This window comes from Streptomyces sp. NPDC020742 (genome assembly GCF_040641675.1).
GTDB lineage: Bacteria > Actinomycetota > Actinomycetes > Streptomycetales > Streptomycetaceae > Streptomyces.
In genome coordinates this window covers 1-57,256 of record NZ_JBFAEA010000017.1, presented here as the reverse complement: position 1 = coordinate 57,256, position 57,256 = coordinate 1, and the positions used below count along the sequence as shown (strand labels likewise).

The window sequence follows — 57,256 nt, the reverse complement described above, 5'->3', positions numbered from 1 at the left end:
GTTCGCCGCCGGAGCAGACGTCGAGGTGGAGTCCCTCCTCGTGCAGCCACCGCACGATGGCCCGGGACAGGAACGCCTTGCCGGCGTAGAACACGTCGGCGTCCGGCCCGAAGGCGTCCTTCCAGGCCCGGCAGCGCGCCCGGAAGTCGTCCTCGTCCAGGAAGTAGGCCGGGGTGCCGAACTCCTCGGCGAGCGCGGCGACGTCCAGCCCGCCGACGGTGACCACACCGTCGGCGTTGCGCCGGACCGTACGCGACCAGACGCGCGGGTCAAGGCTGTTGAGGTCGGCGGGCGGCCCGGAGTAGTGGCCCTCGGGCAGTACGTCAGCGTGCCGGGGCCCTGCGGGGTGCGCGGAACGACTCATGGTGTGGGTTTCCCCTCAGGATCTTTCAGAGGTGTTCGGGAGCGGAGATGCCGAGCAGGCGCAGGCCGTTGGCGAGCACCGTTCCGGTGGCCTCGGCGAGGGCCAGCCGGGCGCGGTGCACGGCCAAGGGTTTCTGCTCCCCGACGGGCAGCGGGGCGAAGGCGTCGTGCCACCGGAAGAACGCGTCCGCCGTCGCCTCCAGATGGCGCACCACCCGGTCCGGTGCCCGCAGCCGCGCGGCGGCCTCGACGGCGGAGGGGAAGGTGGCGAGGAGGGTGTGCAGTGCCTGCACCACGGCCCCGTCGGCCCGGGGACCGTCCCCCGCGGCGGCCGCGCCGCCCAGGTCCCCCGGCTCCGGGCCGAACCCCAGGTCATCGGCGTTCCGCAGCAGCGCCCGGGTGCGCGCGTGGGCGTACTGCACCCGAAACCGCGGATTGCCCTCACGCTGCACGGGCCGCTCGGGCACCCGCACCGGATCATGGGCGGCCGGACGCAGCAGCACCCAGCGCGCCTCGTCCCGGCCCAGCCGTGCGGTCAGGGTGGCGAGGTCGTACGCAACGGGGACGAGGGGCGGCAGCGCTCCCTCGAAGGTCCCCGCCACCGACCGACCGGCCGCCGCCGCGATCCGTGCGACGGCCTCCCCCACGACCACCGCACGAGCGCCGGAACCGGGCCGGGCGCCGTCGACCTGTCCTGCTGCTGACTCACGGGGGCCGGTGGGAAAGGGCCGCCTGTCCGGCTCGGTGGGCAGGGCCTGCGCGGCCCGCACGGTGGGAAACGCCGGTGCGTCCGGCTCGGTGGGCAGGGCCTGCGCGGCCGGCACGGTGGGAAGCGTCTCCGCGGCCCGCACGGTGGAAAGGCTCTCCGCGCTACGGTCGCCGTACGCGGGACCCTGGGACAGCACCTGCCGCACCAGCGCGGTCAGCGCCCCGTCCCCCAGCGTGAAGTTCAAGAAACCCGGCCCGGCGATCTCCACCCGGGCGATCCCCGGGCTGCCCGCCAGCCGCTTGCGCAGAATCTCGGCGACCTCCCGCGCCGGCCGCCCGGCCGGCCCCGCCAGCTGCAACGCGACGTTGGAGGCCAGGTCCCCGCAGCCGGGCCGCGGCGGCGGCTCCACCACGATCCGCGCCGGCACGGCCACGGACAGCTCCCGCTCCTCCACAGCACCACGCACGGAGCGCAGAACGGTACGGGAGAGCTCGGCGGGGGTCACGGGACAAGCGTATGGGAGAAGGGCTTCCTCCAGGCGACCGGTTTCGCGTTGTGGACACCCCTGCGCGGAACGGACCCTTCCGGCGAGCTGGGGCCTGAGACCTCCAGGGGGCGGTCCCTCACCTCCGGGAGACGGGGCCTGACCGCCACGAGGCGGCACCTCACCGCCGGGAGGCGGGGCTCAACCGCCGGGAGGCGGGGCTCAACCGCCGGGAGGCGGGGCTCAACCGCCGGGACGGGCAGGCGGCCCGCTCTCCCCGCCGGCATCGACCATTCCGGCCCCCGCGCCGCCCCGGTCGCTCTCCCCGTCCTCGTTCCCGCCGCTGTCCTCTTCCTTGGCCCCGCCCTCGGGCGCACGCCCCCGCTGCCGGCCCTCGCGCACCAGCCGTCCCACGGTGCGCACCAGCTCGGTCGGTTCGAAGGGCTTCGCGAGGAAGGCATCCACCCCCACCGACTCGCCGTTGTCGACCTCGCCCTGGGTGCATGCGCTGACGATGGCGATCGGGATGTCCCACGTCCGCGGATCGGACCGCAGCCGTGCCGCGGTGTGCAGACCGTTGAGCCGCGGCATCACCACATCGAGGGTCACGACATCCGGTCTGACGTGGTGCACGACGTCCAGACACTCGGCACCATCAGCCGCGGTCACGACCTCGAAGCCCTCCAGCTCGAGGTTGACCCTGATCAACTGCCGGATCACCTTATTGTCATCGACAACAAGGATCCGACCGGACAAGCCAGGCACACCATGAGACTAGGGGCCCGCCTGAGGCACCGTCCCGGTTTTGCCCACTTCCGCCCCCATGCGAGGGACCTTTCCCGGAGCCCCGGCAGCCAGCCCCCGGCATGCGGTAGGGACTCCACCGGCCTCCCGCTGACGCCCACCTCACCCCTTTCACCCCTCCCCCGCCCCCTCGTCGCCCCTCCGGCGAAACCTGTTCATGAACACCCCATCAGAGCTGGTAGTGTTCTACCCGTCGCCGCAACGAGCAGCGACAACGCCCCCGTAGCTCAGGGGATAGAGCAACGGCCTCCGGAGCCGTGTGCGCAGGTTCGAATCCTGCCGGGGGCACTTCGTCTGGATCAGCGTGATCACGCCGCTGGCTAGCACGAGTGCCAAACGCAAAGAGCGGGACCCATTCTCACTGGGTCCCGCTCTTTGTCGTTGCCTATCAATGATCATGAGTGAGTGGCGCATGGGATTTCCCAGTGGCGATCAGCGCTCAGGCGTCACTCCCCACCTCCGCCTGGCTCCGCTCCATCGCCTTCTCGATCTTCTTATTGTTCAGCTCCTCGTGGCCGTCGATGCATCCCTCGTAGCGCCGGTGGATGACCTCCGGTGAGTTGCCCGCGCGGCGGGCAACCTCGGCCACAGGGACCCCCACATTCAGCCAGTTCGTGATGCAGGTGTGCCGCAGGTCGTACGGGCGGTGCGCGAGCGGGGAGGCCACCTTGTCCGGCGGGAGCGCGAGGGGAGCGAGGGAACGAGCTTCCTGCCAGACCTCCAGTAGCTGGAGGTCCCCAAACCCCACCGCGCTCGTTGGCGAAGAGCCTGCCGTCCTTGGCCGTACCGAACTCCTCGATGTGCTCCCGGGGCATCGCAAGCAGCATCGGCGGTATGGGCACTGGACGGTCCGCCTTGACCACCCGCGACTTGAGCCCCCGCTTGTCGTGGCGCTGCCCCGAGTCGATCCACTTCTTACCGGACACTGGGCGTGTCTCGCGAAGAGTGAGGGTCCCCCATCCCTTCTCGGGCAGGTAGCAGTCCTTCTCCCTCAGCCCAACCGCTTCCCCCGGACGCATCGCCGGGTGGAGCTGGCAGCTGAAGAAGGCAACCAGCCGACGGCCGCGGTTACAGTGCACAGAGCCCACGTACGAGACGGCCGTGAGGAACGAGGTTCCCTGGGCCCCGTTGACCAGGACCTGAGGGTCCACCACGTCGTCGCCCCTGGGGCCGGAGCGCTTCACATTGACGAGCGGGTTCTCGTCCAAGTGGCCCGACTCGATGGCGTACTCCATCGCGGTGTTGAAGCCGCGTCGACCAGCGCACCGCCAGCCGCACTTCCTCCGGCGTCGGCGCCTTCGCGCTCGCCCATCAGGGCGAGCGCCACTGTGGCCATGCTGTCCGCGATACCTTCGCGCGTCTTCGCTGCTGTGGTGCGACAGCGGCCGCCACGTACTCGCGGCAGAAGTCCCACCATGACGGGTCGGGCTTCGCGCTCCCCTTCGCGGCTGCAGCACGGAGTTCGGACTCCGGCGGACCCGTGTCCAGGTCGAATGCCTCACCCTTTCGCATGGCTTGACGGCTGCCAAGTGCAACGGACTCATCGCACCGCGATGGCATGTTCCGTGATGAAGGCGGATGCCGATCCTTGAGGGCGGGAGTCAGTCTCACTGACTCCCGCCCTCAAGCGTTGTCCCGTGCCGTGTCCGGCTGTGTGGAGCTCGCCAGCGGAGGTCTGTACGCACCCCACGCAGAACCCGGCTCCGGCTCCGGAGCCCACACGGCCGGAACGCCGAGTCCCACCAGCTCAGGCACCGATCCAGCTCAGGGACCGATCTCTGACCCGAGCATCGAGCGCCCGGCGATGTCGGTGGTCCCGGCAGGTGTCAGAAGCGCTGCTGTTTGGCACCCGGAGGCAGGAAGCACGGCGTGCTGACGGAGAAGCTCAGAAGGTTGGGGGGCTTTGAGGAGTCCGCACTGACGCTGAAATTCTCCTTTTCGTGATACCCGTACAGGAGCACCTCCGGTCGGGCCTTGCGTTCCTCATAGCTGCTGATCTTTACGGCGTGCTGTTCCAGGGCTTGGCGCACCTTCCGCACCGCCGTGATGTGCTGATCTTGCGGGAGGTGTACGTAGACGACGTAGCTGAGCGTGAAACGGCCGTCGTCGGCGATCTCGTCGTTGCGGCCAATGCATTCTTCGAAGGACTCGAGGGGTGCCGGGTCGCTGGAGACCTTTACGTCCGCATAGTGGGCCATAACGGCCGTGTACTTCTTGGCCCAGGCTAAGGCATCCTCACGGCTTTTGCGTGGCAGTGGCTTGTTGAGATCGTCGTCGCTGTCTTGCTGGGACACACAGCCTCCGGTGAGGAGAATGGCCAGGACGGCCAGAAGAGACGAAAAGAGCAGGGGGAATCGCGATTTAGGCATGGCCGCTCACTGGGCGATGACGGACCCGCCGGGGGCGACGGGCACGACGGGGGTTATGGGTTTGTCGTGGTGCTTGGTGGGTAACTGGCCAGCGATGATCTTCCCTTGGTTCCTCAAGGATTCACTCTTGTCGTCCCAGTAGCCGCTGTGGCCGTGCGTGTCGACCTCGAAGCGGGTACCTCCGAAGTGTGGTTCATTCGGCGTGTGGCCAAGTGTCGTGTCTGCGGCATACCTGATCTTGTCGTCATCGGCGACTCCCGTGTAGAAGTGATCCGGGTCGACGTTGAGATCCTTGGCGTGGTCCACACCCAAGCCGGGGCTTCCGACGGCGGAGATGTTGTCGGCATCCAGGCCGCCGCCTTGTGATGCGGCTATTCCGACGACAGTGGTGCCGTAACTGTGGCCGAGCACGGTGAGATTGGCCCGTTCGCCACCCTCATGGGAGGCGCGTAGGCCATGGGTGAAGTTCCGCAGGGCCGGCCCGGCGTCCTCGGCCCGCCCCCTGCCGACGACATCGAGATTATTGGCCTCTTGCACGGGGATCTCGGGAGCGTCGTAGCCGAGCCAGTAGACCATCGATGTCTTTGCGGTCCCGTCAGCTGCCTCTGCGGATCGCTGTAGTTTTTCGATGCGCGCGAGCTGGCCGCCTGTGGAATCCATGTTCGTGGCGGTTCCCGGCACCTGAATTCCGACGTTGTCAGCGGTGTCGGGATTTCCCATGGCGATGACGGCCTTTCCATCGCCCGCGGAGCCGTAGTTGAGGAGGTACAGCTTCTTACGGCCCTCGTCAGCGTCGTGTTTGTCCATCTCCCGCTGGAGCGTGAGCAGGTTGTTGAGCCGCTGGTTGTACTCATCGGTGGAGTACTTGTCGTGGTACTTGTAGTTCTCCATGGCGCTCAACTCCTGTTCCAGGGACAGGCGGTTGGCGTCGTCGCGGACGGTGGTGGGCAGCCCGTCGGTCCGGCCGACGATCTCCGGGTGCAGAGCGGCATAGGACTCCCGCATGCCTTCCGGCAGGAGCTTCCACCACTCCGCGGCAGCCTTGGGGTCGCTCGGCGGGTGGGGCTTGCCGATGTCGGTGTGCAGATCCTTGGAGACCTGTTTGACGTCCTCGCGCGCCTCTCCCGCCCGGTCGGAGATATCGCCCGACAGAATGTCACCGCTCAGGCGCCCTAATGCCTTGGCGGCCGCATCGCTCGCCTCCCGCGCCCGCTCCAGGCACTTGTTGACCTCTTGCTGATAGCCCAGCATCGTGCCGAACGAATCCGACTTGTCGTTCTCGCTCCCGCCCGGAAACACCGGGCCCAGGGGAAGACGGACCGTGCCCCCGCCGTCCACCTGCAGCCCCTTGCCTTCGAGTTCCCTGACGGTGCTTCGCAGGTGAGTCTGTGCGGCGAGCATCTCGGACGCCGCGTGTTTGACCGCTTCGGATATGGCCATGGCTTCGGTGCGGACGATGCCGAAGCGGCTTTCCAGGTCTTCGAGGTAGTACAGCGCCGCCTCGGCGTCGTCCCCGGACCATTTCGCATGGAGTGGTCCGGTGACGTGGGACCGGTGCCGGTCGTTGAGCTCGTCCATATGGGTGGACAGCCGATGCCAGGCCGTCGTTGCTTCATCGCAGTCTGAGAAGTCCTGCTTGAGAAGGCGTAAGTAGTCGCTGGTCAACTTTTGAAGCTCCCCCGTTGGAACAGTCGTCGGTGGTGTGGCTGACCGCGCCGTTACCCGAAGGGGGAATCGACGGTCGGCGTCCGCATGGGCTTGGCGTTCTGCATTTCTTCGGCCGTCCAGTGGGCACCGGAATCGCGGGCGGGCCGTGTACCGTTCTCACGGTCCACGAAGGCGGGTCGCTGCACCGGCGATGCCCCTTCGGACCCGACCGCTCCGGGGCCACCGATCGTGGAGTCCCGGCGAAGGCTGTCGCGCAAGGAGTCGGCCCCCGGCATGGGGCGGTGGCCTTCCGAACCCACGCCTCCTGGGCCGGCCGATGCGGACATGGTCTGTGGTGCTGACTGCGTCTGGGTGCCGGTCTGCTCGAAGTCCTTGGACGCCGCGGCATCGTTCCATTCATGACCGTCGGCGCAGGTCCTGAGGTTAGATGCGCCCGTTGCGGCGCGTCGACGCATGCCGTCGAGGGACGGCTCCCAGGTGTCGGCTACTGTGAGTAGCGCCTGCGACAACGACCAGCCCTTGAGTGACGCCCCCGCGTCCTTGGTCGCGCTGATCGCCTTGCGGTTCTTCCCTGTCATGTCGTCGGAGATCGCGTCCTCCGCGTGAGCGGCTGCGCGTAAGTCCCCCGGATCGACCGATGTCTTGGATGACACGTTTTCACTCTCCCCCTGAGCCGTGTAGGCCGCCCGACACTATCAACCATGTGTTGACAGGAAGTGATCTTTTCCGCCACAGCCGGTAGCGCATCGTCCGCCGGCGCGCCTGCGGCCGGCGCGCCAAGTGCCGCTCGGGGAGCCGCCGTTGGGGGCGGGAACAGGAGGAGCGGGGGCGCGCCGGCCGTGGTCGGTGTGGGGAGGTCAGCCCTCGCAGAGGGGTTTTCCGAGGTGTGCGGCCGCCTGGGCCGCGTCCATGTGCGCCACGGCCACCATGCCCGCCGTCAACAGGATCATCAGGCAGGCGAGGACGAAGGCGAAGGTGGCGAGCGTGCTCTGCCAACCGGGCCGGGGGTCCGCTCCGGCGCGCCGCGCGGACCGGAACATCAGCACATGGACCGCCACCGCCAGTACGGCCGCTGCCAGGCCGCCGTAGGCGACGGCGAAGTGTGTCCACGGCAGCAGCGTGTACCGGCAGTGCGCCGACTGGAATGCGTGGTGCCCGTTGGAGAGCGAGATCGATACGAAGAAGCTGATGACGGCGGCCGTGCAGAGCAGCGGCACGGAGAGGATCGCGGTTCGCCACCGCCCTGTGGGGCGCGGGTCGGTGTGCGCGGAGTGTGCTGTCACGTCGGTCGCCACGGTCAGTACCAATCGGGATGCGGGCGGACGATGCGGATTCTCTGCTGTCCCTCGGACTTCTCCGTCGTCGGGAGCCGGCCCTGGAGACTGACGTTCTGGTACGAGTCCTGGTGCTGGGTGTACTTGATCTCGCCGTCCGGCATCACGGCCGTGACCACGGCAGCGTGGTGGGTGTTTCCGTGCTCGATCTCGCCGTTGGGCCCCTGCTGTTCGTAGTAGATGATGTCGCCGGGCCGGGCCTGGGACTGTGTGACCTCTTCGCCGCCGTGCTTGAGCATGAAGTTCTGCTGGTTCTCGGCTCCGGCCCAGGTCTTGGAGTAGTACATCCTCGTGTCGATCGAGTCGATGCCGATACCGCCGGTGTTTCCCCAGGTGTCGTCGCCGCGGGCGCCTTCCCAGAAGTCGATTTTGTGCTGCATTCCCGCGTGGTCGAGTGCCTCCGAGACGAAGTTGGTGCAGTTGTTGTCGAACTGGACCGGGTCCTTCTTGTCCCAGTGTTCCAGCGCGTACTGCACCATTTTCACGCGGTCGAACTTCCCGTCCGTGCCGCGCATTTCCCGTTTGGCGTCCTCGGGGATCCCGTCGAGCCCGGCGACCTTCACGGGCTCGGCCCGCATCAGGTCGTACCGCTGTTTCTCGCTCAGGCCGTTCCACCAGGCGCGTACGGCCGCCGGGTCGGTGTCCTGCTTCGGGATGTCGGCGGCGAGCATCTCCATTTCGGTGTGCGACGCCGTGTTCTGCTCCTTGAGCGCCTTCTCCGGGTCGCTGATGCCGACCGCGGCGGTCAGCCGGGACAGCTCGGCCTTGGTCAGCCGGTCGGCCTCGTTCGCCTGCCGCAGCGCCTGGTCGCGCAGGGCCACGATCTCGGCGTAGGCCTGCTGTGCGTCGGCGCCCGCGCTCGGTGCGGGGCACTGCAGCGGAAGGCCGTCGTCGCCCAGTCCGAGGTCGTGCGCCCTGGCGAGGTCGGTGAGCTGGTGGGCGGTGCTCATGGCCAGCTCCAGGCTGGTGTGCATCCCCTCCATCACCATCTTGACGCCGAGCAGCAGGTCGTAGGCCGATTCCAGCTGGTCAGCCAGCTTGACGAAGTCCCCGGCCGCCGCGGTTCCGACCTCGTCGGACCAGTTGTCCGCGAGGGGCTTGGCGCCCTGCTCGCGTACGTCGTTCGCCGCGTTCAGGGCGAACTTCGCGAGGGCTGCCCACTCGTCGGCAGCGTCCTTCCACTTCTGGGGGTGGGCGCTGATGAGTTCCGCGTAGGAGACCATGATCAGTGGCCTCCCAGGTCCTGCATGCCGGCCCGCAGCCGTGCGACGGCCTCCTGGTCCGCGGCGTCATAGCCGTCGGCGGAGTCCTGCAGGCGCTGCCCCAGGTCGCCCATTTTCCTGGCGAGTTGGATCATGTGGTCCTGCCAGGTCTGCCGGCACGCCTCCAGGGTGTCCCCGCACTCCCAGTACATGTGCTCGTAGAAGACCTCGTGGGTGTCGTCGAGGGCATGGCCCAGCCGTCGCTGGGTGTCCCTGGACAGCGCCTTCATGTCCTCGCCGGTGTTCCGTACCTTCGCCGTGTCCACCCGTATGTCGCCCACGGGGCCCCCATTGCGTCAATTCCGGTTCCACACCCGGCCCTTGTGGGGCGGATGCGGCGTGCCCCCTTACCGTACGGGGGCTCCGTCGTCAGCGTGAAGCGCTCAGGGCGGGGTCCTTGTGGCGGCGGGCGGCGGGGGTGAGGACCCAGGAGAAGTGGTCCACCGCCCGGTGGAGGGGCCCGGCCGTGGCGGGGGCGAGGGTGAGGGTGCCGTCGTCGTTCAGGGTGAGGTCGGTGTCGAGGGTGAACCAGCCCGGGACGATGTGGGTGGCGCCCATCGCGCACAGGACGGGGCGCAGGGCGTAGTCGATGGCCAGCACGTGCGCGGCACTGCCGCCGGTGGCCAGCGGCAGGACGGTCTTGCCGGCCAGGGCGTACTGCGGGAGCAGGTCGAGCAGGGACTTCAGCAGGCCGGAGTAGGCGGCCTTGTAGACGGGGGTGGCGATCACCACGCCGTCCGCCCGGTCGACGAGGGCCGCCGCCCCGGCTATCGCGGGGTGGTGCGGGTCGGCGCCGCACAGCGCCTCGGCGGGCAGGGTGCGGACGTCCAGGGGGACGGTGGTGTGGCCCTGGGCGGTGAGGCGGGCGTCGAGGTGCCGGAGCAGCCGGGCGGTGCGCGAGGTGGCGGAGGGGCTTCCGGAGACGGACAGGATGGTGGCCATGCGGGAGACCTTCTCGGGCGGTGGCGGCGGTGCGGGCGGGTGGAGTCGTCGGTGAACTTCCCTGGGGGTGGGGCGGGTCGGCGGCCGCGGTGGGGGTCAGGCGTGGCGCAGGGGCGGGATGACGTCGCGGGCGGTGCGTTCGAAGTCGTCGGTGTGGGCGGCGCCGGGCCAGTCGAGGACGAAGTCGGAGACGCCGGCCTTGGTGAAGCGCTCGAAGATCTCCTCGTAGGTGTGGCGGGTGTGCCGGGGGTCCCAGGGGCCGAAAATGGTGTAGGAGCGGCGGATCCGGGACGGGTCGCGGCCGGCGGCGAGGGCGTGCCGGTCGACCTTGGCGTTCTGTACGGCGGTGATGTCGAGGATCTCCTCGGCTGTGGCGCCGGGCGGGCCGTGGGTGTTCCAGGTGTCGGCGTATCCGGCTGCGACGCGGAGCAGGGTCGGCGACTGGCCGCCGACGGTGAGCGGCAGCCGGGGGGACTGCAGGGAGGCCGGGAAGGTGGCGACGTCCTTCACCCAGAGGCGGGTGCCGGTGTAGCTGAAGGTCCCCTCGCGGGTGCGCAGGATGCCGTCCACGATCGCCACGTAGTCGGCGAACCGCTCGGCGCGCTCCTTGGGCGGCCAGGGCGCCTCGCCGACGCTGTAGTGGTCGAAGGGGAAGATGCCGGCGCCGATGCCGAGTTCGAAGCGGCCGCCGGAGAGGTGGTCCAGGGCGATCGCCTGCTTGGCGAGCTGTGCGGGCGGGCGGAGGATCTGGTTGGCGACGAGGGTGCCCAGGCGGATGCGTGTGGTGCCCAGGGCGGCCGCGGCGAGCACCGTCCAGCTGTCGAACCAGGTGTTGCCCCGGTCCCGGAGGTCGGCGCTGTGATCGGGGAGGTAGACCTGGTCGAAGCCGAGGCTCTCCAGCCACCGGAGGCGTTCGACCAGGACCGGGACCGGCTGGTCGGGGTAGAGCATGACGCCGAACCGGCGGCTGGGGGCGGAGGGTGACACTGGGGCGAACTCCCTTGTCGGGTGCGGAATCCGGGCGGTGCGGCGGCCAACCGCCGCGGCGGGTACGGGGGTCAGGCGAGGAAGTCGGGCAGTGGACGGGGGTCGGGTACGGGCGTCCAGCCGTCCGCCGGCCGTCGGTAGGTCCATCGTGGCCCGTGCTCCACCAGGTCCAAAAGCGCCGCCAGCAGCCGGTCGATGTGCTCGGCCGTGGTGCCGAGGCCGATGCTGGCGCGCAGGGCGCGGTCCGGGTCGGGGCCGTCGGTGCCGCGGAGCAGGGAGCGGACGGCCTGGTGGGCGCAGAACGCCCCGTGCCGGATGCCGATGCCGTGCTCCGCGGCGAGCGCGGTGGCGACCAGCTGCTGGTCGGCAGGTTCACCCTTGCAGTGGGTGACGGTGAAGGACACCACGCCCACCCTGGGGTGACCGGCGTCCCAGAGGCCGAGTTGGTGTACGCCGGGGAGGGCGGCCAGGCCGCGGCGCAGCCGGGCCGCCAGCGCCTGTTCGTGGCCGGTGATCGTCGCCCAGCCGGCGCCGGACAGCGCCTCACAGGCGACGGCCATGGCGTGCGCGCCGACCACGTTCGGGGAGCCGGCCTCATGGCGCTGCGGCAGGTCCGCCCAGGTGATGAGCTCCTCGCCGGCCTCCTCGGCGACGTGGGCGGTGGCGCCGCCGCCGGCCAGGTACGGTTCGGCGGCGGCCGGCCAGTCGCCGGGGCCCACCAGGGCGCCGGCGCCGAACGGCGCGTAGATCTTGTGTCCGGACAGCGCCGCCCAGTCGATGCCCCAGCCGGCCAGGTCCAGGGGGCGGTGCGCGGCCAACTGGGCGGCGTCCAGGACGGTGCGCGCGCCGTGGGCGGCGGCGGTGGCGGCGAGTTCGGCCACCGGCCACAGCTCGCCGGTGACGTTGGAGGCCGCGGTGAGCACCACCAGGCGGGGGCCGCGCGGGGCGTCGGCCAGGGCCTTGGCCAGCCGCCGGACGGCATCGTCCGGGGCGGCCGGTATGCCCAGCCGGCGCATCCGGGCGCCGCGCCAGGGCAGCAGCGCGGCGTGGTGCTCGGTGTTGAAGCGGAAGACCGTGGTGTCCGGCGGCAGCGCCCGGCCGAGCAGGTTGAGCGCGTCGGTGGTGTTGCGGGTGAACAGGACCGTGGCGTCGGGTGGGGCGCCGGTGAAGCGGCGGACCGCGGCCCGGGCCCGCTCGTAGGTGAGGGTGGACACCTGGGAGGGGAATCCGGCGCCGCGGTGCACGCTGCTGTACCAGGGCAGCAGCCGGTCCACCGCCTGCCGCACCTCGGCGAGGCAGGGGGTGGACGCCGCGTGGTCGAGGTTGGCGTAGGGCACCCGCTGCCCGGTCACCAACGGGACCGTCAGGTCACCACCGACGACCGCGGGGAGGCGGCCGGCTCCGGTGGCCGGGTGGGGTTCGGTCAGCACGCCGGTCTCCTCGTCATGGGCGCCGGGGCCCGGCCGGTACGGCGGACGGCTTCACTGCGCGGTCCATCCGCCGTCCATGACCAGGACGGAGCCGGTGAAGAAGCCGGCCTCGTCGCCGGCGAGATAGGCCACGGCCGAGGCGGCCTCCTCGGCGGAGGCGATCCGGCCGAGCGGGTGCAGCCCGATGAACTGCGCGGTGGCCTGCGGGTCGGCGCCCACCGTGGAGCGGTACATCGGGGTGTCGACGGAGGCCAGGGCGAGGGCGTTGATCCGGATGTTCTGTGTGGCGTACTCCAGGGCGGCGGCCTTGGTCAGGCCGATCACGCCGTGCTTGCCGGCGACGTAGGCGCTGATGCCGCCGCCGAAGCCCACCACGCCGAGCTGCGAGGCGTTGTTGACGATCACCCCGCCGCCGCGGCGCTCCATGGCCGCGATCTCGTGCCGCATGGAGAGGAAGACGCTGGTCAGGACGGTGTTGAGGTCGGCGGTCCAGTCCTCGGGGCGCTGGTCGGCGACCCGGCCCATGGAGCCGAGGGCGCCGGCGTTGTTGAAGGCGATGTCGAGTCCGCCGAAGTGCTCCTCGGCGGTGCGCACCGCGGCCCGGAGGTCGTCGTCCACCGTCGCATCGGTGCGGACCGTGACCGCGGTGCCGCCGGCGGCGGTGATCTCGTCGGCGACCCGGTCGAGTTCGGCCTTGCGGCGGGCGGCCAGGACGACCCGGGCGCCCTGGGCGGCCAGGGCCTTGGCGGCGGCCTCGCCGATGCCGGAGCTGGCCCCGGTCACCAGGGCGGCCTTGCCCTGGAGCCGGCCGGGTGCGGTGGTGGGGGCGGCGGATGAGGCCTGAGTGCTGTGGTTCATCGCGGTGACGGGCGCGCCCGGCAGCCGGGCGGCCCCGCTCCTTTCAGGTGGGTGACGAGAGGTGTGCCGGGGGCGGCGCGGTCAGGGGGCGGGCGTGCCGCGTTCGACCGGGACGCCGATCAGTGAGCCGTACTCGGCCCAGGAGCCGTCGTAGTTGCGGACGTCCGGCCGGTCCAGCAGTTCGCTGAGCACGAACCAGGTGTGCGCCGACCGGGCGCCCACCCAGCAGTAGGTGAGGGAGCCGCGGTCGGAGTCCAGGGAGTCGTAGAGCGCGGCGAGTTCGGTGTCGGTCTTGAAGGTGTCGTCCTCGTTCACCGCCGCTTCCCAGGGGAGGTGGAGCGCGCCGGGTAGGTGTCCGGAGCGCTGTGCGACCTCATGGGGGTTGTTGCCGGGGGCGAACGGCTCGCCGGCGAAGCCGGGCGCGAAGAGCTGTCCGGAGAACTCCTCCGGGGTGCGGACGTCGATGATGTTCCGGTGGCCGAGGGCGGCCAGGACGTCGTCGCGCAGGGCACGGACCGAGTGGTCCGGCGGGCCCGCCCGGTAGCGGGTGGCCGGACGGGGCGGAGTCTGCGCGGTCAGGGGGCGGCCGTCCCGCTCCCAGGCGCGGCGGCCGCCGTCGAGGAGCCGCACCGAGGGGTGGCCATGGAGCCGGAAGTACCAGTAGACCAGCGCGGCCAGGAGGTTGGCGTTGGCCGAATAGAGGACGACGGTGTCCTCGGTGGCGATGCCCGTTTCGCTCAGCAGCCGTTCGAACGCCGCCCGGTCGACGACGCCCAGCCGGAGCCCGTCCTGGAACGCGTCCCAGCCCATCCAGACCGCGCCCGGGAGGTGGCCCTTGCGGTAGTCGGCGTCCTCGTTGCCGGTTTCGACGAACACCACGTGCTCGGAGCCGAGATGGCGTTCGGCCCACTCCCCCGAGACCAGTGCGGATGCGCGGCCCATTGCTGTTCCCCCTGTTCGCCGTGGTGGGGTGCGGTTCCCCTGGGTGCGGTGCGGTGGGTAGGTCGTCGTGGTGCGCCCGGACGGCGGTCCGGTCGGGCCCGCCCCGGTGCACGGAGCGCGGCGGGCGGGCCCGGCCGGGCGGTCATGCCGGGGAGGTCTCCGTCTGCGCCACCTCGGCCACCGTGCGGTCGCGGTACCACGCGTAGCAGCTGACGAGAATGCCGAGGACGGTGACGATCGCCGCGGCGAGATAGACCGAACGCAGGCCGAATCCGCTGTCGATGACCCGTCCGCCGAGCCATCCGGCGAAGGCCGCCGCCAGTTGGTATGCCGAGGCGTTGACCGCGATGGCGAGGGTCGGCGCCTCACTCGCGGTGTTCAGCACCCGGGTCTGCATTCCGGGAATGACGGAGAATCCCATGGCGCCGATCAGGAACACCATGATGACGGTGAGCACGGTGTGCGTACTGACCGCCCACATGAAGACCAGTCCGGCCGTGAGCACGGCGAGCAGACCGACCTGGGAGGGCATCAGCGCCTTGTCGGAGAGCCAGCCGCCGACGAAATTGCCGGCCGCCGCGCCGACGCCGTAGACCAGCAGCAGCACGGCCACCGAGCCGGCCGCGATATGGGTGATGTCGGTGAGCAGCGGGGCGAAATAGGTGAACACCATGAGCAGCCCCGCATTGCCGATTGCGGTGACGAGAATGGCCAGCTGCACATTGCGGTTGCGGAACACCCGCAGCTCGGCCACCGCGGAGGTGCCCGGCGTGGCGTTCTCCACGGCCGGTACGAGTTTCAGCGAGAGCAGCAGGCCGAGGGCGCAGACCGCGGCGATGGCCAGGAAGGTGGCCCGCCAGCCGTAGTGGTTGCCGATGAAGGTGCCGATGGGGGCGCCGAGCATCATCGACAAGTTCATTCCGAAGACGAGCTTGGAGACCGTGGACGCCTGTTTGCCGGGCGGTGCGGTGGAGGCGGCGATGACGATCGCGTTGGCGAAGAAGGTGGAGGTCGCCAGCGAGGTGATGATCCGGGCCCCGAACAGCGCGCCGTAGAACGGCGCGAAGGCCGAGGCGAGATTTCCGACGATGACGATCGCGAGCAGCACCATGATGAGCGGCTTACGCGGATAGCGCGAGGTCAGCGCGGTCATCACCGGGCCGCCGACGATCATTCCGATGGCGTACGCGGTGACCAGCAGGCCGGCGGCCGAGATCGACACATGGAGGTCGCCTGCGATGTCCGGCAGGATTCCTGCGATGACGAACTCGCCCGTTGTGATGCCGAATACACACAGCATCAGGGAAACAAGACTTAACCTCATGGTGCCTCTTCTGTCCGGGGTTGTGTTTCTGTCGATCCGCCGACGGAGCCCCTAGGGAGTGGGCGCCGGCCCGGCGTAGCCGTATGCGTACTTGGTACCAAGAGCAATGATGTGGTCGAGGTCCACCGCGGCCTCCGCGGCGGCCTCTTCCGTCGGAAGGGTGAGGGCTTTCGCGCGCGGAATCTCCGCGTCCAGGAAAAGGTCGAACTGCGGCCTGCGGTCCGGCTGCGGTGTCGAATGGATGGTGAGGAAACGGGCGTCCTGTGAGGTCGCCACGAATCCGTGCGGCACGGTCCGTGGGACGATCATCGTGGAGCCGGCCTCGGCGATCTGCTCCTTTCCGTCGCAGATCATGCGGAGCGTGCCGTCCAGGACGATGAAGACCTCGTCCTCGAAGTCGTGGACGTGCAGCGGCGTGGTGTAGCCGCGCTTTCCGGTGTGCTCCACGACGGTGAAGGAGTTCCGGGTGGCCGCGCCGGGCACCCGGACCTGCGCCAGCCCGCCGAGCAGCCATACCGCGGTCTGGTCGGCCTCCGGGATGAAGAGGCCCTGCTCATTTCCCTGGTCGTCCCGTGCGAATTCCAGCTGGGTCATCGAGTTCCTTTCCGGGGTGGCGGTATTCCGTACTGCGGGCGCGGGGATCCGGTCACTCCTGTGGGCGCGGGGCTCCGGTCATTCCCGGCGGGACATCGCGGGCGGCGGGCCGGGCCGGCCCGGCGGGCCCGGCTGCCGGAAGCCGGCGAGGAAGGCCGCCACGCCGTCCTCGTCGGAGAGGATCCGCCACATCGCGACGGGGTCGTGGAACGTGCTGACGAACGCGTCCGCGATCTGCTTGTCCTGCGCGGCGTGCGCGAACAGGGTCCGGGCGTGCGGGGGGAGCTCCCCGAGGAAGGCGTTGCTCCACTCCACGACGTGGCGGGCGTGCTCCCACAGGTGCGCGGACGCGGAGCGGCAGAAGCCCTCGTCGAACGGGCCCTGCGCGGTGGCGATCAGGTCGGCCAGGGCGAACGCCGTGTGCGAGCCGAGGTTGGCGCCCTGCGCGGTCAGCGGATCGTTGGTGATCCAGGCGTCGCCGATGGCCAGCGCGCAGGTGCCGTCGTCCAGCCGCGCCCAGCCGCGCCGGACCACCGGAGTGATCCCGCCCTGCGCCACCTCGCCGGGGCCGATCAGGCCGAACGCCCTGGTGCTGATGCGCTCGCGCAGCGTCGGCGCGTACGCGGCGACCAGCGCGAGCACCTCCCGGTGGAACGCGGTCGGGTCGGCGTCCGCGTCGAGGTGGGCGGCCGCCTCCAGCGGGCCGCCGGGCACCGCTTCGAAGGCGAGGACGTCGGCCCGGCCGGCGGGCGAGCGGAACGGGATCCGCAGGATCTCGCCGATGCCGGGCAGGAAGTGGAGGTCGAGCGAGTGCGGCAGGTCCTCGTCGATGCCGTAGTAGAGCCCGCTGCACAGGATGCGCTGCGGTGTGGTGTGCGCCGAGCGGGTGGGGTCCGCGGGGAACAGCTGCCGCATGGAGCGGTCGCCGTTGGCCACCACGACCAGGTCGTGGGCCTTGGCGGCCTCCTCGGCCGACGGCACCCCGATCACCGCGTGCCCGCCCCGGTCGAGGAAGTGGGTGAACAGGTGCGGCAGGTAGAGGCGGAAGTCCACCACGCTGGACGGCGGGGTGAGGTCGGCGAGGAACTCCAGGGGCGCGTCCCCGGTGCCGAGGGTGACGGCCCAGTGCCGCACCTGGGCGTCGGGGGTGCGCCAGTCGAAGACCCCGAGCTGTTCCTCCCGCTGCTGGGTGGGGCCGAACCGGGCGGGGAAGTTCCGCGGCCGGCCGGACCGCAGGCTCTGGACGTCCTGCGCCGAGTAGAGGGTCACCGGCACGCCCAACTGCTGTAACCGCAGAGCCAGTTGGAGTCCGGAGATGCCGGACCCGAGGATGCCGATGCTCGCGCCGGTACCCGTGCTCGCCGCCTTGCCCGTACCCGTGCCCCTGCTCGTGTGCGTCACGGTGTCACGCTCCCGGTGGCGCGCTGCGGCCGCAGCGCGCCGGCCAGCCACCCCACGGTCTCCACCGTGTAGGCCGCGGCGGCGGGCGAGGCCAGCGCCGAGACCGGGATCAGCATGGGGTGCCGCAGTCCGGCGTCGACCAGCTCGCCGATCCGCCGGAGCACCGTCTGCCGGCTCCCCACCAGGGCCTGCTCGGCGACCAGTGCGTCGGGGACCGCCGCCATGGCGTCCTCGACCTCGGCGCGGGTCAGCCGGTGCGGCAGCAGCTCCACCAGCCCCCGGTAGTGCTCCCCGAACGGGTGCCGGACGCCGTGCTTGCGCCACTTCTCCGCACCGGCGTGCAGGGCGAGGAAGCGGATCGGCTTGGCCTTCAGCAGTGCATGGGCCTCGTCGTCGGTCTCCGCCACCACGATGGGCACCCCACCGGCGGCGACGAGCGCGTCCGGGTCGCGGCCGGCCGCCACGGCGGCGGCGCGCACCACGCCCAGGCGCCGGGCGTACTCGTCGGGGGTCATCAGCTCCGAGGGGAGCCAGCCGTCGGCGTACCGGCCGGCCAGCTTCAGCATCCGGCTGCGGTTCGCGCCGAGCCAGATCCGGGGGGTCCTGCCCTCCGGGGGACGCAGGCCCATCAGCGCCTGGTCGAGGGTGAAGAACCGGCCCTTGAAGTCGTGCGGTCCCTCACCGTCGAAGAACATCCGCAGGATCTGCAGCGCCTCCTCGACCCGGTCGACCTGGTGGTCGTGCGGGACGCCGTACGGCTGGAGGTTCTCCCGGGCGCCCGCGCCGATGCCCAGGACCGGGGCGCGCTCGGTGAGTTGGGCGAGGGTCAGTGCGGTCTGGGCCAGCACCGCGGGGTGCCGGCGGTGCGGGTCGGTGACCCCGATCGCGAGCCGGACCGGCCCGGCCTGCGGGGCGAGGTTGCCGAGCACCGTGGCGAAGTCCAGGCACCGGTCGGGGGTCGGTAGATCGGCGGTGAGGTGGGTGAAGTCCGCGTCCCAGGCCTGCCGGGGGAAGACGTTGATCAGGTGGTCGAAGACCAGGAAGGTGTCCAGCCCGGCCGTGCGGGCCACGTCGAGCAGGCCCCGCCCGGCCTCGACCTGCCCGACGGCGTCCCAGACAAGTCCGACGTCGACGCTCATACCGCGCTCCTCACTGACCGGGCCTGCGCAATGAAGTGATCGGTGTGCTCCGGGCTGCGGACCGCCTGCCACATGGCGTCCGGCCGGTCGAGGCCGCCGACGAAGGCGTCCGCCACGCGCTGGTCGGCCGCCGCGGCGGCCAGCAGGGCGCCCATCTGGGGCGGGGGTTCGCCGATGAACAGGTTCGTCCAGTCGACGACCGGCTGGGCGGTCCGCCACATCCGCTCCGAGGCGGTGCGGCAGAACCCCTCGTCGTACGGGCCGGTGTGCGCCAGCAGGAGGTCCGCGAGCTGGAAGGCCAGCTGCGAGCCGAGGTTGGCGCCCTGCGCGGTCAGCGGGTCGTTGGCGATCCAGGCGTCCCCGACGGCCAGCGCATAGCGCTCCCCGCCCAGGTGTGCCCAGCCGTGCCGGACCACCGGGACGACCGCGCCCTGCAGCAGGTCGACGGGGCGGGCCAGGGCGAACTCCCGCGCGTCGATCCGCTCCCGGAGCGTGGGCGCGTGGGTGGTGATCAGCTCCAGGGCGTCCTTGGCGAACCGGTCGGTCCGGTCGCGGTAGTCGCGCCCGGCCACCGCGGCGAACGGACCGCCCGGTACGGCCTCCACCAGGACGACGGTGACCTGCCCGGTGAACGAGTGGTACGTCGGCGCGTGGATCTCGCCCGCCCCCGGAACCATGTGCATGGTCATGCCGGCGGGCTCGGGGGGCCGGACCCCGTGGAACAGCCCGCCGACGAGGTGCCGCCGCGCCGCCGTGTGGGGCGAGCGGGCCGGGTCGCGCGGGAAGGTGCCGGTGAGCGCGCCCCGGCCGGCGGCGACCACCAGGAGCTCGTGCTCCCGGGCCAGTCCGGCGAGCTGTTCCCCGTCGGCGATGGTGCGGCGCACCACGGTGCCGTTGCGCTGCTGGTACTCCTCCAGCAGCCCCGCGAGGTACATCCGGAAGTCCACCGAACTGGCCGGGGTCGGCAGTTCACCGCGGAAGTGCAGCCCTTCCGGCCCCTCGATGCGCATATGCATCCAGGGGTTGTCGTAGGCGGCGGACGCCCATGCGGTGATGCCGAGGTCCTTTTCCCGCTCCCTGGTGGAGCCGAACCGGGTGACGAAATTCAACGGCGGTCCGCTGCGAATGCCGTCCGGCTCCTGGGCGGTGTACAGCGCGGCGTCGACACCGAACTGCTGTAACCGGAGTGCAAGGTGCAGACCGGAGATTCCGGCGCCCACAATGCCAATGCTCATGCTCTCGCTCCACCTGTGCGGGGAATGACTGCCTCCTGACCTTTCCGGGTGGCCCTCAGATGACCTCGACGCGTTGCAGATGGCGGGTGGTCGGACCGGTGAATGCGTTGCGGCCGTGGATGAGCGCGAAGTTGTCGGCGATCACGAGGTCGCCGGCCTGCCAGGCGTGGGCGTAGCAGTACTCGGGCCGGTGGACCAGCTCGGCCGTGGTGGCGAGGAAGTCGTCGGCCTCGGCGGCGTCGATGCCGTCGACTGTGGCGTACACCGGGTTCTTGTAGACCGCGGGGTCCAGCGGCTCGGCGAACCGGAGCACCGGCATCCCGGTGGCGGGGTGCTGGGCGACCAGCCGCTCGGTGACCTCCCCGCCGTAGTGCGCCAGCTTGTCGGTCTTGTAGGTCAGGGAGATCTTCGACCAGCGTTCCCGGAGGGCGGGGTCGGCGTCCCGGTAGACCGCGGTGGTGTCGGAGAAGACCGTCTCACCGCCGGCCCCGGGGGTCGCGTCGAGGCACTGGAAGAAGAAGAACCGGGGGTCGGCCTCGACGAACGCCCCGTCCCAGTGGAACGGCACATCGCCGCTGGCGAACAGGTAGTTCTTGGGGTTCTCCTCGACGATCAGGTCGATCACCTCACCGGCTTCCCACCGGAGGACCTCGCCCCAGCGCCGGCAGTAGTCGGCGAATTCCTGCTTTTCCAGGAGGGAGAAGCCGCGGAGAACCAGGACCCGGGATTCCTCCGTCCAGCGCACCAGCTTTTCGACCGGTATCTCGCTGATCCCCGAACCCGCCGGGGCCTCGACGATACGGCCGAACGGGCGCAGCGGGACGTGCCGCATCGCACTGTGCGCGGATGCCGAACCAGTCATGTCGGTTGTGCCTTTCTAGGAATGGGCGGCGAGGTGGGGTCCGACGAAGTGGGACGGGCGGCCGTGCCGCCAGACAAGGGAGGCGTTCAACTCCTCGGCCTCCCATCGCTTGACGATGGAGAGGTTCACTCCGTCGTCCAGCACCACGCCGTGCCACGGGGTCAGCCAGCCGTCCCGGGTCCGCATGAGCTGCAGCCCGAATTTCTCCGAATGCGGCGGCTGCGGGTGTATCGACAGCCGTATCGCCTCGGGGAATTTCTCGGCGACCACCCGGCTCCAGGCATTGCTCCGGCGAATGGTCTGGTAGGCGGTGTCCTTCGAGTCCTTGCGCAGCTGGGACTTGGAGGCCTCGCCCTTGTTGCGCGCCAGGGCGTCCTCGAACATGAAGCGGTGAATTCCGTTGAAGAGCGAGCGTGCGCTGTGGTCGGTACGGACGCTCTCCTTGAGGTCCTCCAGGCGTGCGCAGTAGTTGTGCTCCAGCACCTGCCGCAGCTTGGGGTAGTCCATCCCGCCGAAGGCGTCGTCGAGTCCGTAGAGGTCCAGCGACGTCCAGTTCTCCGAGCCGATCAGGTCCGCCAGGCTCTCCCGGTAGGTGGTCACCGCGGCGTCGCTCACCCCGACCACATCGCCGAAGACATGGCCGTCGGAGCAGATCGTGACCCGGGCCCCGGGCCGGTAGAAGTGGCTGACGTAGTCGCACAGCGACTGCAGGAAGCCCAGTCCCATGTACTCGCCGAGGTCCGGTAACGCACCGAGGACCTTCTTCTCGTTCGGCGATTTCGCCGGGAAGGCCGGGACGACGAAGTGGATCGGCTGGTCCCGTTCGATGAAGCGTTCCAGCTTGGCCCGGCGCGCCTCGAAGCAGGCCTCGCACGGCGCGTGCTCCGGGGTCTCTTCCGTCCGCTGCGAGTGGTCGACCCGCCGGTAGCGGTAGAGGAGTTCCAGAACTCTACGAGAGACCTCCGCCGAACAGGGGCCCTCCGTTACGCTGTTGTTCACCATTCCTCCATGGCACGTGAAGTTACCCGCGTGCAGCCAGAGAGTCCCCACCTGAACAAGGACGACCTGAACGGGATTTGGATGTGCCGGAGGAATGCAAACTCGTCGCCGCGAATTCCGGAACGATCTCCTTCGCATGCGACCTGCGCACGTGTGCGGTGACCGACCACGTGCCGTCTCTTTCTGGCGCCGCCCGGTTGGCGATCCGCGACTGCGGCACCAAGTCCCCCCGTTATCCACCCCGACCAGCCACTTCTGGCTGAACATGACGCAAAATCCTTGGTCATGAGCCGCCGGGGTCCCAACCCGGCGTACCAGCAGGTCACTTGATCCCCCATGACCCACCACTATCGCCCAGCGGCCAGATTCCCCCGCGAGCGCTAAAGTATCTGCAGATTGCCAGCCGTACCGTGGCCCGCGCAATAAGCTATCCATTAACATGCACCATGGAGGGGTAGAGCAAAGTTTATTGATCAGGAACGGTGGGGTTTTATTGCGTACTGGTCGGTATGTGAATCGCGTTCCCGCGCTGCGGATCAGCCCGCCCCGGGAATATGGAGCACAGCACTCCGCATCATTCACCGGTGCTTGAGGGGGACCTCGATCGTGATCAATGTTGAGGACCCCACGGTCCATCAACTGCGGCTGCTGCTGACCCTCGCCGAGGAGCTGCATTTCGGACGGGCCGCCGCCCGGCTCTACCTCACCCAGCCCGCCCTCAGCCAGCAGATCCGCTCGCTGGAACAGCGGCTGGGCGTCGAGCTGTTCACCCGCACCAGCCGGCGGGTCGAGGTGACGCCCATCGGCCAGGAGCTGCTGCCCCTGGTCAAGAGCGTGGTGGAGGCGACGGACGACCTGCGCAACGCGGCGCGCCACGCGTCCCTCGGCCGGGGCGGGCTACGGCTGGGGGTGTCCGACTGCGCCGCCGCGCTGGCCTCCACCCGCGGCGTGCTCGCCTCCATCACCGCCCTGCACCCCGGCCTGGACCTGACCGTCCGGGTCCTCGACCTAGTGGAGCAGACGACCGCCCTGGCGGACGGGCAGATCGATGCGGCGTTCGTCTACCTGCCCGTCCCCGACGGGCTGCACGTCCAGCCGCTGACCACCGAGCCCCGCGTGGTGTGCGTCTCCAGCGGGGACCCGCTCGCCCGGCGGTCCGTGGTGCGCCTGGCGGACCTCGCAGGCCGGCCGATGGTCGGTCTCACCCCGGAGATGCCGCGGCGCGGGCGCGACTTCTGGGCGGTGGACCCGCGCCCCGACGGAAGTCCGGTCCGCTACACCTCCCACCGGATCACCCGGGTGGAATCCCTGCTCTCCGCGGTCTCGTTCGACGGGGCGCTGGCTTTCCTGCCCTCGGTGGCGGCCGAGCTCTACCCCCGCCCCGACATCAGCTACCTACCGGTCCCCGACGTGCCGCCCTGCACCTTCGCGGTCGCCTGGCCCGCCGCCAACCACGACACCCCGCAGATCGCGGTGGTGAAGGAGGCCTGCCGCCAGCTGCGCCGGCAGGGGCTCCCGCCGGGCACGATGCGCGGCCCCGAGCGTCCGCGGGCCGCGGTCGAGGGCGTGCGCTGAGCCCCCGGCGCCCCGGCCGGGGCCTCGGGGCCGGTCGGGCGGCGGCCTTCCGGTGTCAGCCGTCGAGCCGGACCGGCAGCGACTCGATCCCGTAGACGATCGACAGCTTGCGGAAGGCCAGCTCGTCCGGCGTGACCGCGAGCCGCATCCGGGGGAAGCGGCGGACCAGGGCGGGGTAGGCGGCGCGGAGTTCCATCCGGGCCAGCTCGGCGCCCACGCAGCGGTGGATGCCGTAGCCGAAGGCCAGGTGGGAGGGGACGCTGCGGGAGGGGTCGAACTGCTCCATCTCCGGGCCCAGTTTGCCGTCCCGGTCCGCGCCGCTCAGCGAGCACAGCACGACGTCCCCGGCAGCGATCTTGATGCCGCCGATCTCCAGGTCCTCCCGGGCGAAGCGCGGGAAGGCGACCTGGACGACGGTCAGATAGCGGAGCAGCTCCTCGACGTAGCGCTCGACGACCTCGTCGCCGTCATTGAGGGCCGCGAAGTGCTTGGGGTCCTGGAGGAGGACCAGTGTGCCGAGCGCCAGCATGCTGGCGGTGGTCTCGAAGCCGCCGGTCAGCACGCCGTCGGCCAGGCCCGCGAGTTCCTCGTCGCTGACCGAGTCGCCGTGCTCCTTGACGATCATGCCGAGCAGTCCGTCACCCGGATTCGCCCGCTGCTTCTTGACGATGTCCCGGAAATAGGAGAGCGACTCGGATATGGCGCCGAAGGACGCGTTCGCACCGCTGAAAAGGTCGAAGCGGGCCGCGCTGAGGCGTTCGAAGTCGGCCCGGTCCTCGTAAGGGACACCGAGGAGTTCGCAAATCACCAGGGAGGGGATGGGCAGCGCGAAGGCATGGACCATGTCCACCGGTTCGCCGTTCTTACCCGCCTCTTCCATGGCGTCGAGGCGCTCCTCGACGATCTCGTGGATGCGGGGCGTGAGCCGGCTGAGCCGGCGCATGGTGAATTCCGGGGTCAGCAGCCGGCGCAGCCGGGTGTGCACGGGCGGGTCGGCGAAACCGAGGCCACCGGGATTCTGTTCGGCGCCGGCGCCGGCCTTGCCGACGAGGTTGGTGAAATCCGAACTGAAGGCATTGGCCTTTCCGAGCACCGCCTTGGCCTCGTCATAGCCGGTGACCAGCCAGACGTTGGCGGCTATCGGTACCGGGAGCTTGCTGATGGGCTCCTTCTCCCGGACGGCTCCCAAATCGCCCACCGGGTCGAGGCCGTCACGCCGCAGGGGCATCAGAACGGACTCGGGCAAGAACGACATCCGAGACAGGTCAAAGCCTCTCTTCTGCGTTCTCGCCAGATACAAACGGCCGGCCCAGGCGATGATCCGGGAACGGAGGGTCGTCATGACGCTAATACTGCCTTTCGTCGAGGGGGACGGTGACCCGCGCTCGGCGGCCCTCATCGGCCGGGACAACACGGGACCTCCACTCGGCGTGCACGGATGTGACGTACGCCATAGCCCCTCGCTCGCGGTGGCCATGGCACGGGTCCACGCCGCGACCGGTGTCTTCGGTCACCCGCATCAGCATGACGAGCTCGGCCTTCTTCTATTCGGTCTGGACGAGTTTACAAAGTGCCATTGGCCGCGTTCACCGAACAACCCGGTATGCCCCCGGAAGACCCCTGTGACAACCCTGACTCTCCCCTGAGGCAACCAGCACCGGCACACCCACCGCCCCCGGGACGGAGTTCCACTCGGGCGGCGGGGATTTCCGTCCCGCTCGACATCCGGGCGCCCGGACACCCCGATACCCCGACACCCAGGCACCCAGGCACCCCGACACCTGGGCGAACCCGAAACGCCCCACCCCACCCGCGCACGAGGTGCCAACCGGGCACCCCGTGCGCCCGGTTGACCGCGCCGGAGCGCCCGGAACCCCTCGGAACCGCCATCACGGAAAGCGACGAGTTGCGGACTCTCCGGAGTCTCCTTAGCGTGGGAGGAGTGTGAGGCAGGCGGCCCACACGGCAGCCGACCCGCGGCGACCCACGGTCCGCGGGCAGCGCCCCGCCTCCGGACGGCCATCGGCGCCCCGCCCGACCCCTCGCCCGGACCCCGCCCCACCCCGACGGGTCCGCCCTCCCCTTCTTCGCAGGAGGAAGCGCATGTCCCCCCAGTGCACACCCCCCGGGCCGAAGCCCGCCACCCTCGCCCGGTACGCCCTCGCCGGGATCCTGGCCGGCGCCCTCACCGCCGTACCCGCCCGGGCGGCCGACACCCAGGCCGGCACGGACGACGGCCGGCCCACCACCTCGTCCGAGGGTCGGGTCGTCGCCCGGGACGGCCTGGTGGTGCGGACCGGGCCGAGCACCGACTACCGCCCGCTCGGCTCGAAGCGCTACGGGACGGTGGTGGGGATCGTCTGCCGGCTCAACGGACAGCGCCTCAAGGGCAACCCGGTCTGGTACAAGCTCACCGACTCCTCCTACGCCTGGTCCTCGGCGGACGGGATCGCACACGACGGGGCGGAACCCGACTGGTGCTGAGGGCGGGACGGCGTTCGCCCCGCCCAGGGTCCGCAAGGCGACCCGGCCCCCACACGCCGTCCGAACGCCGTATCCGGCATAACGGAAATACGGCCTACTGCTTGCTACGTTGCCAGGCATGACGGCAACGGCACCGGCGGCTGCCACCGCGCGCCCCGCGGACACTCCCCCACCCTTGCCGCTGCTGCCCAGGCGCCGCGGCATCGAACTGGCCCTCCTCGTGGGCGCGGTGCTGATCAGCGTCTGCGGCTATGTCGTCGTGGGCCTGGCGCGCCGGCACGCGCTCCCCGGCGGGGCGCTCCGCTACGGCGCGGGGCTCGGCGGGCTCGCCCTGCTCGCGCACCTCGCGGTACGGCTGCGCGCCCCGCACGCCGACCCGCTGCTGCTGCCCACCGCCGTCCTCCTCAACGGGCTGGGGCTGGTGCTGATCTTCCGACTCGACCTGGAGACGCCGGGCGACCACGCCGCGCCCACCCAGCTGATGTGGTCGACGGTCGGTGTCGCCCTCTTCATCGCGGTGGTGCTGCTGCTCGGCGACCACCGCGTCCTGGCGGGCTACGCCTACCGGTGCGCCGCGTTCGCCCTGCTGCTGATGGCCGCGCCGATCCTGTTCCCCGCCGTCAACGGGGCGAAGATCTGGATCCGGATCGCCGGATTCTCCATCCAGCCGGGCGAGTTCGCCAAGGTGGCGATCACCGTGTTCTTCGCGGGCTACCTGGCCGCCAAGCGCCATGCGCTGGCGCACGTCGGCCGCCGGGTGCTGCGGATCCAGCTGCCGGCCGGCCGGGTGCTGGGGCCGATCGTCGCGATCTGGCTGATCAGCGTGGCCGTCCTCGTCCTGGAGCACGATCTGGGCACCTCGCTGGTGTTCTTCGGGGTCTTCGTGGTGCTGCTGTACGTGGCGACCGGGCGTGCCGGCTGGATCGCGGTGGGGCTGTTGCTGGCCACCGCCGGGGCCGCCGCCGTCGGCACCCTGGAGCCCCATGTGCACGGCCGGGTCGAGGACTGGCAGCACCCGTTCGCCGGGATCGCCGAGGGCCGGGGCGCCGGCCAGCTCGCCCAGTCGCTCTTCGCGTTCGCGGCGGGCGGGGTGCTCGGCACCGGCCTCGGCCAGGGCCACTCCGCACTGATCGGTTTCGCCATGAAGTCCGACTTCATCCTGGCGACCTTCGGGGAGGAGCTGGGGCTGGCCGGGCTCACCGCGCTGTTCCTGCTGTACGCGCTGCTGGTGGCCCGTGGCTACCGCGCCGCGCTCGGGCTGCGGGACCCCTTCGGGGGCCTGCTGGCGGTGGGGCTGGCGGTGCTGCCCGCCCTCCAGGTCTTCGTCATCGCCGGCGGGGTGACGGGCCTGATCCCGCTGACGGGGATGGCGATGCCGTTCCTCGCGCAGGGCGGATCGTCCGTCGTCACCAACTGGATCATCATCGCGCTGCTGGTGCGGGTCAGCGACCGGGCGCGGGCTCCGGGCCCGGAGCCGTCCCCCCGGCCGCCCCGACGGACGCGCAAGGCACCGCCGCCGGCCGCCCCGGCGGACGGGGCGCCCTCCCCGGGGGCCGGCCGTTGATCCGCTGCATCCGGCACACCGCCGCGTTCTCCTTCCTGCTGCTGGTCGCGCTCCTGGTCAACGCCGCCCGGGTGCAGGTCTTCGAGGCGGAGCACTACGGGGCGAACCCGGCCAACCGGCGGGCGCAGATCGCCCGTTACGGCCAGCCGCGGGGCGCGCTGCTGGTGGACGGCCGGCCGGTCACCGGCTCGCGGGACAGCGGCGGACGGCTGCGCTACGAGCGCACCTACACCGACGGCCCGCTCTACGCCCCGGTCACCGGCTACTCCTCACAGACGTACGGCACCTCGCTGTTGGAGCAGGCCGAGGACGGCGTCCTCTCCGGTGACGACGAGCGGCTCACCGCCTTCCCCTGGTGGGACCGGCTGACCGGCGGCCACCGGCGGGGCGGGGCGGTGCACACCACCATCGACCCCCGGATGCAGCGCGCCGCCTTCGCCGGACTCGGCGGCAGGAAGGGCGCGGTGGCCGCGGTCGAGCCGCGCACCGGGCGGATCCTGGCGCTGGTCAGCACGCCCTCGTACGAACCGGGCGCGCTGTCCGGCAACGGCGCCGCGGTCGGCGACGCCTGGCGCCGGCTGAACGCCGCCGCGCGCCGGCCGATGCTCAACCGGGCGCTGGGGCAGACCTATCCGCCCGGCTCCACCTTCAAGGTCGTCACCGCGGCGGCCGCGCTGGAGAGCGGCCGGGTCACCGACATCGACGCCGACACCGACTCGCCCGACCCCTATCTGCTGCCCGGCACCGCCACCCGGCTCGGCAACGCCGCCGGGGGCTGCGCGGACGCCCCGCTCCGCTACGCCTTCCGCGCCTCGTGCAACACCGTCTTCGCACGGCTGGGGGTGCGCGTCGGGCTGCGCGGGATGGCGGGGACGGCCCGCCGGTTCGGCTTCAACGACCACCGGCTGCGGATCCCGTCGCCCGTCGCGGCCAGCACCTTCGACACCGAGATGGACGACGCGCAGCTCGCCCTGTCCGCCATCGGGCAGTACGACACCGCCGCCACCCCGCTCCAGATGGCGATGGTCTCGGCGGTGGTCGCCAACGGGGGGCAGCTGGCCCCGCCGTACCTCGTGGACAAGGTGACCGACGCCGGCGGCATCCTGGTCTCCACCGAGCCGCGCCGGCCCATCCGCGAAGTGGTCGGCCCGGCCACCGCACAGCAGCTCCAGGACATGATGGTCGACGTGGTCGCGCACGGCAGCGGACGGCGGGCCGCCCTCAAGGGCGTGACGGTCGGCGGCAAGACGGGCACCGCCCAGCACGGGGTGCACAACGCGGGCACGCCGTACGCCTGGTTCATCTCCTGGGCGCGGGAGCCGGACGGCTATGAGCCGGCGGTCGCGGTGGCGGTGGTCGTCGAGGACGCGGCGGCCGACCGCGCGGACATCAGCGGCGGTGGCAGCGCGGCGCCGATCGCGCGCGCGGTGATGGCGGCGGCGCTGCGGAAGGGGCCCGCCCGGTAGGCGCCGCCCCGCCGGCACCACCGCCCGAAGTCCGCCCCGTACGACGAGGCGCCCTCCGCGGCCCGTTGGGCGCTGCCCGCCCCGGCCACGCACAATGGCGGCATGACCGATCCGTCCCAGACCCCGCCGCCCGGAGCCCCCGCGGAGCCGGGGAACGCCCCCGCCGGTCCCCCGTTCCTGTCGCTCACCGAGGTCGAGGCGCTGGCCCGGCGCGCGCACGCGGGGCAGACCGACAAGGCGGGCCGCCCGTACGCCGAGCACCTGGCCGCGGTCGCGGCGGGGGTGCGGGAACGCGGCGGCAGCGACGAGCAGATCGCGGCGGCCTGGCTGCACGACGCGGTCGAGGACGACGCGCTGAGCCGGGAGTGGCTGGCCGGCGCCGCGCTGAGCGAGCCGACCAAGGCCATGGTCCTGGCGGTCACCAAGCGGGCGGGCGAGCCGCTGGCGGAGTACACCGCCCGCATTCTGGCCACGCCCGGGGCGCTGCTGGTCAAGGAGTCCGACCTCGCCCACAACGCCGACCCGGCCCGGCTGGCCGTGCTGGACGCGCCGACCCGGGACCGGCTGACCGCCAAGTACGCCCGGGTACGGGCCCTGTTGGGGCTGGCCTGAACCCTTCGCTCCGCCGCCACGGAAGTCCACACCCCGGACGGCTCTGCCGAAAGGTGCAGGCCACAGCTACCCTGCGGCGATGACTTCAGCGCAGCTGTCCCGCCCGCGACCGGACCGGGTGATCGCCGCCCTGGAAGGCGTCGGCGTCCGCCGCTCCACCACCGACCAGGTCATCCTGGACGACGTCGACTGGACCGTGCGCGCCGGGGAGCACTGGGCGTTGCTCGGCGCCAACGGCGCGGGGAAGACCACCGTCCTGCGCCTCATCGGGGCCTTGATGTTCCCCACCGTCGGCACCGTCGAGGTGCTCGGCCGGCGGCTCGGCGCGGTGGACGTCCGGGAACTACGGGCCGCCATCGGCCTGGTCTCCAGCGCCCAGAAGGTGCCCCAGGACGCGACCGGCCACACCGTCGTGCTGACCGGTGCGACCGGCACCGTGCAGCCGCTGTGGCGCAGGTACGACCGGGCCACCCGGGAGCGCGCCCATGAACTGCTCGCCGAATTGGACTGCAAGGAACTGGCGGACCGCCCGTACCGGGTGTGCTCCGGCGGTCAGCGCGCCCGGATCCTGATCGCCCGCGCACTGATGGCCGCCCCCGCACTGCTGCTGCTCGACGAGCCGTTCAACGCCCTTGACCTGCCGTCCCGCGAGGACCTGATCGACGCACTGCACCGACTGGCCGCCGGTCGCCCCGACTTGGCCACCGTGACGGTCACCCACCACCTGGAGGAGCTGTCGCCGGCCGTCGGGCACGCCCTGCTGCTGCGCGAGGGCCGGGTGCAGGCGCTCGGGCCGGTGGCCGAGGTGCTGACCGGAGACCGGATGACCGCCTGCTTCGGCCGCCCCATCGAGGTCTCCCGGCACGAGGGCCGCTGGCTGGCCCGCTCGGGCCGCGGCGCGTAGGCGCCGGGCGCCCCTCTCCCGGATCGTCGTGGGCTCGCGGGCCCGGCACGAGCCGGACGACGGCCCTAAGGGGTGTCCTGGCCCCCGTCCACCGCCGCGTCCCGGACCCCGTCCAGGAACCGCCGGACCGCGGCGCGTTCGGAGGGGTCGAAGCCGGCGAGCAGTCCGAGGGTGCGGTCGATCAGCGGGCCGAAGAAGGACTGCCCCAGGGCGACCGCGCGCTCGTCGACCTCCAGCAGGACCCGGCGCCGGTCCTGGGTGTCGCGGACCCGGCGGACCAGGCCGAGCCGCTCCAGCCGGTCGACCAGTGCCGTGGTGCCGGCAGAGTTCAGGCCGAGCTGGGCGCCCAGCCGGCCGGGGGTCGCCGCGGTGCCCGCGCGGGCCGCATCCAGCAGGGCGATCAGCGCCCGCAGATCGGTGGGGTGCAGACCGTTGCGGTCGGCGAACCGCGCGCCCGCGAGGTCGAGTTGCAAGGTCACCTCGCGCAGGAGGTGGACCAGGTCCATCCCCTCCGGTGCGGGCCGCTCCGTCATCTCCGACCGCCTTTCCCATTGCGCTCCCCGATCCGACACAGACTAATATCTCGCTCAACGAGATACTCGTCGAGCGAGGAGAGCGTATGACCGACGCCGCGTTCCACGCCGCCTACGAGGAGGCCATGGCGCTCTGGCCGGTGCCGGTGGAACGGCGCGGCACGGTCACGCCGTACGGCCGCACCCGTGTCCACGTCTGCGGCCCGGCCGACGCCCCGCCGCTGGTGCTGCTGCACGGCGGCGGCACCACCTCGGCCGTCTGGTACGCCCTGGCCCCCGCGCTGGCCGCCACCCACCGGGTGTACGCGGTGGACCAGATGGGCACGCCGGGGCTCAGCGTCCCCGGGGAGCGGGCGGTACGACGGCCGGCGGACCTGGAGTCCTGGCTCGACGGTGTACTGGACGGCGTGCTCGACGACCACGGGGCGGCCTCGGCCGCGGTGCTCGGGCACTCCTACGGCGGCTGGCTCGCACTGCGTTACGCCGCGCACACGCCCGGCCGGGTGCACCGGCTGGTGCTGCTCGACCCGACCCAGTGCTTCGCCGGCTTCCGGACGTCCTACCTCGCACGGGCGGTGCCGCTGTTCGTCCGGCCCGGGGAGCGCAGCACCCGGCGGCTGCTGGCGTGGGAGACCCGCGGCGACCCGCCGGCGCCCGAACTGGTGCGGCTGATGGGTCGGGGCGCGGTCGCGTTCCGCGGCGCGAAGCCGGTCACCGGGCCGCGGCCGGACACCGCCGGGCTGCGCGCGGCCGGGGTGCCGGTGCTGGTGCTGCTGGCGGAGCACAGCCGGGCGCACGACCTGCACCGGGTCGCCGCGGGGGCGGCCCGCGCCCTGCCGGATGCCCGGGTCGAGACCCTGCCGGGCGTCAGCCACCACTCGGTGCCGTACGCGGCGAGCGGGGAGGCGGCCCGGCGGATCGGCGGGTTCCTGACGGGCTGAGGAGGGCACCGGGCCGGCGGGCCGCCCGACGGCCGACCGGGCAGCCAGCGGCTCCGGGCGGGCGGTGACTCCCGGCGGGCGGTGACTCCTGGCGGGCGGCGACTCCCGGCGGTGCCGCCACTCCTGCGCAGCCCGCGGGCGCGCCCGCGGTACGCGGGAGGTCAGTCCCCCGTCCCGCCCTCCGCGATGGCCGCCGCGACCTCCGCGGTACGGGCCGCCTCCTCGGCGGCGAAGCGCTCCGCGTCCAGCTTCTCGGCGAGCTCCTCGTCCTGGGCCATCAGCAGGTCGAGGTTGGCGTCGCCCATCTCGAAGACCCCCATGTCGACATAGGCGCGCTGCAGCCGCTCGCCCCACAGCCCGATGTCCTTCACACACGGCACGATCCGGCTGAAGAGCAGCTTCCGGAAGAGGTGGAGGAACTCGGAGCGCTCGGTGAACTCGGCGGCCTCCGCGGTGGGGATGCCGAAGTTCTCCAGGACCTCCAGGCCGCGCAGCCGGTCGCGCATCAGGTAGCAGCCCTCGATGACGAACTCCTCGCGCTCGCGCAGTTCGGCGTCGGTGAGCTGCTTGTAGTAGTCGCGCAGCGCCATCCGCCCGAAGGCGACATGGCGCGCCTCGTCCTGCATGACGTACGCCAGGATCTGCTGCGGCAGCGGCTTGGTGGTGGTGTCGCGGATCATGCCGAACGCGGCCAGCGCCAGGCCCTCGATCAGGACCTGCATGCCGAGGTAGGGCATGTCCCAGCGGGAGTCGGTGAGGGTGTCGCCGAGCAGCGTCTGCAGGTTGTCGTTGACCGGGTAGAGCATCCCGATCTTCTCCTGGAGGAACCGGCTGTAGATCTCGGCGTGCCGGGCCTCGTCCATGGTCTGGGTGGCGGAGTAGAACTTCGCGTCGAGGTCCGGCACGGACTCCACGATCCGCGCCGCACAGACCATCGCCCCCTGCTCGCCGTGCAGGAACTGGCTGAACTGCCAGGCGGTGTAGTGCTGGCGCAACTCCCCGCGGTCCCTCTCGGTCATCTTGTCCCAGTACTTGGTGCCGTACAGGGACATCGACTCATCGGGGGTGCCCAACGGGTCGGTGGGGTCCACCTCCAGGTCCCAGTCGATGCGCAGGGTGGCGTCCCACTGCTTGTCCTTGCCCTTCTGGTAGAGCGCGAGCAGCCGGTCACGTCCGTCGTCGTACTCCCAGCTGAAGCGGGCCGCCCCGGAGGCGGGCACCTTCCACAGGGGGTCGCCGGGGTCCTGCACATAGAGCTCTCGGGTCGACACGGGCAGCCTCCTCGGCTCGCCAAAAGCCTTGCCACGGGCGCTGCTTGGCAGGCTCACACGTTTCTTACCGGCGGGTCAATAAGTCGCGCACGGGGGATTGACGGGCCTGCTGACAGGAAGTCTCATAAGGAGGGACCGCGGGTAACCCACGAGCGAGGTAGCCACAGCCATGACGAGCGCGCCCACCCCCATGACCGCGTCGGACACCGGAGTCCTGCGGGACGCCCTCGGTCTGCTCAAGGACCGGGAGCAGGTCGCCGAGCGCCTGCTCGACTCCTCCGCCAAGCACTCCTTCGACCCCGACACCGAACTCGACTGGGACGCGCCGCTCGACGAGGGCAAGTGGTTCTGGCCGCCGGAGCTGGTCTCGCTCTACGACACCCCGCTGTGGCGGCGGATGTCGACCGAGCAGCAGCAGGACCTCGCCCGGCACGAAGCCGCCTCGCTCGCCTCGTTGGGCATCTGGTTCGAGATCATCCTGATGCAGCTGCTGGTCCGGCACATCTACGACAAGCCGGTGACCAGCGCGCACGTCCGCTATGCCCTCACCGAGATCGCCGACGAGTGCCGGCACTCGAAGATGTTCGCGCGGATGATCCAGCGGGGCGGTGCGCCCGCGTACCCCGTCTCCCGCCTGAACCACCACCTCGCCCGGATCCTCAAGACGGTCTCCACCACGCCCGGTTCGTTCGCCTGCACCCTGCTGGGCGAGGAGATCCTGGACTGGATGCAGCGGCTGACCTTCCCCGACGAGCGGGTGCAGCCCCTGGTGCGCGGGGTGACCCGGATCCACGTGGTGGAGGAGGCCCGGCACGTCCGGTACGCCCGCGAGGAGCTGCGCCGCCAGATGGTCACCGCACCGCGCTGGGAGCGCGAACTGACCCGGATCAGCTCCGGCCAGGCGGCCCGGGTGTTCTCCGTCGCCTTCGTCAATCCGCAGGTGTACCGCAACGTCGGGCTGGACAAGCGGGAGGCGCTCGCCCAGGTGAAGGCCAGCGGCCACCGTCGCGAGGTGATGCAGACCGGCGCCCGGCGGCTGACCGACTTCCTCGACGAGATCGGCGTACTGCGCGGCGCCGGCCGCCGGTTGTGGCGCAGCTCCGGGCTGCTGGCCTGAACGAACCGCTTGCCCCCTACACGTGGCCGAGCACCTGTACGAACCGAAATCCGGGGCGGTTACGCTGCTGTTCATGAACGGCAGCGGCACCGCCCCAGCAGTACCCCGACCCGCCTATCGAAGGCTCAGCGTCGAGCAACGCCGCAGCCAACTCCTCACCGCCGCGCTCGACCTGTTCGCACAGCGCGCGCCGGAGGACGTCTCGCTGGACGACGTCGCCGCCGCCGCACAGGTCTCGCGCCCGCTGGTCTACCGCTACTTCCCCGGCGGCAAGCAGCAGTTGTACGAGGCCGCGCTGCGCAGCGCGGCCGACATCCTGGAGGGCTGCTTCGCCGAGCCGGAAAGCGGACCGCTCACCCAGCGCCTGTCGCACGCCCTCGACCGCTACCTGGCCTTCGTCGACGAGCACGACGCCGGCTTCTCGGCGCTCCTCCAGGGCGGCAGCGTGGTGGAGACCTCCCGCACCTCCGCGATCGTGGACGAGGTGCGGCGCGCGGCGGCCGACCAGATCCTGCGGCACCTGGGCGAGCCGGAGCCGGGCCTGCGGCTGCGGATGACCGTCCGGATGTGGATCACCGCCGTGGAGGGCGCCTCGCTGATCTGGCTGGACGAGGGCAAGCAGCCGCCGCTCGACGAGCTGCGGGACTGGCTGGTCGACCACTTCGTCGCGCTGCTGACCGCGACCGCGGCCCGCGACCCGCAGACCGCGCGAGTGACCCGGGCGGCGCTGACGATGGAGGCCGGGGACGGCCCGGTCGGCGAGCTGGCGCGGCGCATCCTGCCCGTGGTGGGCGAGGCCACCCACCTGCTGTGACCTGCGCCTGCGGGCCGCGGATGGAAGACTGGGAACGTGCGGAGCGAGAACACCCCCTTCGTCGGCGGCCCGCTGGACGGCCGGGTCCTGCCGGTGCTGGTCGGCATGACCGGCCAGCCGCCGAAGACCTACGAGGTCCCCGAGCCCCACGAGGACGGGAGCCCGCCGACCCTGCACGTCTACCGGAGGGTCCCGGGGCGGGTGGGGCGGCTGGGCCTGCCCCACGGGTGGAAGTACGCGTACGACCCGGCGGGCCGGGCCTCGGGCCGGGGCGTGAAGGGCCTCAAATGGCCCTGGAGCAAGCCGCGTTGAGCCGGCGGCGCACACAGCGCGGGCGGGGCGGCGCACAGCGCGGCCGGGGTGGCGCACAGCGCGGCCGGGGTGGCGGCCCGGCAGCCGGACGCGGGGTCCGGCCACCGGGCGACGCGGAGCGTCAGGCGGTCAGCGACGCCAGGTAGGCGCCGGCCTTGTCCGGGTCGTAGAAGTAGTTCTCGAAGTCGGACGGGTCGTTGAAGCCGTTGGCGAAGCGGTCGGCGACCGGCTGGAGCTGACCGGCCGCGCCGATCAGGTTCAGGACGTGCTCCGGCGGCGGGGCCAGCATCGCGTTGGTCCACTTGGTGACGTGCTGGGCGGTCTGCCAGTACCGCTCGAAGGTGGCATGCATCCACGCCTCGTCGAACGGCTCCGCGCCCCGCTCCACGATGGAGGCCAGGTAGGAAGCGGCGCACTTGGAGGCCGAGTTGGAGCCCTGGCCAGTGATCGGGTCATTGGCGACGACCACGTCGGCGACGCCGAGCACCAGCCCGCCGGAGGGCAGCCGGCCGATCGGGTTGCGCACGGTCGGGGCGTAGCGGCCGGCCAGCGTGGCCCCCGCGTCGGTCAGTTCGACCTTGGTGGCCCGCGCGTACTCCCAGGGCAGGAAGGTCTTCATCAGGTCCAGCGTGGTGGCCAGGTGCTCCTCGGGGTCCTTGACCGACTGGAAGACGTCCAGCGGGCCGCCGGGTATGCCCTCCCAGAAGAGGATGTCGGCGCGGCCGGAGGTGGTGTACGTCGGCATCACGAACAGCTCGCCGACGCCGGGGACGAGGTTGCAGCGGACCGCGTCGAAGTCGGGGTGCTCCGGGCGCGGGCCCAGGCCGTGCACATAGGCGACGGCCAGCGCGCGCTGCGGGGCGTCGTAGGGCGAACGGTCGGGGTTCCGGCCGAACATGGACACCAGCTCGCCCTTGCCGGCCGAGACCAGCGTCAGGTCGTAGCGGCTGGCGAAGAAGTCCAGGTCGGAGACGGCGGCACCGTGGATGACGAGCTGGCCGCCGCGCTGTGCGAAGGTCTCCACCCAGCCGGCCATCTTCACCCGCTGGTCGACGGACTGGGCGTAGCCGTCGAGCATGCCGACCCAGTCGATGGCGCGCTGCGAGCCGCCGGGCTCCGCGTGGCTGCCGGGAGCGGCGACCGAGACCCCGAGACCCTCGATGCGCGGTGCCTGGCTCTCCCAGAAGTTGATCCCCAGATCCCGCTCGTGCTGGAGCGCGGTGTCGAACATGCACTGCGTCGACATGACCCGGCCGGACCGGATCTCGTCGGCGGTGCGGTTGGACATCAGGGTGACCTCATAGCCCTGGGACTGGAGGCCGAGGGCCAGCTGGAGACCGGACTGTCCGGCTCCGACGACGAGGATTTTCCGCATGGCGGCACTCTTCTCTGCTACTGCGTGTTTCAGGGAGGGGGGTGAGGGGGGGTGGCGCGAGGGGTGGCCCCTCGGGAGCGGGCCCGTAGCGGGCGGGCCCGGCTGAAGCGGGCCCGGCTACTCCGGCGCGGTCTCCAGGGCGTGGCCGACCAGCGCCAGCAGCGACTGGATCACCGTGGTCCGCTGGCGCGCGTCCATGATCACAATGGGGACCCGGGCCGGTACGGTCAGCGCCTCGCGGACGTCCTCGGCCTCGTAGAGATCGGTCCCCTCGAAGTGGTTGACCGCGACGACGTAGGGCAGGCCGCAGCTCTCGAAGTAGTCCAGCGCCGGGAAGCAGTCCTCCAGGCGCCGGGTGTCGGCCATCACGATCGCCCCGATGGCGCCGCGCACCAGGTCGTCCCACATGAACCAGAAGCGCTGCTGGCCGGGCGTGCCGAACAGGTAGAGCACCAGCTCCTGGTCGAGGGTGATCCGGCCGAAGTCCATCGCGACCGTGGTCGTGGTCTTGTCCGGGGTCGACGTCAGGTCGTCGGTCTCCTCGCTGGCCTGCGTCATCACCGCCTCGGTCTGGAGCGGGGTGATCTCCGAGACCGATCCGACGAAGGTGGTCTTGCCGACGCCGAAACCGCCGGCCACCACGATCTTGGTGGCGATCGGTGCCCGCGAACGGTCCGTCTGCCAGCTCTGCAGTCCGGTGTCGGCGGCCGTGGCCGCCGGTTCGGCCTGCCCCTGGGAACCGGCGTTCGTGGTGGCCCCGGCCGATATCGTGTCAGAGCCTGTGAAGTCCACTCAGCACCCTTTCGAGCAGCGCGCGGTCGGGCCGGCCGGTGCCGTGCCCGGTGCCGTAGACGCGAATCTTTCCCTGGTCTGCGAGGTCGCTGAGCAGCACCCGGACCACGCCCAGCGGCATCCTGAGGAGCGCGGAGATCTCCGCGACCGAGCGCATCCGGCGGCACAGTTCGACGATGGCGCGCATCTCCGGCATGACCCGGTCGCCCCAGCCGCCGGAGGTCAGCTCGGGCCGCTCCTCGGGGGCCTCCAGCGCGGCCACGAACGTCTCCACCAGCAGCACATGACCGAAGCGCGTCCGGCCGCCGGTGAGCGAGTACGGCCGTACCCGCGCCGGTTTGCGGTCCCCGCCGCGTAGGGGGAGTTTGCGGCTACTACTCATTTGGAGACCTCGCTTCGCCCGGCCGGGCAGGTGCGCGGCCCGCGCCTCGCCTGGGTTCGCTCACTACGTTCGCTCACTGGGCGCTCTCCATCGACTTGCGCAGCTCACTGCGGAGTTCGGGGGTGAGGACATGGCCGGCCCGGCCGACGAACAGCGCCATGTGGTAGGCAATGACGTTCATGTCACAGTCCGCGGTGGCGTGCACGCCGAGCAGCGAGCCGTCGCTGATGGACATCACGAAAACGCTTCCCTCGTCCATCGTGATCATCGTCTGCTTGACCGCCCCGCCGTCCATCAGCTTCGCGGCGCCCTGGGTGAGGCTGCCGAGACCGGAGACGATGGTGGCGAGATCGGCACTGGACCCCCGGGGGCCCTCAGTGGTGCCCGGTGTCGCGGCCGCCCCGACCGCCCGGTCCGGGTCGGAGCTGAGCAGCAGCAGACCGTCGGAGGAGACCACCGCGACGGAGTGGATACCGGGCACCTCGTCGACCAGGTTGCTCAACAGCCACTGCAGATTCCGTGCCTGGCTGCTGAGTCCCTGTCCGTAACCTGTGGGCGCTTGCGCCTTCAATCGCGTGCCTCCTCGACAAAGTGGCTCTCTCCCGGGGCCCCCGCTCCGTCGGTGTCCGTCTGTGGGATGGTCTGGTCCGCAGTGCGCTCCGCGATTTCGGCCTCGACCTCGCGCCGGCCGTCCCGCGCCCCCTGTTGAAAGCCGCCGAGCCGGCGCCGCAGCGCCTCGGCGTTGGCCGCACCGCTCTTGCGCGGAACGGTGGGCCCTTGTTGCGGTGCCATGATCTTGGGCGTGCGCTTGGGCAGCCCCATGGCGGTCCGCCGCTTCTCCTCGGGAGAGTCGGCGGCGGTCTGCGGTCCGGCCGGCTCGGCCGGGGACGCGTCGGCGACCGGACCGGGTCCGGCCGGCGGCACGTCGTCGGTGGGTGCGGCGCCGGTGGGTGCGGCGCCGGTGGGTGCGGCGCCGGTGGGTGCGGCGCCGGTGGGTGCGGCGCCGGTGGGTGCGGCGCCGGTGGGCGTCGGGTCCGCCACGGGGCGGGTGTGCTGGTCCGGGCCGATGGTGTACGGGCCGGAGGCGGTGGCCTCGGCAGCCGCGGGCGCCGGCTGCGCGGCCGGGCCGGTGTGGTCCTCGGTCCGGGAGTGCTCGCGGCCGGCGGCGCCGAGCCCGGCCTGGTCGATGGCGCGCTCGGCGGCGGCGACCAGCGGATCGGGACCCTGGCCGGGAGCGGGTGTCGGCGTCGGCCGCGGCGGCTCCTGGGCAGGCATCGTGCCGGTGCCGTGGGTGGTCTCGCCCACCGGCGCCAGCCGCTTCACCCGCGCCGGCAGGGCGTTGGAGTTCGCCTCGGCGGCCGAGCCCGGCAGCCCGGGGGTGTGCGTCACGCGCTGGCTCGAGGGGCGGGCGGACGACGGGGCCGGGCGGGTGGGCAGGATCGAACCGGGCAGCACGACGACGGCGGTGACCCCGCCCTGCTTGGCGTCCCGCAGCTGGACCCGGACGCCGTGCCGGGCAGCCAGCCGCACCACCACGTACAGCCCCAGGCCCAGCGCCTCGTCGACGTCCTCGGCGGACGAGGCGGCCTCGGCGTCCGACAGCCGCTCGTTGAGCTCGGCCATCCGCTCCGAGGTCATCCCTATGCCCTGGTCCTGCACCGAGAGCATCACCTCGCCGCTCTCCAGCAGCCAGCCGGACAGCTCCACATGGGCCTCCGGCGGCGAGAACGCGGTGGCGTTCTCCAGGAGTTCGGCGACCAGGTGGCTGAGGTCGTCCGCGGCGAAGCCGGCGACCTGGGCGTGCGGCGGCAGCGACTCGATCCGGACCCGCTCGTACCGCTCGATCTCACTGACCGCGGCGCGCAGCACGTCCAGCAGCGCCACCGGTTCCTGGTGGTTGGTGCTGTGCTGCTCCGCGCCCGCCAGTACGAGCAGGTTCTCGCTGTTGCGGCGCATCCGTGCGGCGAAGTGGTCCAGCTTGAACAGGGTGTCCAGCCGCTCCGGGTCCTGCTCGCTCTCCTCCAGCGACTCGATGACCGCGAGCTGCCGCTCGACCAGCCCGAGGGTGCGCAGCGCGAGGTTGACGAACCGGCCCTGCACCCCGGTGTGGGCGTTGGCCAGCCGCTCGGTGAGGTCGGCGACCTCGGCCTGGAGCGCGGCACTCTGCTCCCGCAGCACATCGCGCTCGGCGGCCAGCCGCTGCCGGCCGCCGACCAGCCGCTTGCGCTCACCCTCCAGTTCGTTGTTGCGCTTGGCGAGTTCGCCGATCCGGGCGTGCAGCACGTTCACCGACCGGACCACGGCGGCGAATTCGTCGTTGCGGCCCTGGTAGCTGACGGGCTCCTCGTTGGCGGGGTCCCCGGCGACCCGCTTGGCGCCGATCCGCACCGCCGCCAGCGGCTGGGTCAGGGTCCGCGCGGCCCAGACACCGGCCGCGACGGCCAGCAGCAGGCAGAGCCCCAGCAGGGCGGTGCGGATCTCCAGCTCCGTCACATCGTCGTCGCGCAGTTGGCCGAGGCGCTGGATGTCGGCGGTCGCCATGGCGGACTCGACCCCGCGCATCAGCCCGATGCGGGTGGTCAGGGTGCTCTGCACGCGCTGACGGCTCAGCCGCATATCGGCGGCGTCCAGGCGGGGCTGGTCGGTCAGCCGGGTCAGATAGCGCTCGGCGGTGCTGACGTCGGCGCCGTTGACGGTGCTGTCGTAGCGGTCCCGGGCGCTCTGCCCGGCGATCTGCCGGAAGTCGCCCAGCGCGCCCTGTTCGCGGACGTGCGCGACCTGGGCGAGAGCGGTCAGCCGCGGCTGGCTCCCGCCCGCGTTCAGGCCGGCCAGCAGCAGCCCCCGGGTGGCAGCGGCCTGTTCGGTGGCTCGGCCGAGGGCGGGCAGCGCCCGGGTGCCGGCGTCCGCGGAGTCCGCACGGGCCGGCAGGCCGCGGGCGATCTCGTCGCTGATCGCCCCCAGCGCCTGGATGACCTCGGAGTACGTCTGGAAGACCTGCTCGGCCGGGATGCTGCCGGACAGCGCCTGGTTCCGGGTCTGCGGGAGGGCGGCCAGCAGCTGGGCGGCGGCCCTGTAGACGGCGGTGTCGCCGGTGGCGTCCTGGGCCTCGGAGCGCAGTTCGCCGATCTGCCGGTCGACCCGGGCCCGCTGGGTCCGGGAGACCGCGGAGTCGTCGGAGAACGCGGCATCGGCCCCGGCGGCGGCCGCACGGGCACCGGCACCGCTCAGGCCACCGCCGGTGCGGTTGACCCCCGTCCCCGCGGCGCCGCCGGACGGGGCGCCGTTCCCGGTGCCGGTATGGGCGGTGTGGCCGGCGACGTACGCGGTCATCCCGTCGCGCTCGTCGGCCAGGGAGTGCGCCAGCGCGATGGCGCGGGCGTTCAGCTCGGCCAGATCGACCAGTTGCTGGCTGTTGTTGGCGTTGTCGCCCGTGCTGGCGAGGCCGGGGGCGCCGGCGCCGAGGACCACGGCGGCCACCACGGCCACCGCCCCGACGAGCCGGTTGCGCACCCGCGCGGGGCGCCGTCCCGCAAGGTCATCGACGGACGTCGCTGGTCCCTCGCCGGGTCCCGGGCCCTTGCCCGGTCCCGAAACCGAACCGGCCGGTGAACCCGGCTTCCCTGCGCCGCCCCGAAGCCGCATCTTCCGCACCGCTGCTCGCATTCCTGTCTCGCCTGCCCACGCCGTGTGGCGTCGCGGACTCCGGCTCGCCCTCCACTCGCGGGGCGGACCTGCGCGAACACCGCAGCAGCACACACTTCCGCGAGGGAAAACAGTCCGGCTCTGCGCGTCGTGACGGATGTTCTGGCCCCACCCATGACCGGGCAACGACCATTCCACCGGCACCGCGCAGTGGCTCGGCATCACATGCCCGGCCACCTGAATGAGTGAACCTCAATCGGAGTTTGGCCATCAACTTCCGCGCGGCAACGATTTTCACGGCAACCCCTAACAACCCCCGGACGGGTTTGGAGATGCGTCCGCCTCCTGGCAGGATGCCCGCCCGCAGCGCGCCGGGCCATTGGTCCGTACCTTCCGGCGCGGCCGGCTCCCCGGCTCCCCGGCACCACCTCCCCCGCCCGGCGACCGGGCCGAAAACCCACCCTCCGGCAGACTTCCCGGCATGCGCATCGAACTCGCCACCGAGCCCGGCGATCCCCAACACCCAAACGAGGACTACGCATCAGTAGCGCTGCCGGCTTCCGGCGAGGGCGGGGCGCTGGTCCTGCTGGACGGCGTGACACCCCCCGCAGGGGACTACGGATGCCGGCACACGGTCCCGTGGTTCACCGCGCGGCTCGGGGGCGCATTGCTGGAACTGTCGGTTTCACACCGGGATATGACGCTCACTGAGGCTCTCGCCGGCGCCATCGCCCGGACGACCGCCGTTCACCGGGGTACCTGTGACCTTTCTCACGTCCGCACTCCCCAGGCAACTGTCGTCGCCGCCAGGTGGTCCGCGGACACCGTCGAGTACCTGGTGCTGTCCGATTCGGTGCTGCTGCTGGAGCGCACGGACGGTTCGGTGGACGCGGTGGTGGACCCGCGGCTGGACACCCTCCCGCCGGCGGTGACCGCGCAGCGCGAGGCGGTACGGGCGCTACCGCGGGACTCGGCGGAACGGGCCGCGGCGGCCCGGGAGTACGTCCGCGCGGTGGAGGCGCTGCGCAACGCCGAGGGCGGATTCTTCACCGCGGCGGCCGATCCGGCGGTAGCCGCCCGCGCGGTCACCGGCACCGCCCCGCGCACCGGGCTCCGCTCGCTGACCGCCCTCTCCGACGGCGCAGGCCGCTGGGTCGAGGTCTTTCGGCAGGGGTCCTGGGCCGACTGTGTCGGCCTGGTGGGCGACCGTGGTCCACAGGCGCTGGTCGACGCCGTCCGGGCCGCGGAGGCCGCCGATCCGGACGGCGCGGCACACCCCCGGGGAAAGGTACGGGACGACGCATCGGTGATTTTTGTCGTTCCGTGAGGACTTTTCGCCGAGGTGCCGCGGTGTGCAACGACAGGGCCGGGAACTGCATCAGGGGCGCGACGCCCCGGACGGCGCCCCGGACGGCGCCCCGGACAGCGGCCCGGCTCGGGCGGCGGCCCGGACGGCGACCCGGCTCGGGCGGCGGCCCGGACGGCCGCCCGGCTCGGGCGGCTCAGGTGTCCTCGCCCTCCTGTTCGACGTTCAGCCGGTGCAGCAGCCGGGCCAGCTCGGCGACCTCGGCGGGATCCCAGGCGGCCAGGCGCCGGGCGTACTGGGCGCGGCGCCCGTTGCGGACGCGGGTGAAGCGGGCGTTGCCCTCGTCGGTGATCCGCACCAGCACCGCCCGGCCGTCGTCCGGGTCCGGCTCCCGGGCGACCAGCCCCAGCTTCTCCAGGGCGTGCAGTTGACGGCTCATCGTGGCCTTGCCGACGCCGAAGAAACCGGCGAGGTCGGTGGCGCGCTGGGTGCCGGCGTCGGCCAGCCGGAGCAGCAGCCCGTACGCGGACGGCTCCAGGTCGGGGTGCACCTCCCGGGCCAGTTCGCCGGACGAGGCCCGGGCACGGCGGAGGAATACCGCCAATTCGCGTTCCAGGGCGAGGAATACGTGATCCACACCAATGGGACAGCCGTCCGCCGATGTCCCGTCGGCTCCGGTGTTGTGCACGTCAGCGCCCATGCCCGCTTTCCCTCATGTGAAAGTTTCCGCCCCGGTCGGCCGAAGCCGCAGCTCGGCCAGTATTTCGCAGGATTAGACCAACGGCAGCCCACGGCCCCTCTTTTACCCCGTACATCTACGCGCGTATCGTTATTTCTGGCATGACCACACCAAACGGCTGTCCGATGCCAAGGGTTCCGCGGCGCGTCATGCACCCCGCACCATGGCGTCACCGCCGCTGCGTCAGGCCGTCAGATCATCCCCCCCTCAGGTTGTTCATCCACCGAGATCTTCGGAGGCACGAATGTCCGTGCTCAGATCCGGCTCCCCCCACCGCCCCGCCCGCGCCCTGGTGACCGTGGCCGGGGCCCTCCTCGCGGTCCTCTCCCTCCTGCTCGGCCTGCCCGGCACCGCCGGCGCGGCGCCCGGTGGGCGGGCGCCTCAGCCCATCCACCGGGCACCGGAACCCACCCACCCCGGCCAGGACTGGGCCGGCTCGCAGATCGCCCGGCACGAGGGCACCGCGGCCGGTACCGCCGCCCCGCAGGCCTCCGCGCCCGACGCCTCGGTCGAGGGCGTGGACGTCAGCAGCCACAACGGCAGCGTCGCCTGGTCGACCCTCTGGAACAGCGGCGTCCGCTTCGCCTACGTCAAGGCGACCGAGTCCACCAGCTACACCAACCCCTCCTTCGCGCAGCAGTACAACGGCTCCTACGGCGTCGGCATGATCCGCGGGGCGTACCACTTCGCCACGCCCGACACCTCCAGCGGCGCCGCCCAGGCCACCTACTTCGTCACCCACGGCGGCGGCTGGTCCAAGGACGGCAAGACCCTCCCCGGCGCGCTGGACATGGAGTACAACCCTTACGGCTCGACCTGCTATGGACTGAGCGCGACCGGGCTGGTCAACTGGATGAAGGACTGGTTCGCCACCTACAAGGCGCGCACCGGCCGGGACGCGGTCCTCTACACCTCCACCAGCTGGTGGAAGCAGTGCACGGGAAACTCCACCGCGTTCGGCGCGGTCAATCCGCTCTGGGTGCCCCGCTACGGCTCCTCGGTCGGCGAACTCCCGGCCGGCTGGGGCTTCCACACCGTCTGGCAGTACACCTCCACCGGCCCCACGGTCGGTGACCACAACCGCTTCAACGGCGCCTACGACCGGCTCCGGGCGCTGGCCAACGGCTGACCGCCCGGAGCCCGACGGCGCCGATGCGGGCGTACGGCCCCACCCACGCCCGGTCGTACGCACGAGAGGGCCCCTGCCGCACACCGCGTGCGGCAGGGGCCCGTCCCGATTCCCCGCGCGCATCCCTCACGCCGCGACGGGGACCTCCGGCGCCGCCCCGGTCGAGGCGGGGGTCAGCGCCAGCTCCAGCACCTGCCGGACGTCCGACACCGGGTGGACCTCCAGGGCGTCCAGGACCTCGGCCGGTACGTCGTCCAGGTCCGGCGCGTTCCGCCGGGGGATGATCACCGTGCCGATCCCGGCCCGGTGCGCCGCGAGCAGCTTCTGCTTGACGCCGCCGATCGGCAGCACCCGCCCGGTCAGCGAGACCTCACCGGTCATCGCCACGTCCGGCCGCACCTGGCGCCCCGACAGCAGCGAGGCCAGCGCCGTGGTCATGGTGATGCCCGCGCTCGGCCCGTCCTTGGGGACCGCGCCCGCCGGCACGTGCAGATGCACTCCGCGCTCCTTGAGGTCACCGACCGGGAGCTCCAGCTCCGCGCCGTGGGAGCGCAGGAACGACAGCGCGATGTGCGCGGACTCCTTCATCACGTCGCCGAGCTGGCCGGTCAGCTGGAGCCCGGCCGCACCGGTCTCGGGATCGGCGAGCGAGGCCTCTACATAGAGGACGTCACCGCCGGCGCCGGTGACCGCGAGGCCGGTGACCACACCGGGCACGGCGGTCCGCCGCTCGGCCGGGTCCTGCGCCGACTCCGGGGTGTGGTGCGGCCGCCCGATCAGCGGGCGCAGCTGGTCCACGCCGACGGTGAACGGCAGCTCCCGCTCGCCCAGTTCGTGCTCGGCGGCGACCTTGCGCAGCAGCCGGGCGAGGGACCGCTCCAGGTTCCGTACGCCCGCCTCGCGGGTGTACTCGCCGGCCAGCTTGCGCAGCGTCGTCTCCTCGAGCACCACCTCGCCGGGCTCCAGACCGGCCCGCTCCAACTGGCGCGGCAGCAGGTGGTCCCGGGCGATGACGACCTTCTCGTCCTCGGTGTAGCCGTCCAGCCGCACCAGCTCCATCCGGTCCAGCAGCGGTTCGGGGATGGCCTCCAGGACGTTGGCGGTGGCCAGGAAGACCACATCGCTGAGGTCGAGTTCGACCTCCAGGTAGTGGTCGCGGAAGGTGTGGTTCTGCGCGGGGTCGAGGACTTCGAGCAGGGCGGCGGCCGGGTCGCCGCGGAAGTCAGAGCCCACCTTGTCGATCTCGTCGAGCAGCACCACCGGGTTCATCGACCCGGCCTCCTTGATCGCGCGGACGATCCGGCCGGGCAGCGCGCCGACGTAGGTGCGCCGGTGGCCACGGATCTCCGCCTCGTCCCGGACGCCACCCAGCGCGACCCGGACGAACTTCCGGCCCATGGCCCGGGCGACGGAGGAACCGAGCGAGGTCTTGCCGACGCCGGGCGGGCCCACCAGGGCCAGCACCGCGCCCCCGCGGCGCCCGCCGACCAGCCCGAGGCCGCGCTCGGCCCGGCGCTTGCGGACGGCGAGGTACTCGGTGATCCGCTCCTTGACGTCCTCCAGCCCGGCGTGGTCGGCGTCCAGGACCTCCTTGGCCCCGGCGATGTCGTAGGCGTCCTCGGTCCGTTCGTTCCAGGGCAGCTCCAGGACGGTGTCCAGCCAGGTCCGGATCCAGGAGCCCTCGGGGCTCTGGTCGCTGGCCCGCTCCAGCTTGTCGACCTCCTTGAGGGCGGCCTTGCGGACGTCCTCGGGCAGGTCGGCGGCCTCGACCCGGGCGCGGTAGTCGTCGCCCTCGTCCTCGGGGTCGCCGTTGAGGCCCGCGAGCTCCTTGCGGACCGCCTCCAGCTGCCGGCGCAGCAGGAACTCCCGCTGCTGCTTGTCGACGCCCTCCTGCACGTCCTTGGCGATGGACTCGGCGACGTCCTGCTCAGCGAGGTGTTCGCGGAGCGTCTCGGTGGCGTACTTCAGCCGGGCGACCGGGTCGACGGTCTCCAGCAGCCGGAGCTTCTGCTCGATCGTCAGGAACGGCGAGTAGCCGGAGTTGTCGGCGAGCGCGGACACGTCCTCGATCTGCTGGACCCGGTCGACGACCTGCCAGGCGCCGCGCTTGCGCAGCCAGCTGGTGGCCAGCGCCTTGTACTCCGTGACGAGTTCGGCGACGGCGTCCGAATGGGAGCCTTTCCTGCCCGAACGGAGTGGAGGGTTCGGGGACGGATCGGGGACCGTCTCCTCGACGGTGGTGCCCTCCACCCACAGCGCGGCGCCGGGCCCGGTTGTGCCCGAGCCGATCCGCACCCGGCCCAGGCCCCTGATCAGGGCCCCGGGGTCACCGTCGGACAGCCGCCCGACCTGCTCGATCCGCCCGAGCGTGCCGATGCCGGCGTAGGTCCCGTCGATGCGGGGAACGAGCAGCACCCGCGGTTTGTTGCCCGAGGTGGCGGCGGCCTGGGCGGCCTCCACCGCCGCGCGGACGTCCGCGTCGGACAGGTCCAGGGGCACCACCATGCCGGGGAGCACGACCTCGTCATCGAGGGGCAGCACGGGCAGAGTGAGCGATGTGGACGTCGAAGCCATGATCTCCCCTTCGGCAAGCAAGTTGAGCTGTACTCACTCAATGCAGGGGCTGGGGGAGATGTTCCCCGGGTGCGTTCGCTGTGAGCGATCAGGCGGACGGCCGCCGGAGCGGCCGGAGAGACCCGGGAAGCCCGGAGCGACCAGGGCGACCGGGCAACCGGGCAACCGGACGACCGGAGCGGCACAGCGACCGGCGACGGACGGCCGCTGGAGACGAACGGCCGCCGGAGCGGCGGTCTACCAGTGCGCGGGGCGGGTCAGGGCCGGCGGCAGCGTGCTGGCGGCGTCGCCCCTGGCCGCGTTGAGCTGGGCCTGGGTGAGGAAGAGCGCGCCGGTCAGATCGGCGCCGCTGAGGTCGGCACCGCGCAGGTCCGCCCCGATCAGATCCGCCTGCCGCAGGTCGGCGCCGGTGAGGTCGGCGGCGATGAGGTACGCCCCGCGGAGGTTGGCGCCCCTCAGGGACGCGCCCCGCAGCCGGGCCCCCATCAGGTCCGCACCCCGACGCTCCTTCTTACGGCCGGGCACCTTCGCCCGGACCAGCTCACTGGTGCGCAGCAGCAAGGCGTTGACCTCGCCCCGGTGGGCCGCCACGTCCAGACCGGCGAGCTCCTCGGCGCTGCCGCGGGTGAGGCGGTCGGTCTCCTCCAGGGCGACGCGCAGCGCGGCATGGACGGGGCGGGCCGGCGGCAGCGCCAGCGCCTCGGCCAGATACCACAGCAGCTCATGCAGCTGCCGCATGACGGGGAAGGTGTCGAACATCCGGCGGGCGGTGTCCGGGGCCTGCCGCCAGTCCGTGCCGCCGAAGGTCTGCTGGGAGACCTTCTGGCCGGCGCCGAAGCAGTCGAAGACGGTGCAGCCGGCGAAGCCCCGGTCGCGCAGGTCGGCATGGATGCCGCAGCGGAAGTCGGTCTGCAGGTTCGGGCAGGGCCGGCCGGCCTCCTTGTCGAGCGCGAAGTCCGCCGAGGCGGCGAACGGCAGCGCCACACAACACAGCCCGAAGCAGCTGCCGCAGTCGGCCCGGAGGCCGAGCGCATCGGCGTCCGGCCGGGCGGGCGGAGGGGGCGGGGTGCGGTCTGCGGACACGGTGCGTCACTCCTGCGGACGGCGGGCACCGTGCCGGTGGTGCCCGAACAAGGGCGCCCATTCTCCCAGGCCGGCGGAGGGCCCCGGCGCCCGGCCGGCCGGACCCCGCTCGACGGCCTCCACCAGCGGGCCGAAACGGATCGCCAACCCCGCCGGGGCAGCTCCTCACACTCCGTCAGAACTGCTACGTTCGCGGGATGTTGAGGCAGATGTCCGGCGTGTTCATCGGTGCGTTCTTCGGCACGGTCTTCGTGGTCACCAACGCCCACGCCCCGCTGACCCCGGTGGTGGGGACCGCGCTGCGGGTGCTCGCGGTGGCCGTGTTCGCCGGGCTGCTCGCACTGGCCGTGCTGGCCGCCCGCCGCGGCGCCCCGGCCCCGGCGACCCCGGCGGACGCGGCGGACGCGGCGGACGCGGGGGCGCCCCGGGCCGACTGGTTCGGCGGGAAGTTCGGCTTCGTCGTCGCCGCCGAGGTGGTGCTGCTGATCGGCGGCAACCTCGCCCTGCGCAGGGCGGGCGCCCCGGCGCAGACCGCGGTGGCCTGGACCGCGCTCATCGTCGGCGTGCACTTCCTGGCGCTGACGTCGGTCTGGCAGCGGCGCAGCGTGGCGGTGCCCGGCGCGGCGCTGAGCGCCCTGGGCGCGGCGGGCCTCGGCATGGCGGCGACCTCGGCGGTGGCCTGGGTGCCGTTCGTCAGCGGGGTGCTGTCGGGGGTGGCCCTGCTGGGCGGCTGCGCCTGGGCCATCGCCCAGGCCTACCGGTCGGCAGCCCGGGTCTGACGGGTGGGCGCTCGGGCCTGACGGGCGGGCGCCCCGGCGGCAGGGGCCGGACGCTCAGGGCGCCCCGGTCAGCGCGGGGCGGCCCAGGTCACCCAGCAGCGGTGCCGGGGCGGTCCGGTGGGCGCGCCAGCGGCGCAGCAGCGGCCAGCAGGCCACGCCCAGGGCGAGCGAGAGCAGGTGGCCCCAGTCGGTCATCGGGTCGACGTACGCCATCAGGTCGGTGAGCGCCAGATAGCCGGCGCCGGCCAGCAGGGGCCAGCGCGACCACGCCGGGAGCACCCCTGCGAGGGCCCCGGTGCAGGTCATCACGCCGAAGCTGATGCCGTAGTCGAGGCGGTGCAGCGAGGTCTCCGGCAGCCGCCCGGCGGCGACCGCGAAGGCGACCGGCACCTCGGTGGCGAGGGTGGCCAGCGCATGGCCGCCGAGGAAGACCGCGGCGGTGCGCAGCCCGCCGACCCTCCGCTCCAAGGCCGTGACCACGAAGAGCAGGCCCAACGCGTACCCCGAGGTCACCCCGCCGGCGATCCACAGCGCGCTGGCGACCAGCACCAGCACTGGCGCCTGGGCGAGGTGGACGACGTCGGTGCTGGAGCCCTGTAGCAGCGCGGAGACCAGCCCCGGGTCGGCGTGCGCGGCGACGTACGAGGTGCCCGCGAGGAGCACCGCATAGCCGAAGGTGAACGGGGTGCCGGCCGGGGTGGGCAGCAGCCGCCAGGAGGTGCGTGCCGCCCGGGCCGCCCATGGCGCCCGGGGCCGGGTCGCCGGATCCGCCGTTGCGGCGTCCGCACCGCCGACCCGCTGCCGGGGAATGCCCGCCAACAGCGCGGCCGGGCCCTGCGCCCCCTCCCGGCCGTCCGGCGCTTCGTGCTCCTCGCGCTCCTCGTGCCCCTCGTTCTTCTCGTGCTCCGGGGCGGGTGCCCGGTCGCCCGGCACCCGCTCCCCCTGCCTTCCCCCGACGGTTTCCAGGCTGCTCACGGTCGAAGGCCCCTTCCGTCCCTGGCGCATACGGTGAGCCCCGCCCGTGCCCTCGGCGGTGTGTGGTGGCTCTGCCCTGCACAACGTCGCGCACCAGCCTGCACGCTCAACCCATGAGGAAGCTGTGCAAGTGAGATGCCCCACATGAGGCAACGGTCACCGCATGCATCGCGTCGGTCGTGGGACGCGCCGAAACCGGTTGGACCCCCGGCGCCGGTATTGGCCACCATGACCGCATGGCGCCCGTGACTCCTCCGCATCCGACGACCGGCCCGCCCGGGGCACCGCAGACCCTCGACCGCCGCGAGGGCCCCCACGGCGAGGTGGTGCTGCGACAACGGGGCGGGACCCCGGCCGCCCCCGGGGAACCCGCGACCCCCGTGGTCCACGAGATCATCGCCAACGGCTGCTTCCTGATGGACACCTCCGACGGCCGCTCGGAGCGGCTGCTGGTCGACGCCGCGCTGGCCGAGCTGCCTGCCGACCGGGCGCGGCCCTCGGTGCTGATCGGCGGGCTGGGCGTGGGATTCTCGCTGGCGCGGGCGGCCGCCGAGCCGCGCTGGGGTCGGATCGCCGTGGTCGAGCGGGAGGCGGCGGTCATCGACTGGCACCGCACCGGTCCGCTCTCGGCCGTCTCCGCGGCGGCGCTCGCCGACCCGCGCTGCACGATCCTGCACACCGATCTGGTCGCCCACCTGCGCACCCCGCCCGCCGACGGCACCGCGGGCCCGGACACCTACGACGCCCTGTGCCTGGACATCGACAACGGCCCCGACTGGACCGTCACCGAGGACAACCACAGCCTCTACTCCCCCTCCGGTCTCGCCGCCTGCCTCGACCGGCTGACCCCCGGCGGGGTGCTCGCCGTCTGGTCCGCACAGCCCTCCCCGGCCTTCGAAGAAGCCTTGCGAAATGCCGGTTTCCAGGGGGTGCGTACGGAAGAGATCCCCGTTGTCCGAGGCGTCCCGGACGTCGTTCACCTCGCGCTGAAGGGTGCGTAGCCGACAGTCGCACCATGCCCGTACGCTGCTGCCCAGCAAGACGCGACCACGCAGGGGATGCAGGGGCGGGCGATGGACCAGACTCAGACAACGCAGGGCGGCTCCGCCGCTGCCACGCCGGGCGCCCAGCGCCGGGTGCTGGTCGTGGAGGACGACCCCACGATCGTCGAGGCCATCGCGGCCCGGCTGCGCGCCGAGGGCTTCCAGGTGCAGACGGCCACCGACGGGCCGGCCGCGGTGGACACCGCCGAGGCCTGGCAGCCCGATCTGCTGGTCCTCGACGTGATGCTGCCGGGCTTCGACGGCCTGGAGGTCTGCCGCCGGGTCCAGGCGCAGCGCCCGGTGCCGGTGATGATGCTCACCGCCCGGGACGACGAGACGGACATGCTGGTCGGTCTCGGCGTCGGCGCCGACGACTACATGACCAAGCCGTTCTCGATGCGGGAGCTGGCGGCCCGGGTGCACGTCCTGCTGCGCCGGGTCGAGCGCGCCGCGCTGGCCGCGCACACCCCGCGCAGCGGCATACTGCGCCTGGGCGAGCTGGAGATCGACCACGCCCAGCGCCGGGTCCGGGTGCGCGGCGCGGATGTGCACCTCACCCCCACCGAGTTCGACCTGCTGGTCTGCCTGGCGAACACCCCGCGCGCGGTGCTCTCCCGGGAGCAGCTGCTGGCCGAGGTGTGGGACTGGGCGGACGCCTCCGGGACCCGCACGGTCGACAGCCACATCAAGGCGCTGCGCCGGAAGATCGGTGCCGAGCGCATCCGCACCGTCCACGGCGTCGGCTACGCGCTGGAGACCCCGTCGGCATGAGCCGGGGGCGCCTGCGGGTACGGCTCACGCCGGTGCGCGAGCTGGGGCGGCGGATCTGGGAGGCGCTGCGCCCCCTGGACCCGTACCGCTCGGTCAAGGCGGCGCTGGGTGCGCTGGTCAGCGTCTCGGTGATCATCACCACACTGTTGGTGTTCGTGGCGATGCACTCGGCCACCGAGCTGCGGGTGATCACGATCTTCTCGATCATCGCCTCGCTGCTGCTCACCCAGTTCGTGGCGAACAGCCTCACCGCGCCGCTCGGCGAGATGACGGACGTCACCCGCGCGATGGCGCACGGTGACTACACCCGCCGGGTGCGCTCCGCGCGGCGCGACGAGTTCGGCGACCTGGCCAACGCCTTCAATCGGATGGCGGCCGACCTGGAAGCGGTGGACACCCACCGCAAGGAGCTGGTGGCGAACGTCTCGCACGAGCTGCGCACCCCCATCGCCGCGCTGCGCGCCGTCCTGGAGAACGTCGTGGACGGGGTCTGCGAGCCGGACCCGGAGACGATGCGGACCGCGCTGCGGCAGACCGAGCGGCTGGGCCGGCTGGTCGAGCACCTGCTGGACCTGTCCCGCCTGGACAACGGTGTGGTGCCGCTGCACGTCCGGCGCTTCGAGGTCTGGCCGTACCTCTCCGGGGTGCTCAAGGAGGCCAATATGAGCCGGGGCGCCTCCACGCTGTCCGGGCTGGCCGGCTCCGGCACCCACACCCGCACGGACGTCCACCTCCACCTCGACGTCTCGCCGCCGGAGCTGACCGCGCACGCCGACGCCGAGCGGCTGCACCAGGTCGTGGCGAATCTCATCGACAACGCGATCAAGCACAGCCCGCGGCACGGCCGGGTCACGGTGCACGCGCGGCGCGGCGAGGGCGCCGAGAGCCTGGAGCTGGAGGTGCAGGACGAGGGGCCGGGCATCCCCGAGTCGGAGCGCTACCGGGTCTTCGAGCGGTTCAACCGCGGCGGGCCGGGCCCCTCGGGCCCGGGCAGCGACGGCGGTACGGGACTGGGCCTGGCGATCGCGCGCTGGGCGGTGGACCTGCACGGCGGACGGATCGGGGTGGCCGAATCTGCTCGCGGTTGCCGGATCCGGGTCACCCTTCCGGGGCTGGAATCGTCACGGAGCTGACGTCCGCGGGAACGTCCGCTGACGTAGGGTCGGTGGCAGGAGCATTCATCCCATGAGTGCGACAGCGGTGAGTCCTACCCGCAGACGGGCAAACTCCGTGTGTTTCCCGCCAAGTCATGCCCCGAAACCACTCGGGGAATGTGACGTGCGCGACGAGTAGCCCTCCCGGACTGCACCAAAGGTCACAAGAGGCGTAGCCTTTATTCCCGCTGTCCACCACCTTAGGAAGCGGAAGAGGGCGGTTGCCGCCGTGTCGCTACAGTCCCCCAACAGCTCGAGCATCTCGACCGAGGCCGATCAAGCGGGGCAGGGCAAGAGCCCTGCTGCTGCGTTCGGCCCCAATGAGTGGCTCGTCGACGAGATCTACCAGCAGTACCTCCAGGACCCGAACTCGGTAGACCGAGCCTGGTGGGACTTCTTCGCCGACTACAAGCCGGGCGGCGCCACCGCGCCGAGCAAGCCGGCGGAGGGCGCTGCCCCCGCCACGGCTGCCCCGGACGGGTCGACCCCGGCCGCGCCGGCCGCCCCTGCGGCCCCCGCCGCGGCCCAGCCGAAGGCACCCGCCGCCGCGCCGGCCACCCCGGCGAAGCCGGCCGCCGCCGCCCCGGCCAAGCCCGCTGCCGCCCCGGCCCCCGCCAAGCCCGCCGCCGCGAAGCCCGCCGCTACCAAGCCGGCCGCCGCGAAGGCTCAGGAGGGCGAGGCCCCCGCCGGTCCCGAGTACGTGGTCCTGCGTGGCCCCTCGGCCGCCGTCGCGAAGAACATGAGCGCCTCCCTGGAGCTGCCGACGGCCACGTCCGTCCGTGCGGTGCCGGTGAAGCTGCTGTTCGACAACCGCATCGTCATCAACAACCACCTCAAGCGCGCCCGCGGTGGGAAGGTCTCCTTCACGCACCTCATCGGGTACGCGATGGTGCAGGCCCTCAAGGCCATGCCGTCGATGAACTACTCGTTCACGGTGAAGGACGGCAAGCCGCACCTGGTCAAGCCCGAGCACGTCAACCTCGGCCTGGCCATCGACCTGGTGAAGCCCAGCGGTGAGCGCCAGCTGGTCGTCGCGGCCATCAAGAAGGCCGAGACCCTGACCTTCTTCGAGTTCTGGCAGGCCTACGAGGACATCGTCCGCCGGGCCCGTGACAACAAGCTCACGATGGAGGACTTCACCGGCGTCACCGCGTCGCTGACGAACCCCGGCGGCATCGGCACGGTGCACTCCGTGCCGCGCCTGATGCCCGGCCAGTCCATGATCATGGGCGTCGGCTCGATGGACTACCCCGCCGAGTTCCAGGGCACCTCGCAGGACGCCCTGAACAAGCTGGGCGTCTCCAAGGTCATGACGCTGACCAGCACCTACGACCACCGGGTGATCCAGGGCGCCGCCTCCGGCGAGTTCCTGCGCGTCATGAGCCAGCTGCTGCTGGGCGAGAGCGACTTCTACGACGAGATCTTCAAGTCGCTGCGGATCCCCTACGAGCCGATCCGCTGGATGCGCGACATTGACGCGTCGCACGACGACGACGTCACCAAGGCCGCCCGGGTCTTCGAGCTGATCCACTCCTACCGGGTCCGCGGCCACGTCATGGCCGACACCGACCCGCTGGAGTACCACCAGCGCAAGCACCCCGACCTGGACATCACCGAGCACGGCCTCACCCTGTGGGACCTGGAGCGGGAGTTCGCGGTCGGCGGCTTCTCCGGCAAGTCCATGATGAAGCTGCGCGACATCCTGGGCGTGCTGCGGGACTCGTACTGCCGCACCACCGGCATCGAGTTCATGCACATCCAGGACCCCAAGCAGCGCAAGTGGATCCAGGACCGGGTCGAGCGCCAGCACAAGTCGCCCGAGCGCGAGGAGCAGCTGCGCATCCTGCGCCGGCTGAACTCCGCCGAGGCGTTCGAGACGTTCCTGCAGACCAAGTACGTCGGCCAGAAGCGCTTCTCGCTGGAGGGCGGCGAGTCCGTCATCCCGCTGCTGGACGCGGTGATCGACTCCGCGGCCGAGTCGCGGCTGGACGAGGTCGTCATCGGCATGGCCCACCGTGGCCGGCTGAACGTCCTCGCCAACATCGTCGGCAAGTCCTACGCGCAGATCTTCCGCGAGTTCGAGGGCAACCTCGACCCGAAGTCGATGCACGGCTCCGGCGACGTGAAGTACCACCTGGGCGCCGAGGGCACCTTCACCGGCCTGGACGGCGAGCAGATCACCGTCTCGCTGGTCGCCAACCCCTCCCACCTGGAGGCCGTGGACCCGGTCGTCGAGGGTGTCGCACGCGCCAAGCAGGACGTCATCGGCAAGGGCGGCACGGACTTCACCGTCCTGCCGATCCAGCTGCACGGTGACGCGGCGTTCGCCGGTCAGGGCGTGGTCGCCGAGACGCTGAACATGTCGCAGCTGCGCGGCTACCGCACCGGCGGCACGGTGCACGTCGTCATCAACAACCAGGTCGGCTTCACCGCCGCCCCGGAGTCGTCGCGCTCGTCCATGTACGCCACCGACGTGGCCCGCATGATCGAGGCGCCGATCTTCCACGTCAACGGCGACGACCCCGAGGCCGTCGTCCGCGTCGCCCGGCTGGCCTTCGAGTTCCGCCAGGCGTTCAACAAGGACGTGGTCATCGACCTGATCTGCTACCGCCGCCGCGGCCACAACGAGTCGGACAACCCGGCCTTCACCCAGCCGCTGATGTACGACCTGATCGACAAGAAGCGCTCGGTGCGCAAGCTCTACACCGAGTCGCTGATCGGCCGGGGCGACATCACCCTCGAAGAGGCGGAGCAGGCGCTCCAGGACTTCCAGGGCCAGCTGGAGAAGGTCTTCACCGAGGTCCGCGACGCCACCACGACCCCGGGCGTGCCCGAGGTGCCGCAGCCGCAGGCGGAGTTCCCGGTCTTCGTCGACACCGCGATCTCCCAGGAGGTCGTCAAGCGGATCGCCGAGTCCCAGGTCAACGTCCCCGAGCACATCACCGTCCACCCGCGTCTGCTGCCCCAGCTGCAGCGCCGGGCGGCCCAGGTCGAGGACAACACCATCGACTGGGGCATGGGCGAGACCCTCGCCATCGGTTCGCTGCTGATGGAGGGCACCCCGGTCCGGCTCGCCGGCCAGGACTCCCGCCGCGGCACGTTTGGCCAGCGCCACGCGGTGCTGATCGACCGGGTGACCGGCGAGGACTACACCCCGCTGCTCTACCTGTCCGAGGACCAGGCCCGGTTCAACGTCTACGACTCGCTGCTCAGCGAGTACGCGGCGATGGGCTTCGAGTACGGCTACTCGCTGGCCCGCCCGGAGTCGCTGGTCATGTGGGAGGCGCAGTTCGGTGACTTCGTCAACGGCGCGCAGACCATCGTCGACGAGTTCATCTCCTCGGCGGAGCAGAAGTGGGGCCAGACCAGCGGTGTGACGCTGCTGCTCCCGCACGGCTACGAGGGCCAGGGCCCGGACCACTCCTCGGCCCGTATCGAGCGGTTCCTCCAGCTGTGCGCGCAGAACAACATGACCGTTGCGATGCCGACGCTCCCCTCCAACTACTTCCACCTGCTGCGCTGGCAGGTGCACAACCCGCACCACAAGCCGCTGGTCGTCTTCACCCCGAAGTCGATGCTGCGTCTGAAGGCCGCGGCGTCGAAGACGGAGGAGTTCACCACCGGCGGCTTCCGTCCGGTCATCGGCGACTCCACGGTCAAGGCCGAGGACGTCCGCAAGGTCATCTTCTGCTCCGGCAAGGTCTACTACGACCTGGAGGCCGAGCGGGAGAAGCGCGGTGCGACCGACACCGCGATCGTCCGTATCGAGCGGCTCTACCCGCTTCCCGGCAAGGAGCTCCAGGCGGAGATCGCCAAGTTCCCGAACGCCGAGAAGTACCTGTGGACCCAGGAGGAGCCGGCGAACCAGGGTGCCTGGCCGTTCCTCGGCCTCAACCTGATCGACCACCTGGACCTGGCCGTCGGTGCCGACGTCCCGCACGGTGAGCGGCTGCGGCGCATCTCGCGTCCGCACTCCTCCTCGCCGGCCGTCGGCTCGGCCAAGCGCCACCAGGCGGAGCAGGCGCAGCTGGTCGCGGAGGCCTTCGACGCCTGACGCCGAAGGCCCGGCCACCGGTCGCGCCGGCAGGACCCATGAAGGGCCCGCCCCCGCAGCAGCGCTTGGGTTCTAGTGAACGTTGCAACACCCCAGCTCAAGGGGTGCGATGGACTTCACGATCCGAGCGGACCGGACGGCTCAGGGGCCTGTGAAGCT

General features: G+C 71.7%; 51 protein-coding genes and 1 tRNA gene (1 of these 52 cut by a window edge). 18 read left to right on the top strand and 34 right to left on the bottom strand.

What is annotated here, in order from left to right:
- The 3 genes from lysA to AB0G84_RS25630 form a co-directional block, all read right to left on the bottom strand.
- Positions 1-364, bottom strand: the 5' end (the start) of a protein-coding gene (gene lysA / locus AB0G84_RS25640) for a diaminopimelate decarboxylase (RefSeq protein WP_361325187.1). 1,028 nt of this gene lie to the left of the window's left edge; 364 of the gene's 1,392 nt are visible here — the first part of the coding sequence; the start codon lies at positions 362-364; the stop codon falls past the left edge of the window.
- Positions 365-389: 25 nt separating this feature from the next.
- Positions 390-1,577: an ArgS-related anticodon-binding protein NrtL gene (gene nrtL, locus AB0G84_RS25635; RefSeq protein ID WP_361325184.1), complete on the bottom strand. Its 1,188-nt coding sequence runs from the start codon at positions 1,575-1,577 to the stop codon at positions 390-392.
- A 222-nt stretch (positions 1,578-1,799) separates the two neighbouring features.
- Positions 1,800-2,321, bottom strand: coding sequence for a response regulator (locus AB0G84_RS25630; RefSeq protein WP_361325181.1), 522 nt, complete (start codon positions 2,319-2,321; stop codon positions 1,800-1,802).
- A 255-nt stretch (positions 2,322-2,576) separates the two neighbouring features.
- On the opposite strand from AB0G84_RS25630, the gene AB0G84_RS25625 reads away from it, so the two are divergent.
- Positions 2,577-2,648, top strand: a tRNA-Arg gene (locus AB0G84_RS25625).
- Between the two features lie 151 nt (positions 2,649-2,799).
- Here the strand turns inward: AB0G84_RS25625 and AB0G84_RS25620 are convergent.
- The 19 genes from AB0G84_RS25620 to AB0G84_RS25530 all read right to left on the bottom strand — a co-directional run bounded on the left by AB0G84_RS25620 (position 2,800) and on the right by AB0G84_RS25530 (position 21,709).
- Positions 2,800-3,108, bottom strand: a complete 309-nt coding sequence (locus AB0G84_RS25620) for a hypothetical protein (protein WP_361325178.1) — start codon at positions 3,106-3,108, stop codon at positions 2,800-2,802.
- Positions 3,109-4,186: 1,078 nt separating this feature from the next.
- Positions 4,187-4,654 (bottom strand): hypothetical protein, encoded by a 468-nt coding sequence (locus AB0G84_RS25615; protein WP_361325175.1) that lies wholly within the window; start codon positions 4,652-4,654, stop codon positions 4,187-4,189.
- 81 nt (positions 4,655-4,735) lie between these two features.
- Positions 4,736-6,394, bottom strand: a complete 1,659-nt coding sequence (locus AB0G84_RS25610; protein ID WP_361325172.1) for an alpha/beta hydrolase — start codon at positions 6,392-6,394, stop codon at positions 4,736-4,738.
- A 53-nt stretch (positions 6,395-6,447) separates the two neighbouring features.
- Complete coding sequence (locus tag AB0G84_RS25605) at positions 6,448-7,050, bottom strand: hypothetical protein (protein ID WP_361325169.1); 603 nt, start codon at positions 7,048-7,050, stop codon at positions 6,448-6,450.
- A gap of 204 nt (positions 7,051-7,254) precedes the next feature.
- On the bottom strand, positions 7,255-7,680 hold the full coding sequence (locus tag AB0G84_RS25600) for a hypothetical protein (RefSeq protein ID WP_361325166.1): 426 nt from the start codon (positions 7,678-7,680) through the stop codon (positions 7,255-7,257).
- A 14-nt stretch (positions 7,681-7,694) separates the two neighbouring features.
- Positions 7,695-8,954: an amidase domain-containing protein gene (locus AB0G84_RS25595; RefSeq protein ID WP_361325163.1), complete on the bottom strand. Its 1,260-nt coding sequence runs from the start codon at positions 8,952-8,954 to the stop codon at positions 7,695-7,697.
- A gap of 2 nt (positions 8,955-8,956) precedes the next feature.
- Positions 8,957-9,274 (bottom strand): type VII secretion target, encoded by a 318-nt coding sequence (locus tag AB0G84_RS25590; protein ID WP_361325160.1) that lies wholly within the window; start codon positions 9,272-9,274, stop codon positions 8,957-8,959.
- Positions 9,275-9,362: 88 nt separating this feature from the next.
- Positions 9,363-9,935, bottom strand: a complete 573-nt coding sequence (gene ssuE / locus AB0G84_RS25585) for an NADPH-dependent FMN reductase (protein ID WP_361325157.1) — start codon at positions 9,933-9,935, stop codon at positions 9,363-9,365.
- Positions 9,936-10,031: 96 nt separating this feature from the next.
- Entirely contained in the window at positions 10,032-10,922 is an 891-nt protein-coding gene (locus AB0G84_RS25580) for an LLM class flavin-dependent oxidoreductase (protein ID WP_361325154.1), read from the bottom strand.
- Between the two features lie 71 nt (positions 10,923-10,993).
- Positions 10,994-12,352 (bottom strand): aminotransferase class V-fold PLP-dependent enzyme, encoded by a 1,359-nt coding sequence (locus AB0G84_RS25575; protein ID WP_361325147.1) that lies wholly within the window; start codon positions 12,350-12,352, stop codon positions 10,994-10,996.
- Between the two features lie 51 nt (positions 12,353-12,403).
- Positions 12,404-13,210, bottom strand: coding sequence for an SDR family oxidoreductase (locus AB0G84_RS25570; protein WP_361325144.1), 807 nt, complete (start codon positions 13,208-13,210; stop codon positions 12,404-12,406).
- Positions 13,211-13,291: 81 nt separating this feature from the next.
- Positions 13,292-14,152, bottom strand: a complete 861-nt coding sequence (locus tag AB0G84_RS25565) for a sulfurtransferase (protein WP_361325141.1) — start codon at positions 14,150-14,152, stop codon at positions 13,292-13,294.
- A 142-nt stretch (positions 14,153-14,294) separates the two neighbouring features.
- A complete protein-coding gene (locus AB0G84_RS25560; RefSeq protein ID WP_361325138.1) occupies positions 14,295-15,476 on the bottom strand; it encodes an MFS transporter in 1,182 nt (393 codons plus the stop codon).
- Positions 15,477-15,527: 51 nt separating this feature from the next.
- Positions 15,528-16,070 (bottom strand): cupin domain-containing protein, encoded by a 543-nt coding sequence (locus tag AB0G84_RS25555; RefSeq protein ID WP_361325135.1) that lies wholly within the window; start codon positions 16,068-16,070, stop codon positions 15,528-15,530.
- 78 nt (positions 16,071-16,148) lie between these two features.
- On the bottom strand, positions 16,149-17,471 hold the full coding sequence (locus AB0G84_RS25550; protein WP_361325132.1) for a styrene monooxygenase/indole monooxygenase family protein: 1,323 nt from the start codon (positions 17,469-17,471) through the stop codon (positions 16,149-16,151).
- Complete coding sequence (locus AB0G84_RS25545; protein ID WP_361325129.1) at positions 17,468-18,610, bottom strand: LLM class flavin-dependent oxidoreductase; 1,143 nt, start codon at positions 18,608-18,610, stop codon at positions 17,468-17,470. The genes AB0G84_RS25550 and AB0G84_RS25545 overlap by 4 nt, the downstream gene beginning before the upstream one ends.
- Positions 18,607-19,845 carry a styrene monooxygenase/indole monooxygenase family protein gene (locus tag AB0G84_RS25540; RefSeq protein ID WP_361325126.1) on the bottom strand — a complete coding sequence of 413 codons (1,239 nt, stop codon included), beginning with the start codon at positions 19,843-19,845 and terminating at the stop codon, positions 18,607-18,609. Before AB0G84_RS25540 ends, AB0G84_RS25545 begins: the two co-directional genes overlap by 4 nt.
- A 55-nt stretch (positions 19,846-19,900) precedes the next feature.
- Positions 19,901-20,707, bottom strand: a complete 807-nt coding sequence (locus tag AB0G84_RS25535) for a TauD/TfdA family dioxygenase (RefSeq protein WP_361325123.1) — start codon at positions 20,705-20,707, stop codon at positions 19,901-19,903.
- A 15-nt stretch (positions 20,708-20,722) separates the two neighbouring features.
- Entirely contained in the window at positions 20,723-21,709 is a 987-nt protein-coding gene (locus tag AB0G84_RS25530; RefSeq protein WP_361325120.1) for an isocyanide synthase family protein, read from the bottom strand.
- Positions 21,710-22,312: 603 nt separating this feature from the next.
- On the opposite strand from AB0G84_RS25530, the gene AB0G84_RS25525 reads away from it, so the two are divergent.
- Complete coding sequence (locus AB0G84_RS25525; RefSeq protein WP_361325117.1) at positions 22,313-23,281, top strand: LysR family transcriptional regulator; 969 nt, start codon at positions 22,313-22,315, stop codon at positions 23,279-23,281.
- Positions 23,282-23,336: 55 nt separating this feature from the next.
- Here AB0G84_RS25525 and AB0G84_RS25520 read toward each other — a convergent pair whose 3' ends face one another.
- A complete protein-coding gene (locus AB0G84_RS25520) occupies positions 23,337-24,623 on the bottom strand; it encodes a cytochrome P450 (RefSeq protein ID WP_361325114.1) in 1,287 nt (428 codons plus the stop codon).
- Between the two features lie 761 nt (positions 24,624-25,384).
- Between AB0G84_RS25520 and AB0G84_RS25515 the strand changes: the two genes are divergently transcribed.
- From AB0G84_RS25515 to AB0G84_RS25495, 5 genes are all read left to right on the top strand, one after another.
- A complete protein-coding gene (locus tag AB0G84_RS25515) occupies positions 25,385-25,765 on the top strand; it encodes an SH3 domain-containing protein (RefSeq protein ID WP_361325111.1) in 381 nt (126 codons plus the stop codon).
- Between the two features lie 118 nt (positions 25,766-25,883).
- Entirely contained in the window at positions 25,884-27,329 is a 1,446-nt protein-coding gene (locus AB0G84_RS25510; protein ID WP_361325109.1) for an FtsW/RodA/SpoVE family cell cycle protein, read from the top strand.
- Positions 27,326-28,795 (top strand): penicillin-binding transpeptidase domain-containing protein, encoded by a 1,470-nt coding sequence (locus AB0G84_RS25505; protein ID WP_361325106.1) that lies wholly within the window; start codon positions 27,326-27,328, stop codon positions 28,793-28,795. The genes AB0G84_RS25510 and AB0G84_RS25505 overlap by 4 nt, the downstream gene beginning before the upstream one ends.
- Positions 28,796-28,897: 102 nt before the next feature.
- Positions 28,898-29,407 carry an HD domain-containing protein gene (locus AB0G84_RS25500; protein ID WP_361325103.1) on the top strand — a complete coding sequence of 170 codons (510 nt, stop codon included), beginning with the start codon at positions 28,898-28,900 and terminating at the stop codon, positions 29,405-29,407.
- Between the two features lie 79 nt (positions 29,408-29,486).
- Positions 29,487-30,311 (top strand): ATP-binding cassette domain-containing protein, encoded by an 825-nt coding sequence (locus AB0G84_RS25495; RefSeq protein WP_361325100.1) that lies wholly within the window; start codon positions 29,487-29,489, stop codon positions 30,309-30,311.
- Between the two features lie 65 nt (positions 30,312-30,376).
- On the opposite strand, the gene AB0G84_RS25490 is transcribed toward AB0G84_RS25495, so the two are convergent.
- Positions 30,377-30,844: a MarR family transcriptional regulator gene (locus AB0G84_RS25490; protein ID WP_361325097.1), complete on the bottom strand. Its 468-nt coding sequence runs from the start codon at positions 30,842-30,844 to the stop codon at positions 30,377-30,379.
- 86 nt (positions 30,845-30,930) lie between these two features.
- Here AB0G84_RS25490 and AB0G84_RS25485 point away from each other — a divergent pair, with 86 nt between their 5' ends.
- Positions 30,931-31,785: an alpha/beta fold hydrolase gene (locus tag AB0G84_RS25485; RefSeq protein WP_361325095.1), complete on the top strand. Its 855-nt coding sequence runs from the start codon at positions 30,931-30,933 to the stop codon at positions 31,783-31,785.
- Between the two features lie 161 nt (positions 31,786-31,946).
- On the opposite strand, the gene AB0G84_RS25480 is transcribed toward AB0G84_RS25485, so the two are convergent.
- Positions 31,947-33,056, bottom strand: coding sequence for a ferritin-like domain-containing protein (locus AB0G84_RS25480; protein ID WP_361325092.1), 1,110 nt, complete (start codon positions 33,054-33,056; stop codon positions 31,947-31,949).
- 190 nt (positions 33,057-33,246) lie between these two features.
- Between AB0G84_RS25480 and AB0G84_RS25475 the strand changes: the two genes are divergently transcribed.
- The 3 genes from AB0G84_RS25475 (at position 33,247) to AB0G84_RS25465 (ending at position 35,299) form a co-directional block, all read left to right on the top strand.
- A complete protein-coding gene (locus AB0G84_RS25475; protein ID WP_361325453.1) occupies positions 33,247-34,173 on the top strand; it encodes a diiron oxygenase in 927 nt (308 codons plus the stop codon).
- A gap of 73 nt (positions 34,174-34,246) precedes the next feature.
- Entirely contained in the window at positions 34,247-34,987 is a 741-nt protein-coding gene (locus AB0G84_RS25470; RefSeq protein WP_361325089.1) for a TetR/AcrR family transcriptional regulator, read from the top strand.
- A gap of 36 nt (positions 34,988-35,023) precedes the next feature.
- The gene (locus tag AB0G84_RS25465; RefSeq protein WP_361325087.1) at positions 35,024-35,299 is read left to right on the top strand and encodes a hypothetical protein; all 276 of its coding nucleotides are present in this window, start codon (positions 35,024-35,026) and stop codon (positions 35,297-35,299) included.
- A gap of 121 nt (positions 35,300-35,420) precedes the next feature.
- On the opposite strand, the gene AB0G84_RS25460 is transcribed toward AB0G84_RS25465, so the two are convergent.
- From AB0G84_RS25460 to AB0G84_RS25440, 5 genes are all read right to left on the bottom strand, one after another.
- Positions 35,421-36,674, bottom strand: coding sequence for a styrene monooxygenase/indole monooxygenase family protein (locus tag AB0G84_RS25460; RefSeq protein WP_361325084.1), 1,254 nt, complete (start codon positions 36,672-36,674; stop codon positions 35,421-35,423).
- A 117-nt stretch (positions 36,675-36,791) separates the two neighbouring features.
- A complete protein-coding gene (locus tag AB0G84_RS25455; protein WP_361325451.1) occupies positions 36,792-37,367 on the bottom strand; it encodes an ATP/GTP-binding protein in 576 nt (191 codons plus the stop codon).
- Positions 37,368-37,446: 79 nt separating this feature from the next.
- Entirely contained in the window at positions 37,447-37,848 is a 402-nt protein-coding gene (locus AB0G84_RS25450; RefSeq protein WP_361325081.1) for a DUF742 domain-containing protein, read from the bottom strand.
- Between the two features lie 73 nt (positions 37,849-37,921).
- A complete protein-coding gene (locus AB0G84_RS25445) occupies positions 37,922-38,419 on the bottom strand; it encodes a roadblock/LC7 domain-containing protein (protein WP_361325078.1) in 498 nt (165 codons plus the stop codon).
- The gene (locus tag AB0G84_RS25440) at positions 38,416-41,358 is read right to left on the bottom strand and encodes a nitrate- and nitrite sensing domain-containing protein (protein ID WP_361325075.1); all 2,943 of its coding nucleotides are present in this window, start codon (positions 41,356-41,358) and stop codon (positions 38,416-38,418) included. The genes AB0G84_RS25445 and AB0G84_RS25440 overlap by 4 nt, the downstream gene beginning before the upstream one ends.
- Before the next feature lie 613 nt (positions 41,359-41,971).
- Here AB0G84_RS25440 and AB0G84_RS25435 point away from each other — a divergent pair.
- A complete protein-coding gene (locus AB0G84_RS25435; RefSeq protein WP_361325072.1) occupies positions 41,972-42,817 on the top strand; it encodes a hypothetical protein in 846 nt (281 codons plus the stop codon).
- A 175-nt stretch (positions 42,818-42,992) separates the two neighbouring features.
- Here the strand turns inward: AB0G84_RS25435 and AB0G84_RS25430 are convergent, their stop codons facing one another.
- The gene (locus AB0G84_RS25430; protein WP_361325069.1) at positions 42,993-43,496 is read right to left on the bottom strand and encodes a MarR family transcriptional regulator; all 504 of its coding nucleotides are present in this window, start codon (positions 43,494-43,496) and stop codon (positions 42,993-42,995) included.
- 283 nt (positions 43,497-43,779) lie between these two features.
- On the opposite strand from AB0G84_RS25430, the gene AB0G84_RS25425 reads away from it, so the two are divergent.
- A complete protein-coding gene (locus AB0G84_RS25425) occupies positions 43,780-44,664 on the top strand; it encodes a lysozyme (RefSeq protein ID WP_361325066.1) in 885 nt (294 codons plus the stop codon).
- A 126-nt stretch (positions 44,665-44,790) separates the two neighbouring features.
- Here the strand turns inward: AB0G84_RS25425 and lon are convergent, their stop codons facing one another.
- Both lon and AB0G84_RS25415 read right to left on the bottom strand, forming a co-directional pair.
- Complete coding sequence (gene lon / locus AB0G84_RS25420; protein WP_361325064.1) at positions 44,791-47,238, bottom strand: endopeptidase La; 2,448 nt, start codon at positions 47,236-47,238, stop codon at positions 44,791-44,793.
- A 237-nt stretch (positions 47,239-47,475) separates the two neighbouring features.
- Positions 47,476-48,321, bottom strand: a complete 846-nt coding sequence (locus AB0G84_RS25415; protein ID WP_361325062.1) for a pentapeptide repeat-containing protein — start codon at positions 48,319-48,321, stop codon at positions 47,476-47,478.
- A gap of 197 nt (positions 48,322-48,518) precedes the next feature.
- Between AB0G84_RS25415 and AB0G84_RS25410 the strand changes: the two genes are divergently transcribed.
- Positions 48,519-49,100 carry a hypothetical protein gene (locus AB0G84_RS25410; RefSeq protein ID WP_361325060.1) on the top strand — a complete coding sequence of 194 codons (582 nt, stop codon included), beginning with the start codon at positions 48,519-48,521 and terminating at the stop codon, positions 49,098-49,100.
- Between the two features lie 54 nt (positions 49,101-49,154).
- Here the strand turns inward: AB0G84_RS25410 and AB0G84_RS25405 are convergent, their stop codons facing one another.
- Positions 49,155-50,075 carry a rhomboid-like protein gene (locus AB0G84_RS25405; protein WP_361325057.1) on the bottom strand — a complete coding sequence of 307 codons (921 nt, stop codon included), beginning with the start codon at positions 50,073-50,075 and terminating at the stop codon, positions 49,155-49,157.
- Between the two features lie 236 nt (positions 50,076-50,311).
- Between AB0G84_RS25405 and AB0G84_RS25400 the strand changes: the two genes are divergently transcribed.
- From AB0G84_RS25400 to AB0G84_RS25385, 4 genes are all read left to right on the top strand, one after another.
- Positions 50,312-51,076 carry a spermidine synthase gene (locus AB0G84_RS25400; RefSeq protein WP_361325054.1) on the top strand — a complete coding sequence of 255 codons (765 nt, stop codon included), beginning with the start codon at positions 50,312-50,314 and terminating at the stop codon, positions 51,074-51,076.
- A 72-nt stretch (positions 51,077-51,148) separates the two neighbouring features.
- A complete protein-coding gene (locus AB0G84_RS25395) occupies positions 51,149-51,889 on the top strand; it encodes a response regulator transcription factor (protein ID WP_361325051.1) in 741 nt (246 codons plus the stop codon).
- Positions 51,886-53,022 carry an ATP-binding protein gene (locus AB0G84_RS25390; protein WP_361325048.1) on the top strand — a complete coding sequence of 379 codons (1,137 nt, stop codon included), beginning with the start codon at positions 51,886-51,888 and terminating at the stop codon, positions 53,020-53,022. The genes AB0G84_RS25395 and AB0G84_RS25390 overlap by 4 nt, the downstream gene beginning before the upstream one ends.
- A gap of 250 nt (positions 53,023-53,272) precedes the next feature.
- The gene (locus AB0G84_RS25385) at positions 53,273-57,097 is read left to right on the top strand and encodes a multifunctional oxoglutarate decarboxylase/oxoglutarate dehydrogenase thiamine pyrophosphate-binding subunit/dihydrolipoyllysine-residue succinyltransferase subunit (protein ID WP_361325045.1); all 3,825 of its coding nucleotides are present in this window, start codon (positions 53,273-53,275) and stop codon (positions 57,095-57,097) included.
- Positions 57,098-57,256: the final 159 nt, after the last annotated feature.

Bases quoted from the DNA above. Each gene is read 5' to 3' on its own strand.
- AB0G84_RS25450 (WP_361325081.1), bottom strand. From the start codon at position 37,848: ATGAGTAGTAGCCGCAAACTCCCCCTACGCGGCGGGGACCGCAAACCG.
- AB0G84_RS25530 (WP_361325120.1), bottom strand. From the start codon at position 21,709: ATGGTGAACAACAGCGTAACGGAGGGCCCCTGTTCGGCGGAGGTCTCT.
- AB0G84_RS25535 (WP_361325123.1), bottom strand. From the start codon at position 20,707: ATGACTGGTTCGGCATCCGCGCACAGTGCGATGCGGCACGTCCCGCTG.
- ssuE (WP_361325157.1), bottom strand. From the start codon at position 9,935: ATGGCCACCATCCTGTCCGTCTCCGGAAGCCCCTCCGCCACCTCGCGC.
- AB0G84_RS25395 (WP_361325051.1), top strand. From the start codon at position 51,149: ATGGACCAGACTCAGACAACGCAGGGCGGCTCCGCCGCTGCCACGCCG.
- AB0G84_RS25410 (WP_361325060.1), top strand. From the start codon at position 48,519: ATGTTGAGGCAGATGTCCGGCGTGTTCATCGGTGCGTTCTTCGGCACG.
- AB0G84_RS25570 (WP_361325144.1), bottom strand. From the start codon at position 13,210: ATGAACCACAGCACTCAGGCCTCATCCGCCGCCCCCACCACCGCACCC.
- AB0G84_RS25490 (WP_361325097.1), bottom strand. From the start codon at position 30,844: ATGACGGAGCGGCCCGCACCGGAGGGGATGGACCTGGTCCACCTCCTG.
- AB0G84_RS25495 (WP_361325100.1), top strand. From the start codon at position 29,487: ATGACTTCAGCGCAGCTGTCCCGCCCGCGACCGGACCGGGTGATCGCC.
- AB0G84_RS25400 (WP_361325054.1), top strand. From the start codon at position 50,312: ATGGCGCCCGTGACTCCTCCGCATCCGACGACCGGCCCGCCCGGGGCA.
- AB0G84_RS25485 (WP_361325095.1), top strand. From the start codon at position 30,931: ATGACCGACGCCGCGTTCCACGCCGCCTACGAGGAGGCCATGGCGCTC.
- AB0G84_RS25460 (WP_361325084.1), bottom strand. From the start codon at position 36,674: ATGCGGAAAATCCTCGTCGTCGGAGCCGGACAGTCCGGTCTCCAGCTG.
- AB0G84_RS25540 (WP_361325126.1), bottom strand. From the start codon at position 19,845: ATGAGCATTGGCATTGTGGGCGCCGGAATCTCCGGTCTGCACCTTGCA.
- lon (WP_361325064.1), bottom strand. From the start codon at position 47,238: ATGGCTTCGACGTCCACATCGCTCACTCTGCCCGTGCTGCCCCTCGAT.
- AB0G84_RS25515 (WP_361325111.1), top strand. From the start codon at position 25,385: ATGTCCCCCCAGTGCACACCCCCCGGGCCGAAGCCCGCCACCCTCGCC.
- AB0G84_RS25430 (WP_361325069.1), bottom strand. From the start codon at position 43,496: ATGGGCGCTGACGTGCACAACACCGGAGCCGACGGGACATCGGCGGAC.
- AB0G84_RS25545 (WP_361325129.1), bottom strand. From the start codon at position 18,610: ATGAGCGTCGACGTCGGACTTGTCTGGGACGCCGTCGGGCAGGTCGAG.
- AB0G84_RS25475 (WP_361325453.1), top strand. From the start codon at position 33,247: ATGACCGCGTCGGACACCGGAGTCCTGCGGGACGCCCTCGGTCTGCTC.
- AB0G84_RS25555 (WP_361325135.1), bottom strand. From the start codon at position 16,070: ATGACCCAGCTGGAATTCGCACGGGACGACCAGGGAAATGAGCAGGGC.
- AB0G84_RS25390 (WP_361325048.1), top strand. From the start codon at position 51,886: ATGAGCCGGGGGCGCCTGCGGGTACGGCTCACGCCGGTGCGCGAGCTG.
- AB0G84_RS25565 (WP_361325141.1), bottom strand. From the start codon at position 14,152: ATGGGCCGCGCATCCGCACTGGTCTCGGGGGAGTGGGCCGAACGCCAT.
- AB0G84_RS25425 (WP_361325066.1), top strand. From the start codon at position 43,780: ATGTCCGTGCTCAGATCCGGCTCCCCCCACCGCCCCGCCCGCGCCCTG.
- AB0G84_RS25510 (WP_361325109.1), top strand. From the start codon at position 25,884: ATGACGGCAACGGCACCGGCGGCTGCCACCGCGCGCCCCGCGGACACT.
- AB0G84_RS25520 (WP_361325114.1), bottom strand. From the start codon at position 24,623: ATGACGACCCTCCGTTCCCGGATCATCGCCTGGGCCGGCCGTTTGTAT.
- AB0G84_RS25500 (WP_361325103.1), top strand. From the start codon at position 28,898: ATGACCGATCCGTCCCAGACCCCGCCGCCCGGAGCCCCCGCGGAGCCG.
- AB0G84_RS25560 (WP_361325138.1), bottom strand. From the start codon at position 15,476: ATGAGGTTAAGTCTTGTTTCCCTGATGCTGTGTGTATTCGGCATCACA.
- AB0G84_RS25470 (WP_361325089.1), top strand. From the start codon at position 34,247: ATGAACGGCAGCGGCACCGCCCCAGCAGTACCCCGACCCGCCTATCGA.
- AB0G84_RS25595 (WP_361325163.1), bottom strand. From the start codon at position 8,954: ATGGTCTCCTACGCGGAACTCATCAGCGCCCACCCCCAGAAGTGGAAG.
- AB0G84_RS25435 (WP_361325072.1), top strand. From the start codon at position 41,972: ATGCGCATCGAACTCGCCACCGAGCCCGGCGATCCCCAACACCCAAAC.